Here is a 57,377-nt window from a genome sequence, read left to right as displayed (position 1 = left end):
CACGCGATCGGCGGCCTGCTGGCCGGCTGCGATGTCTCGCTGCACCTCTCGACCTGGCCCGAGACGTTCGTCATCGCGCTGACGGAGGCGTGGCAGGCGGGCCTGGTCCCGATCGTCGCCGATATCGGGGCCCTGGCCGAGCGCGTCGAGGACGGGATCGACGGGTTCAAGGTCCCGCCGGACGATGCCGGCGCCGTCCGCGCGCGCCTCATCGCGCTACACTACGATCGCGCCCGCCTCGCCCGGATGCAGGCCTCCATCGGCCGGAAATCCTTCCCCGACACCGACGGCCACCTCGGGTCGGTCCGCGCCCTCTACGAGCGCCTGATCGAGGCGCGGCCGCTGCGCCACGGACGGGTTCCCAGCCACCTGCGGCACGGTTTCGACCTGCGGCTCGAGACCCTGGGATACCGGACGAACGCCGCCTCCTGGACCAGCGCGGCGATCGCGTGGGACGAGGCGGCCCGCGCGCCGGAGGCGTCGCCCACCGCGATGGCGGCGGCGCGCGCGCGCCCGGTTCCGGAGCTGCCCGACGCGTTCCGGCGTCTGACGCTGAGGCCGGTCCGGCGCAGCGAGTGCGGCTGGAGCCTCGACGTGCTGCGCACGGACGAGCGCCTGAACCGGAGCCTGGATCTCTCGTCGGTCGTCGCGCGGGCCTCCGTGTTCCTGCGCGGCTGGCTGCACGTCTCGGGGCCGGCGCCGAAGGCGATCTACCTGCGGCTGACGGGTCGCACCGGGACATCGTGGGTCGCCCTCCAGAGTGATCTCCGTCCGGACGTGGCCAAGTGGTACGGTGAACCCGCCGCCGCGACGTCCGGCTTCACCGGCCAGATCGACGTCGCGGGGATGTCCTTCGGACGCTACGCGCTCGCGATCGTCCAGATCGCCGACGGTAGCCTGCGCATCCTCGAAGACGTCGCCTCGATCTTCATCGCCCCCGACACCGAGCCGCCGGCGCGCTTCGTTCCGGAGCCGCGCCATCTCGTCAGCGGTCCGCCGCACGTCCCGGATCTGCACCACAGCCTGCCGGATGCCGGCGACGCGCTCCGCGTGTCGCCGGGGCAGCTCTGGGCCGCGGAAGTCGCGTTCCCCGGGACCGCGCCCCGGCTTGGCAAGGACACGCTGGCGGTGTTCCGCGGCACCAACGGTCAGACGTGGCGGGCGCCCGTCCTCAAGATCGACGAGCGGACGGTGCGCATCACCGCCTCCGTCCCGAACATCGATCCGGGCGCCTACACGGTGTCCCTGGCCGAGCCGCACAACAGGACGTTGCGGACCCTCGCGACGCTGTTCCGCACCCAGGTGGCGCGTTCGGAGTGACGGGAATCACCGGCAAGCCCGGTCTCGATCCCCCGAGCCGACCCCGGACGTGGGCCTACCACGCCTCGACCCGTTCACCGCCGAAGATGCGCGAAGTCGGCAGCTCGAAGATGAAGTAGGGATTGAGCTGCGGCGGAGCCCCGGCCTCATCCAGGCGGGACTGCTGCTCGGGCGTCAGGACGACCTCGAGGGCGCCGATGTTCTGCGCCCGCTGCTCCGGGCGGCTCGCCCCGACCAGGACCGAGGCGACGCCGGGGCGCCGCGCGACCCAGGCCAGCGCCACCTGCGCCATCGGTCGGCCGACGTCCGCGGCGACCGCCCGCAGCACGTCCACCACCGCGAAGTTCGCCTCGGTGAACAGCATGCCGCCGAAGGGGTTGTCGCCGTTGAGCCGGCCGTCGCTGCCGCCCTCGGCCGCGTCGCCGGCCCGGTCCGGGAGCGAGCCTGCCGGACCGGCCTGAGCGAGCTTCTCGCGCCCGTACTTGCCGGTCAGCAGGCCGGCCGCCAGTGGGCTCCAGGGCACCAGCCCGAGCCCGAGGGCGCGGCCCGCGGGCAGCACGTCGAGTTCCACGCCCCGGTCGAGCAGCGAGTAGGCGTATTGCAGGCCGATGGGTTCCGGGAGGCCGTGGGCACGGGCCAGCGCGGCGATCTGCGCGGCGTACCAGGCGGGCGCGTTCGAGAATCCGTAATACAGGATGTCGCCGCGCGCGACGGCGTCGGTCAGCGCTCGGAGGACTTCCTCCGGCGGCGTGGTCCGGTCCCAGACATGGGTCCAGTACAGGTCGATCCAGCCGGTCCTGAGACGGCGCAGGGAGCTCTCGAGACCGGAGCGGATGTTCCGCGCGCTGTTGCCTCCGGCGAGCGGCGTGCCCTGCGCGCGCGGGAAGCCCGACTTCGTCGCGACGACCAGGCGGTCGCGCAGACCGCGCGCCGCGATCAGGTCGCCGAGCATCGTCTCGCTCGCGCCGCCCGCGTAGACGTCGGCCGTATCGAGGAAGTTGCCGCCCGCTTCGACGTAACGGTCGAAGATGGCCGCCGAGACCGTCGCGTCGCTGCCCCAGCGGGCGGCGCCGAAGGTCATGGTCCCGAGCGCAAGGGGGCTCACGGCCAGACCCGAGCGTCCCAGGGTTCGATAGTGCCTCAGATCCATCGCCGCACCTCACTGTTGAGGACTGGGACGTAGTCCGGCGTCGGGATCGGGATTAGCCGTGGTATTCCGCATGCGTCTGTGAGCAGAGTTCAGGAATGCGGCGCGGCACCCTCGACGATCTGGCGGCTTTCGCGGCGGTGGCGCGCCATCGCAGTTTCACGCGGGCGGCCGCGGAGATGGGGCTGTCGCCCTCCGCGCTCAGCCACACGATGCGGGCTCTGGAGGCGCGTCACGGCGTGCGCCTGCTGGCCCGCACCACCCGCAGCGTCGCGCTTACTCCAGCCGGCGAGCGGCTGCTGCGGTCGGTCGGCCCCGCGCTCGAGGACGTCGCGCGCGGGCTCGACGCGCTGGCCGAGTGGCGCGGCGCGCCGTCGGGGCGGCTGCGGCTGACGACCTTCGCGTACGCCGCGCGAGCGATCCTCGAGCCCAGACTGCCCGCCTTCCTGATCGATTACCCGGCCGTCTCGGTTGAGGTGATCGTGGACGACCCCCTGACCGACATCGTTGCCGCCGGCTTCGACGCCGGGATCCGCTTCGGCGAGACGGTCGAGCGCGACTTGGTGGCGGTCCGGGTCGGACCCGACCTGCGCACGGTGGTCGTCGCGACCCCGGACTACTTTGCCCGCCACCCGCGCCCGGAGAGCCCGGCTGACCTGGAAGCGCATCGCTGCGTGAACTACCGGCTCGTCGGCGGCGGCGGGTTGCTGCCCTGGGAGCTCGCCCGCGACGGCCGCGAGATCCGGGTGCGCGCGGCCGGCCAGCTCGTCGTGAACGATGGCCGGCTCGCGGCCGCCGCGATCCGGGCCGGTGCCGGGCTCGGCTACATGCTGGAGGACGAGGCGGCCGACGACCTGGCCACGGGCCGTCTCGTCCAGGCGCTGGACGCGTGGTGTCCGTCGTTTCCCGGCTGCCACCTCTACTACCCCGACCGGCAGGTCACGCCCGCCCTGCGCAGCCTGATCGACGCGCTGCGGTGGCGGGAGGCGTCGCCGCCTCCCGGCCCGTGAGACCGTGCCCGCGTGACAGTGCCCGTGAGACCGTACCCGCGGGGCCTCCCCGCTCAGGCGCCCCGCCAGTCGCGGGCGACCTCACCCGCGAAGTCGCGGTAGCTGCGCGGCTTGCGGCCGAGGAGCCTCGCGAAGTCAGCAACCTCGGCCTCGGCCGCCACGGCGCCGTCCTCCTGGTAGCGGCGCATCATCACCCGCAGGTCATAGGCGAGCCAGGCGGGAGCGAAGCTCCGGAGCCGCTGCTCCAGCGCGTCGAGATCGTCTCCTCCGTAGCGGACCGCGCGCCCGAGGGCCTCGGACCAGATCTCCGCCAGGGCGTCGCCCGTCAGGGCGTCCGGCCCGACGACGTCGTAGATCTCGGCCGGAAGACGGTCGGCCGCGCGCTCGCGGCGCAGCAGCGCGTTGGCCGCCGCCTCGGCGATATCGCGCACGTCGACCATCGAGACGCCGGCCTGCCCGAGGGGCACGGCATACAGGCCGGCCCCGAGAAGCGGCTCCTTCTGGGCGAGGTCGTTCTGCATGAAGTAGGAGGGCCGCAGCACCGTGGCGGGCAGGTCGAGGGCCGCGATCATCCGCTCGACGGCGTGCTTGCCGCTGAAGTGCGGGGCATCGACGAAGGCCTCGCTCTTGAAGACCGAGAGATAGACGATGCCGCGCACGCCCGCGTCGCGGGCGAGGCTGAGCGTCGTGATCGCCTGGGTCAGCTCGTCCGGCGCGTTGGCGACGAGCAGGAACAGGGTGTCGACCCCGACCAGCGCCGCGCGCATCGCGTCGATGTCGGCGGGATCGCCGCGGGCGGCCTCGACGCCGGAGGGGAATCGCGCCTTCTCGGGCGAGCGGGTCAGAGCGCGCACGGCGGCCCCCGCGGCGACGAGATGATCGATGACGGCGGAGCCGATGCGGCCCGTGGAACCGGTGACGAGGATGGTCATAGCGGATCTCCTGGATGCGGGGCGGCCCCGAGCGGGCCGCCGATGATCCGAAGATGCGCCGTTCCTTTTCTGAGCCATAGTCGGCAAGATCGGGACTGGGTGTCCCGGATCTGGAACAGCACATGGACCTCGCGGCGCTCGCCGACTTCAATCTCGTCGCCGGCCACGGCGGCTTCGGCCGCGCCGCCCGGGCGAGCGGGCGGCCGAAGGCGACGCTGTCGCGGCGCGTCGCCGAGCTCGAGGCGAGCCTCGGGACGCGGCTGATCGAGCGGGGCGAGCGCAGCCTGCGCCTGACAGAGGCGGGGGCGCTCCTCCACGCCCGGACGGGGCCGCTGCTCAGCGAGATCGCGGAGGCCGGCGCCGTCGTCGGTGGCGGCCTCGACCGACCCCGTGGGCGGCTCCGGGTGAGTGCGCCGCTGCTCCTGTCCGACACGCAGCTCGGCCGCGTCGCCGCGGACTTCGCCCGCGCCTATCCCGAGGTCGAGCTGGAGATCTCCGCCGAGGACCGGTTCGTCGACCCGATCGAGGAGGGTTTCGACGTGATCATCCGGGTCAATCCGAAGCCGGACGAGCGCCTCGTCGGGCGCTGTGTCCTGCGGGACGAGCTCTGGCTGGTGGCGCCGCCCGAGGTCCCGCGTCCCGAACAGTCGGCCGGGACCGACGCGGCGACCGTGCCGGCGGCGGTGCGCTGGACGCCGCGTCAGGACGAGACGTGGCAGGTCCATGACGGCCGGACGCGCCGGACCTACGCGCCCGTGCCGGTCCTGCGCCTGTCCTCGCTGCCGATGCTGCGCGACGCCGTGGTGGCGGGCGCCGGCGCGGCGCTGCTCCCGCGCTCGCTTGTCGGGGGCGACGTGGCGGCCGGACGCCTCGCCTGCTGGGGCTGGCTGGAGGGGCCGCCGACGGAGCTGTGGGCGCTCCACACGTCCCGGCGCTTGGTCAGTCCCAAGGTGAACGCCTTCGTCGCCCATCTGGCAGCCGCGCTGTCGACGGATCGACCCGCCCGGCGGTAGATCGAGCGTTCGAACCGAGGGGCGCCGAGCGCGGCGCGCGCGCGGGACGGTGCCCTATCCGCATTCTGCCGCACCGCCCCGACGCGGCGCCTCGGGCGAGCCCGGCGGACCCGCCATCGTCCGGCCGAGCCAGTCCACGAAGGCCGCCGCCGGCCCTGCGGGTGGCAGGGCACGCACGAGAACGAAGTACCGGAGCCCGTTCATGAGGGCCGCGTCGCAGGCGGGCACGAGGCGCCCGTCGGCGCGATAGGGCGCGACGATCAGCGATCGCCCCAGGGCGATGCCCGAGCCGCCGAGCGAGGCGCGCAGCGCCAGTTGCGCGAGGTTGAAGTAGAGATTCTGGACGCGGCCGCCCCAGGGCGCCCCATGGACGCCTATCCAGCGATCCCACTCCTCCGAGACGCTCGCGGCCGCCTCCCACGGCGTCGCGTCGTGGAGCAGCACGACGGCCCCGCCGGGATCCGCCGCATCCCGGTAGGCCGGGGCGCAGACCGGGTAGACCGGCTCGGGATGGTCGAAGACGACCGTCGCACTGGGAGGCGGCGCCGGGCCGTAGCGGATCGCGACGTCGATACCGGACTGCGCCATGCGTCCCGGATCCAGGTCGTGGGTCTCCCCGAAGACGGCGACGTCGATGTCGGGATGCGTGTCGCTGAAGGCTTTCAGCCTTGGCGCGAGCCATTCCGAGGCCAGGGAGGGGACGCAACTGATCCGCAGCGTCGCCCGGCCCTCGCGCCGTTCCCCCCGGAGCAGGGCCTCGCCCATCCCGTCGAAGCCGCTCCGCGCCGCGGCGAACAGGTGGTGACCCGCGGCAGTCAGCCGGATCTCGCGGGTGCCCCGCTCGAGCAGCGGGTAACCGAGGCGCCGCTCCAGCCGCTGGATCCGCTGCGTGACCGCGCTCTGCGTGACGGCGAGGCGGTCGCCCGCACGGGCGAAGCCGCCCGCCTCGACCAGGACGCGGAAGAAGAACAGGTCGCCGGCCAGGCGCGCGTCGAGCCTGACGGGCATGCCCGATCATAAGCGGGCCTAATAGACCGCACCAGAGAATATAATTGGCCGCATGAGCGCCGCTCGCGCAGGGTCGGCGCGGACAAACCGGGCAGGATCGGGAGCGCCATGGCAGCCGTCGACGGGATGCAGACTCAACCGCCGTGCGACCGGATCCCGGAGGCGGTCAGGCGCGCCAGCCCCACGGTCTGGATGAACCCGGCGCTGGACGCCACCGCGTCCGTCCTGCCCGGACTCGCGACCGGCCGTGCCGACGTGGACGCGGCCGTGGCGCGCTGGCAGCGGTTCGCGCCGCTCTTGGCGCGCCTCTTCCCCGAAGAGGGCGCCGGCCGGATCGACTCGCCGCTCGTCCCGCTGGAAGAGCGCCTGTCCCGTGACGTCCTGGACGGCGCCGACGGGCGCGTGCTGGTGAAGGCCGACCACGCGCTGCCGGTGACCGGCTGCATCAAGGCGCGCGGCGGCGTCTACGAGGTCCTGGCCTATGCCGAGGACCTGGCCGCGCGGGCCGGGCTGCTCACCGAGGGGCGATCCTACGCGGCCTTCGCCGACCCGGAATTCCGCGCCCTGTTCGCCCGCCACGTGATCGCGGTCGGCAGCACCGGCAATCTCGGCTTCAGCGTCGGCCTGATGGGGCGCTCGCTCGGCTTCGCGGTCGAGGTCCACATGTCCCACGACGCCAAGGCGTGGAAGAAGCAGCGCCTGCGCGAACTCGGCGCCCGCGTCGTCGAGCATCGCGGCGATTACGGGGCGGCGGTCGCGGCGGCCCGCGGCGCGTTCGCCGGCCGCGCGGACGCCCATTTCGTCGACGACGAGGATTCCGTCGACCTGTTTCTCGGCTACGCGGCCGCGGCCCTCGACCTTCAGCGCCAGCTCGCGGAGTCCGGGATCGCGGTGGGCCCGGCGCAACCCCTGTTCGTCTATCTGCCCTGCGGCGTGGGCGGCGCGCCGGGCGGCGTCGCCTTCGGCCTGAAGCTCTTGTTCGGTGACGCCGTGCACCCGGTCTTCGTCGAGCCGGTCGCGTCCCCGTGCATGCTGGTCCAGCTCGCGGCCGGTCTCGAGCGCACGGTCAGCGTCTACGATGTCGGCCTCGACAACCGCACCGCGGCGGACGGGTTGGCCTGCGCCTCCGCGTCGATGCTGGTGGCCCGGACGCTCGAGAAGCTGGTGGCCGCCGTGGTCACGGTGCCCGACGACGCGCTGTACCGCTGGCTCAGGGTGATGTGGACCGAGGCGGGCCTGCGCCTGGAGCCCTCGGCGGCGGCGGGCTTCGCGGCGGCCGGGCGCTTCGCCGCCACGCTGCCCGCGGCGGTCGGCGCCGCGGCCACCCACGTGATCTGGACGACCGGCGGCGCGCACCTCCCGGCCGAGGAATTCGAGGCGGCCCTCGCCCGCGGTTGAGGCGCGCTGGACGTCGGATCAAAAACCGAGACCGCGCGGCCGCGGCTCCTGGATCGTGCCCGATCGCCAGGCGATCCGCGGCCGATTCAAAGTGAGGGCCAGACCCGGCCGTCGCTCACTCCATCAGGTCGGTCAGGGCCCCGATCTCGTCGGCATTCTTCCAGACCGTCTCGCAGCCGATCACCGTGTCGGTGGCGTCGATCGTAAGCGTGAACGCGGGGGGCACCCGCTCGGTCCCGACGAGCCGGAGGCGAACACCCCACCGCGACATGTCGTGCACCACGCAGGGGATGGCGGGATGGCCGGCCACCGAGATGCATCCGCTCAGGTTGACGGAGACGCGTCGGGCGTTGCGCTGGTTGTCCATAAGTACTCCGCGCTAGAGCGCCGGAGGATAAGCGGCGACCGATCAAGGGCCGGTTTACGAACTGAACTCAATTGCGCCTAAAATTCGCGTCGAGGTGGCTAATACCGAAGTCTCGACCTACCGATTGGGAAGCCACCGGGAGACGAAGGTCAGCGGACGCGACGTGCCGGCCCGGCCGTCGGCATCCGCACGCGCGTCCTCGTCCGGCAGCAGCGACCCGATCAGGCGGAGCAGCTTCTCCCGCTCCTCCCCGGTGAACAGCACGAGGAAGGAACCGAGATCCAGTTGGACCTCCGGCGCGTCATCGCCCGGGGAGTGAGAGACGTAGGGCTGTCCGGTCTGGAGGTCGCGCATCAGGGCCCAGCGGTCGCCGCCGACGCCGACATGGAATTCGCGCGCTATCCGTGGGCCCTGTTCAATCATTGCTCATCCCGCACGCCGTCAACGTGCAATTTTCAACGGGATAGAGCGCGCAAACGCCTTGCGATATAACCTGGCTCAAGAATTCACAGGTATCGTCGACTGCAGCCCCACCGGCGCGAGCCGCCGGTGACGGGATGTCGGCGCGGTCTCGGGCTGGAGGTTGGTGCACTTGCGGCGCAGGATCGCGGACGATCCGACGCCGGACTGACATGCCCCATCTCCGCGCGGCAAAGGGCGCGTTTTCGGACCGAGAAGGGCGAGCGCTCCGCTCTCGCCCGGTCGGCGCCGGCCCTAGCGATACGCGTGGGGGCGTGAGCGCTCGAAGGCGGCCGCGCAGGCCGTGTCGAAGAGCTTGCAGGGCGGCGGGGCGTCGCCCGGTTCGACGAGCATCGGCTGTCCGCGGATGTCTCCGGTGGCGTGAGCCTGCGAGTACCGTGACCGCGGGTCGAAGTAAGGATCCGAAGTGTAACTGCTCATGAAGGCGCCTCCTGCCGGCATCTCGCTCTCGGACAGCGCCACGCCGGTCTGCAGCGACAGTGAGAGCACCGAGACCAAGATCAGCAGACATCGTCTGGTCATAGGCCTGCTCCTCCTTGAGCGCACGAGATCGGCAGCGCGGAAGCCGCGCTCCGGATGTCCTGGATGTGTCCGACGAGACCGCCGCGGGCGTCAGCGGCCGGTCTCTGCGAGCAGGCCCGCCACAACGCGTGCGCGCTTCGGAACAGCCGCCCGACGGGATCACAGCGTGGCCGCGACGCACTGCCTTCAGCGACGTTGGCGAGTCAGCCCATCTCGACATTCGGAAGATGGCGCAAGCCGAGCACGCACTGCAATAAAATAGGCTTTTCAGCAGTGAAAACGAAATTGATTTGAGAAATTTTCTTTAGAATTCGATGCGCGCCCGTCCGGCCGCGGCCTGGGTCGGAGACAGTTCAAGCATCGGTTTCGCGACGCACTTTAGAGATCCGCTGCCGCTTTAAGTTTCTTAAACGCGCTTTATTTTGTCGTGCCGAATTCATTCGAAGAGTGTCTTTGCCAGGACTATAGCTTCGGCGTGCCGGGCATTCGCCCTGCCTTCTCTTCGCACACGAGGCTTGATCGGCTCCCAGTTCACGCGGGCATCCCGCGGGAATGGGAGCCGGGTCACGGCGGGACACCCGACTGATCACATGGAACTCGTCCGGTTCGCTCTGAAATTTCGCAAGAGCTTCTATGTTCTTGCCGTCCTCATGTTCCTCGCGGGGCTCGGCTCGATCACCGTCGCGCCGAAGGACGTGCTGCCCGCCGTCGATATCCCGGTGGTGGTGGTGGTGTGGACCTATAACGGTCTCGACGCGACCGACATGGTCCAGCGCATCACGAACTACAGCGAGTTCTCGCTGTCGAGCAACGTGAACAACATCCGCCGAATCGAGTCGACGTCGATCCAGGGCACGGTGACCGAGCGGATCTACTTCGATTCCGCGGTCAGCATCGATCTGGCGATGACCCAGGTCGACTCGGCGATGAACGCGATCCGCTCGCGCATGCCGCCGGGCGTGCAGCCTCCCGTCATCATGCGCTTCTCCGCCTCGTCGGTGCCCGTCATTCAGATGGCGCTGTCGTCCTCGAAGCTGCCGCTCACCAAGGTCTTCGACTACGCGCAGTACCGGACCCGTCGCCGGCTCGCCGAGGTGCCGGGCTCGACCCTGCCCTCGCCCTACGGCGGCGCGCCGCGTCAGGTCATGGTCGATCTCGACCCCGGCAAGCTGCGCGCGATCGGCATGACGCCGCTCGATGTCCTGAACGCGGTCCTCAAGCAGAACCTCGTCGTGCCCTCGGGCCTCGCGAAGATCGGGACGCAGCAATACACGGTGCGGCTGAACTCGAGCCCGCAGCTGGTCGATCAGCTCAACCGCATTCCGATCAAGGTCGAGAACAACCAGCCGGTCCTGCTGCGCGACGTCGCCCATGTCCGGGACGGCTCGCCCCCGCAGATCAACATCGTCCGCGCCGACGGCCACCACTCCGTCCTGTTGCAGGTCCTCAAGAACGGCGCGGCCTCGACCCTGGACGTCGTGAACGCCGTCAAGGCCGCCCTGCCGGACATCCACGCGGCCGCGCCGAAGGGCATGACCATCACGCCGCTGTTCGATCAGTCAGTCTTCGTCTCGGACGCCATCTCCGACGTGGTGCGCGAGGCGGTGATCGCTGCGGGGCTCACCGGTCTCGCCATCCTGCTGTTCCTCGGCTCCTGGCGCTCGACCATCGTGGTGCTGGTCTCCATCCCGCTCTGCATCCTGACCTCCCTGTCGATCCTGGTTGCTCTGGGCCAGACCGTCAACGTGATGACCCTGGGCGGCCTCGCCTTGGCCGTCGGCATCCTCGTGGACGACGCGACGGTCGCGATCGAGAACACCTACCGGATGTTCGAGGAAGGCTTCTCCTTCCGGCGCTCGGTGGTCGAGGGCGTGGCCGGCATCGCCAAGCCGGCCCTGATCTCCACGCTGGCGATCTGCTCGGCCTTCTCGGCGGTCTTCTTCCTCACGGACGCGCCCCGCTACCTCTTCGTCCCGCAGGCCGAGGCGGTGGTCTTCGCGATGCTGACCTCCTACCTCCTGTCGCGGACGCTGGTGGCGATCCTCATCGACGTCCTGGTCGCCCCGGAATACGCCCGGCATCACGGCCCGGCCGCCGAGGTCGATGGGGCGTCACCACCCCGCCGCCGCTCCGTCCTCAGCCGGATTCTCCGTGCGCCGACACGGCCCCTCGCTTGGCTGCTTCAATATCCGCTGCGCGGCGCCCTCGCCTTCCGCAACGCGTTCGAGCGCGGGTTCGCGCGCTTCCACGCGGGCTATGTCGGCCTCCTGTCCGCGGTGCTCGGGCACCCGGCCCGCGCGCTGTCCGGCGCGCTCGCCGTCGTCGCGGTGACAGCCGCGATCTTCCCCTTCGTCGGTCAGGACTACTTCCCGCAGATCGAATCCAGCCAGATGACCCTGCATATCCGCACCCGGCCGGGCGAGCGGATCGAGCAGGCGGAGAAGACCTTCGCGCAGGTCGAGGACGTCGTCCGGCAGGTCGTCCCGAAGGACGAGCTCGGGCTCATCCTGGACAATATCGGCCTCCCCGCCTCGAACTACAACTTCGCCTTCATGGATGCGTCGTTCGTCGCCTACAATGACGGGCAGATGCTCATCAACCTGAAGGGTGAGCATAAGCCGATCTCCTTCTACGAGAAGCGGCTGCGCCAGGTCCTGCACCAGGCCTTCCCCGACGACACCTTCTACTTCCAGCCGTCCGACATCATCACGCAGATCCTGAATTTCGGGACCGTCGCGCAGATCGACGTGCAGGTCTCCGGGCGGCACGATGCCGAGGACCTCGCCGTGGCGCAGGACCTCGTCCGCCGCATCGCGGCGGTCCGCGGCGCCGTCGACGTCCACCTGCACCAGATCGTCGACGCCCCGCAGATGTACGTGAACGTCGACCGCAGGCTGGCCTCCGAGATGGGCGTCAGCGAGCAGTCCATCGCGCAGAACCTGAACGTCTCGCTCTCCGGCTCCTTCCAGGTCAGCCCGAACTTCTGGGCCGATCCCAAGTCCGGCATGCCGTATCAGCTCTGGGTCCAGACGCCGGAGTGGCGCAACGCCGACATCACGCAGCTGATGAACACGCCGGTCTCGGTGCACACGGACGCGGGTGACAGGCCCGGCATCCCGATCCTGCTGTCGAACATCGCCACGATGCAGCGGCAGCCTGAGCAGACCGTGATCAACCACGTCAACCAGCAGCCGACCTTCGACATCCTCGCCAACGTCCAGAACGCGGATCTCGGCAGTGTCCGAAACGCCGTGGACCGGATCGTCGCCGAGGAGCAGGTCAAGCTCCCGGCCCCGGACAAGATCCTCGTCCGCGGCCAGATCGAGAGCATGGAGAGCGCCTTCTCGCGCATCGAGCTCGGGCTCGGGATCGCGCTGGTGGCGGTCTACCTGCTGCTCGTCCTGAACTACCAGACGTGGGTCGACCCCTTCGTGGTCATCGCCGCCCTGCCGCTGGCCTTCTGCGGCATCGTGATGAGCCTGTTCATCACCAGCACGGCGTTCTCGATCCCCGCCCTGTTCGGCGCGATCATGTCGGTCGGCGTGGCGAGCGCGAACTCGATCCTGCTCGTCACATTCGCCAAAGAGCACCGCGAGGCCACCGGCTGCTCTGCCCGCGAGGCCGCCCTGATGGCCGGCCATACCCGCCTCCGGCCGGTGCTCATGACCGCCTCCGCGATGTTCCTGGGCCTGATCCCGATGGCGATCGGGTCCGGCGAAGGCGCCGAGCAGAACGCCGCCCTTGCCCGCGCGGTGATGGGCGGGATCGGGATGGGCACCGTCTCGACCCTGCTCTTCGTCCCCCTTCTCTACACCCTGCTCCGCCGCAACCCGATCAAGCCCCTCGAGGATTATTGATGACCCGTTTCAACGACGCCCCCGGGAGCGGCGCCGAGGCTGCCGCGCGGGCGCACCAGCACGCGGTCGAGATCGACCCGCTGCGGCAGGACGGGGCCGGCGAGGCCCTCGTCCACGCGGTGCCGCCGCCGCCGCGCAAGCGCCCGTTCCTCGTGGCGTTCCTCGCGCTCGGCAGCGCCCTCGGGCTCGGCGCCTGGCACCATTGGGAAACCTACCAGGCCTCCCTGGAGACCCAGGCCGAGGCCGTGAACTTCGTTCCGACGGTCCGCACCGGGCCGGCGCAGGTGGATGACGGGCCCATGACGCTGACCCTGCCGGGCCAGACCGAGGCCTTCGACCATGCCGACATCTTCGCCCGCGCCACCGGCTACATCGCCGAGCGCCGGGTCGACATCGGGTCGCGGGTCAAGAAGGGCGACCTGCTGGTCCGGATCGCCGCGCCCGACCTCGACCAGCAGGCCCGGCAGGCCGAGGCCCAACTCGGCCAGTTCAAGGCGCAGCTCGCCGTCGCGCAGGCGGATGTGGAGCAGGCCAAGGCCAGCGTGACGCTCGCGAACGTGACCGACGCCCGCACCGCGACCCTGGCCGGACAAGGCTGGGCCTCGAAGCAGAACGCCGACCAGACCCGCGCGGGGATGCTGACCGCCACCGCGACCCTCGCCGCCGCGCAGGCGAAGGTGAAGGTCGCGGAAGCCAACATCACCGCCCAGCAGGCGACCGTCGACCGGCTCCGCACGCTGACCACCTTCGAGAACGTCGTCGCGCCGTTCGACGGCATCGTGACCGCCCGCAAGGTCGATGTCGGCGACCTCGTCCACGGCGATGCCGGCTCCGGGACGCCGCTCTTCACGGTCGACAGCACCGATGTCCTGCGCGTCGCGGTGCAGGTGCCGCAATCGGCCGCCGTGGGCATCCGCGACGGGGTGAAGGCGCGCGTCCAGGTCGCGCAGATCCCGGACCGGACCTTCGACGGCACGGTCTCGCGCAGCTCGGTGGCTCTCCAATCCTCGGTGCGGACGCTGGACACGGAGGTCGACGTCGCCAATCCCGACGGAATCCTGCGGCCGGGCCTCTACGTCGCCGTCACTTTCGCGGTGCCGCGCACGCATCCGCGGGTGATCGTGCCGTCCGAGGCGCTCATCTTCGACGCGGAGGGGACGCGCGTGGCCGTGGTCGGGGCGGACGACACCGTCCGGCTCCGGCCGATCACGATCGCGCGCGATCTCGGCACGCGCCTCGAGCTGCGCAGCGGCCTCGACAGCGGCGAGACCGTCGTCCTCAACCCGCCCGCCGGCCTTCAGGACGGCAGCCGCGTCGTCCCCCGCGGCTCCGTCGCCTCTCAGGTCCCGACAGCCAAGCTCTCCGAGCAGGCGAGCGCGGAGTGAGGCGCATGGTCCAGATCCCTCGCTCCCTTGTAAGCTTCGCCGGCGGGATGACGCAGGTCGGCCGCCGCGACCGAACCGCATTTGACTCCGGCTCCGAAGAGGATAATTCCACCTCTCCCTCCGAGCCGCAGGAGACCAGACAGGGCCGGCGAATACAAAATAAGAAGGAAAAACGAATGGCCAGCGTATTGGTAGTCGAGGACGACCGGCGGGTCGCCGCGGAGATCGGTTCGGCCCTCGCGGAATACGGATTTCAGGTCGACGAAGCCCCCAGTGGCAGCATCGGACTACGCAAGGCCCTGGACGGTAACTTTGACGTGATCGTGCTCGACCGGATGCTCCCGGAGATCGACGGCCTGTCGCTGCTGACCGAGCTGCGCGCCGCGAAGGTCTCGACGCCAGTCCTGATCCTCAGCGCCCTGTCGGCCGTCAACGAGCGTGTCGACGGGCTGCGCGCCGGCGGAGACGACTACTTGGCCAAGCCATTCGAGTTCATCGAGCTGACCGCCCGCGTCGACGCGCTGGCGCGGCGCAAGATGGCCGCGGAGGCGGTGAACGAACTCGTCGTCGGCGACCTGCGCCTCGACCTGATCGAGCGCGTCCTCCACTGCGGGAACCGGGAAATTGAGCTCCTGCCCAAGGAATTCGCGATCATCGAGTTCCTGATGCAGAACGCCGGCACGCTGGTGAGCCGGAAGATGATCTTCGAATCCGTCTGGGGCTACAGCTTCAATCACCAGTCCAGCGTCATTGACGTCCACATCGGCAAGATCCGCAAGAAGCTCGATCCCGACGGGCTGAACCCGCGGATCCACACGGTGCGCAACACGGGCTTCATCCTCCGTGCGCCTTCTTGAGGTCCGGCGCACCAGCGGATTCCGCGTCGCGTGCCTGTTCTTCGCGACCTTCGGGACCGCCTCGCTGGCGCTCTCGGGCTTCCTCTACGTCGACACGCGCAGCTACGGCCGCAAGGCCGCGTTCGAGTGGGTCGAGTGGGAATCGAAGCACCTCCTGAACCTGTCGCCGCGCGCGCTGCGCGAGCGGATCGACGCGTCCGAGGATTTCGCCGAGGGCGGCCGCCCGCTCGTCCTGTTCGGGCCCGACCACGTTCGCCGGGCCGGCGCGCCGATCGCCTTCCCCGACAGGGCGCCGATCGGGAAGCCGTTCATCCTGGCGCAGCCGCTGGATCACCGCAGCCGCACGCTCTTCAGCCAGCTCACCGAGCTTCCGAGCGGCGAGTACGTGCTGGTCAGCCGCTCGGCCCAGGATCTCCAGTCCCTCGAGAAGGCGCTGGTCGAGACCTTTGTCTGGGGCATGGCCGCCACCATCGTGATCGGCCTGATCGGTGCCGTCGTGTTCGGCGCCGGCTCGCTGCGGCAGAACGATGCGATCACCAAGGCGGTCGAGCGCATCATGCGCGGCGACCTGAGCGAGCGCCTGCCGACGCGCGGCGTCTCGGCCGACCTCGCTCACCTCACGCGCGTCGTGAACGACATGCTCGACCAGCTCGAGCGGCTGATGCTGGAGATCAAGGGCGTCAACGAGAACATCGCCCACGACCTGCGCACCCCGCTGACCCGGGTGGTCGGCACGCTGGAGCGGTCGCTGCGCAAGGCCGACAGCGTCGCGGCCTTCCGCGCCTTCAACGAGGACGTCCTGGCCGAGGTCAAGAGCATCGTCGTCCGGTTCTCGGCCCTGCTGCGCATCTCCGAGATGGAGGACCGCCTGCGCCGATCTGGCTTCACCCAGGTCGATCTCGGCCGGCTGCTCGAGGATGCGGTGGAGTACTACGAGCCCCTGGCGATCGAGCGCGACATCCGACTTCTCTGGGACCGGCCGGACGGCCCGTGCGCGATCGAGGGCGACCGCAGCCTGATCTTCGAGGCGGTGAGCAACCTGATCGACAACGCCCTGAAGTTCACGCCGGCCGGCGGGCAGGTGACGGTCGCGCTGCTCCGGAATCCGACGGGGATCCAGGTCACCGATACGGGCTGCGGCATCCCCGCGGAGGAGCTGAGCGCCGTGCGCGCCCGGTACCGCCGCGGTGCGCTGAAGACCGACAAGAGCGGCTTCGGGATCGGCCTGAGCCTCGTCGATTCCATCGCGCGGCTGCACAGCGCCACCTTCGACATCGCCTCCGACGGGAGCGGCTGCCGCGTGACCCTCAGCTGGACCCACAGCGTCGCGGGCCACCCGTCGATCGACCTCCTGCCGGCCGCATCCCTCTGACGCCGTCGTCACGCCGTCGCGCCCGGCCGGTCCCGCATCGCGGGGCGTGCCGGGCGCGGGGCCGTACCGGGTGGGCGCTCAGTAGGACGGCTGGTCGCGGCGGCGCTCGCGGCTGTTGAGATGGCTCCACTGGCGATTGGCCGGGACGGTCTCGACCGCGCTGGGCCGCTGGATCGCGGCGCTGTAGCCGGTCGCACCTTCCCACATGCCGCCCGCCTTGTCGTTGCCCTCGGAGGCGGACCACGCGTCGAGGCCGCTGCCGTTGGTCCGGACGATGAGGCTGGGATCGATGGTTGCGCCACCGTCCTGAGCGAGAGCAGGTCCCGCGATCAGCATCGCGCCCATCGAGCAGGCGAGGACGATGTTCTTCATGATGATCTCCCGTTACACAAGCTGTCGCTCACCGGCGACGTGGTAGTAAGATGCTGCAATACCCATTTAAACTCTATATTTTATTGCGGAATAATTCTTTCGCTCTTTGGACGGGCTTCAATCTTGAAACGATTTTTGAATTTCTCGTGTTGGCTGCCCTCAGGTCCGCCACATCCCGGTCACCGGGATCGGGGCTTGTGTCGCCCAGGCCTGACGGACAATCCTGCCCGGCTTGCGCCGGCAGCGAGCACGAAAAAGCCGACCGGTTGCCCGGTCGGCGAAGTCGTATGGGTCTGAAGCTCTGGGTCAGACCGGCCCTGCCCTGGTACCCGGGCCAGCCGCTCTGAAACCATAGCATCCGCTCGGTCGGCGGCGAAGCAAGCCGCTGAAGAGCTGACTCTCTTGTAGATGATTTTGCGTCGATCGCAAGCAAAAGATCTTTTATTTGTTGAATATGGCCCAATTTACGAGATAACTTACTTGGCGTTCCAAATAGAGAAGCCCGGCCTTGCGGCCGGGCTCGAGACTGGACGTTGCGCCCGCGAAGGCGCGTCGGATCGGTTCAGAAATCCCGCTGCACGCGGAACCGGAATTGGGCCGCATCCTGTGAATTGACGTAGCGCAGCGCGTTCTTCGAGATGTCCGGCGTGACGCCGCTGTTGAGCGCCGTGCGGATGTACTCGCCCTCGACGCCGATATCGAGATCCTTCACGGGGGTCCAGATCAGGCTGGCGCCGGTGATCATCTGGTTGTTGCCCCGCAGGATGGGACTCGTGGCGAAGGCCAGGGCATTCGACGCACTGGCGCCGGCCGGGGCGAAGCCGAAGCCGAGGAGGCCCAGCGCGTTGCGCCCCTTGGAGTTGTAGTCGATCTGCGCGTAGCTGCCGAAGAAGGCCGAGCGCCAGGCAGGCGACCAGTAATGGAGCAGGGAGGCGACAGCGGAGAACGAGGTCGACAGTTCGAGGCGGCCGGTCGCGGGATTGAGCACCGCGTCGGCGTAGTATTGCGCGAACGAGCCGCCGCCGACCGGCGCCGCGCCGAGGGCGTCGTACGGCGCCGTGTAGTTGGAGATGCCCGTATAGGCGATGGCACCCTGCCCGTAGGCGCCCTGGAGGTAGAGCGTGTCGCCCGTCGCGATGAACGGCAGGTTGACCTTCAGGCCACCCTGGACCGCCCAGCCGTAGGCGTTCGAGGCGCGTCCCGTCGGCGAGATGCCCAGGCCGGTCGTGGCGGTGGTGATGCCCGCGACCGTGCTGCCGGCGTCGCCGGCATTGATCTCGTGGACGGCGGCCGAGAGCTGCGCCGAGCCCCAGGCCTGGTCGATGCGGGCCGCGCCGACGAAGTCCGGCATGCGGCTCTTCTGGGTGACGTCGACGAAGGCGACATTGCCGGGACCGACGACGATCGGCGCCAGCCAGGTCGAGGGGGTGAACGGGTTGAAGGCGTTGCTGTAGCCCGCGAAGCCGCCACCGGCCGTGAAGGCCCCGACGGCCGAGCCGGTGCCGAAGATCGGGAAGCGCCGGTAGGTCGGATCTTCCATCGAGGCGGTCAGCGTGATGCCGTTCCCGAGGATCGCCGAGTAGGCGAGCAGGTTCGTGCTGAACGTATCCGAGCCGGCCGTGCCGCCGATCAGCTCGAAGTCGTGCGCGTAGAAGTCGAAGAAGGAAGACGCGCGGCCCGCGGTGAGCCCGGCGAACTGAATGAAGGCCTTATCGGCGTTGACGTAGGTCTGCGTGCGGCCGAAGGCGTCGGCGCCGAGGCCCGCGATGGCCAAGCTCTCGCGCTGCCGGGATCCCGAGGTCAGGAACGGGCCGCTGCGGTTGGCGACATCGATGCGCAGGAAGGCGCGCAGGGTTCCGTAATCGGTCTGGGTCCGCGAATCGAGGTTCAGACGCATCAGGCCGAGATAGCCGGTGAGGTCGCCGCCGCCGCCCGTGCGAACCTTGCTGGTCTGATACAGGAAGTCATACCGCGCCCGTCCGGACAGACGAATGCAGGTATCGGTCCCGGGAATGTAGAAGAAGCCGGCGCCGTAGGCGTTGCAAACGCGTACGAACTCGACCGGCGCAGCCTTGAACGTCGGGAGATCGGCGGCGTACGCACCGCCGATCGGGATCATCAGGGCCGAGGAGCCCAGTAACAGCGCCTTGATTCTGGTCATCATATCCCCGCATCCGACGCCGTGGTCGTGCCACTGCCAGCGTCAACCCAATGATCCGCGTTCACGCACGTGTACGGGTCCCGACACGGTGCGACGTCGCAGTATTTTTTGAGAATTGGCCGCTCTATCGCTCGGCAGCTTGACCGTATCCGTCAAGATTTGATTTTACAAATAAATTGCGATTGCGTTTTTCAACCGGAATTGACTTCCTTAAATTTGTTTTTGTATCTGAATTGATCACGGAAACGGGAGTGCGCGGGCGAGGCGAGCTGCGGATCGCGGCCGCGTCGGCTCAGCGAGGCTGGTTGATGGCGCGGTCCATCGCGTGGACTCCGCCGACCGAGACCTTGAGTTCTGCGCCGTGGATGTCGCTAGCAGCGATGAAGAGGCATCTGCCGCCCTATCAGGCCTGCTCCCCGAGATCCGGCGACGATCCCGTGCCGTCGCTAGGAGACCCTGTCTGCGCGCAATCCTGACTGAGCGCTCTGTCGTGACAGGTGGCTGAGGTGCCGCTCTGAGGCCGTACCCTGTCGGCCGCGTCCGCCTCTCGTCGACGCGCGACCCGAACCAGTTTGCGCCGCGGCGGGGCGGAGCCGCCTTCCCGGCTGACCGACCGAGCCGAGACCGCCGTTAAGCATATCGATCAAGAGTTATAGATTGCAAAGCTCGGCTATATCCCGCGGCCGGCATCATGATTTACAAAGTTCTAACGTAGCGCGTCCAATTTGCGGCGACGGTGCGGAGGATCGAATGTCGGAACCGCTGACCCTCGCGCCGCATCCGCCCGGCGGAGCCGAGACCGCCCCCGGGTGGCGTAGTACAGCCGCCGCGCAGGTCGACCGGCATCCGCGCTCCGATGTCGGGACCATCGTGATCCACTGGGTGGTCGCCATCGCCATGGCGGCGAGCCTGCTCACGGGCCTGCGCATCTCGGCCGACGCACCCGTGGCGCGGACCGCCAAGTTCCTGGCGCCCCTGCTTCCGCAAGGTGAAGTCTGGACCGTCCACTTCGTGGCCGGCCTGACCCTGTTCTTCGGAATCACCGCCTATCTGGTCTACCTCGTGCGCGGGCGTCTCACGGATCGCAACGGCCTGTCGCGGCTCCGCGCCCTCCGTGTCAGCGGGCGAAGCAAGGCCGCCCGGAAGGCACGGTGGGGCGGCATCAACGTCGCGCTGCACTGGCTGATCTACGCCGTCACGCTCGTCCTGACGGGTACCGGGGTCGCGCTCTACCTCGGCTATGGCGGCTGGGTGGTCTGGCTGCACGCCACCTGCGCGCTGGTCGCCCTGGCCTACATCGCGGTCCATACCCTCGCGCACTTCATGTACGGCGGCCTGTGGCAGCTCCTTCGGTTGTTCCGCCCGGCGGCCCTGGCGGACGGTGCGGCGCGGCGGCGACGCCCACTTCTGGCCGCCGCCATCATCGGCCTCCCCGTCGTCGGCGGCCTCGCCTTCGCGGATGTGAGAGGCCGCTCCACGCTGGTGATCGACAAGGTGTCGGCCGGGCCCGACCTGTCGAAGCTCCTCGACGACCCGGTCTGGCGCACCGCGCGCCCGGTCTCGGTCCGGACGATGCAGGGGGCCAATTTCGGCGGGACCGGTGAGACCACCGTCGAGATCCGCGCCGTGCGCGACGCGACGAACGTGTATTTCGCCTTCCGCTGGTGGGACCCGTCGCGCTCGCTCAAGCGCGTCCCGATGATCAAGAAGGCGGACGGCTGGCACCTCCTCGACGCGGACGCGGCGCGCGCGGACGTGACCGCCTACTACGAGGACAAGCTGGCGGTGATCTTCTCGCGATCCGACGCGTTCGGCAGCGGCGGGTCGACCCATCTCGGCGCCCGGCCGCTGCCCGACGCCCCCGCCCCGCTCAACGGCCGCGGCTACCACTACACCACCGACGGCAGCTACATCGACATGTGGCAGTGGAAGGCGGCCCGTGGCGGCATGCTCGGCGTCGTCGAGGACATGCATATCGGTCCGCCCACCGACCCCACCGCCGCCGAGCGGGCCGTGAAGGGCCGCTACCAGGCCGGCTACTGGGGCGATCCCGGCACCAGCGCGTACCGCTACAACTTCAAGTTCGAGGGTCCGGGCGGCTACGCGGGGGCGGTCGAGCCGCTGCGGCTTCCCAAGGACTGGCAGGCGACGGTGGCCAAGCTCGGTACCGTGGATCTGGACTTCGATGCCAGCACGTCGCCGGGCTCGGCGTGGTGGATGGTCGAGAAGACCGAGACGGTGCCGTACTCGGCGGCCGCCGACGCGGAGATCCCGGTCGGCACCGTGATGCCGGGCGTGCTCATGACCGACGGCTATACGGGGGATCGCGCCGGGATCTCGGCGGCCGCCGACTGGGCCGACGACCACTGGACCCTCGTCGCCGCGCGCAAGATCGCGACCGGCAGCAAGTACGACGTCGATTTCCTGCCGGGAAACACCTTCTACCTGTATGTCTCGGCCTTCGATCACACGCAGACGCGGCACACGCGGCACATGCGGCCGGTCGAAGTCCTTCTGCGCTGAGCCGGGAGCGCGCCGTGGCCGAACGCGTCACCCTCGTCATCAACGGAAGGCGGGTCAGCGCCAGCGCCGGCCAGACCCTGCTCGACGCGGGTCTGGCGGCCGGCCAGGCGATCCCGCACGACTGCGCCACTGGGCAGTGCGACACCTGCCGCGTCCGGATCCATGCGGGCGCGGTCGACGATGCGGGGACGCGCATCGGCGAGACCGTGCAGGCCTGCCGGGCTCGCCTGACCACCGACGCGGTCATCGAATTCGACGAGGTTCCGGAAACCGTCCGGCGGGCCGGCACCGTGGACCGCGTCGTCGATCTCACCGCCGAGATCGTCGAGGTGACGGTCGCGCTGCGCAAGCGGCTGACCTACCTGCCCGGCCAGTATGTCCGGGTCTCCTTCGCCGGGCTGCCCGCGCGGGACTACAGCCCGACCCTGCGCGCGGACGGATCGGGCGAACTGAACGAGTTGATCTTCCAGATCCGCCGCCAGCCCGACGGCGCGGTCTCGCCGTTGCTCGGCGGCAGGATCGGACCGGGAACCGCCGTGAAGGTCGAGGGCCCGTTCGGGACCGCCTTCCACCGGCTCGGGCGCGGCCGTCTCGTGATCGTCTCATCGGGCGTCGGCTGGGCGCCCGCCTGGGCGGTCGCCCGCGCGAGCCGGATGCGTGAGCCGGAGCGCGACCTGCTCGTCGTGGCCGGCGCGCGGCACCCGCAGAATCTCTACATGCGCCCGGCGCTCGACTGGCTGCGCGCGCGGGGGGCGACGACGGTCCTGACCTGCAGCGGCGGCAACCCGCCTCCGGATGCCCGGCCCGGGCGGCCGACGCTCCACATGCCGATGCTCACGCGCGACGACACCGTCCTCGCGGCGGGCGCCCCCGAGATGGTCGCGGCTGTCCAGTTCCTCGCCGCGGCGACCGGGGCGACCTGCTACGCCGATCCCTTCTACGCGGCCGCGCGCGGCGCGGACGGGAGGCCGCCGTCCGACACGAACTTCCTTCAGCGCTTCCTCCAGCGCGTCGCGGGTCATCGGACCGCAAAAACGGAGCCTGTCGCCTAGCAGATCGTCAACCACACCTTCGGTGTACGGTATCCGGTGACCTCGGGTTAAGCACTCGAGGCGCATTCTCGGGTTATGGCACTGTTATTCACGTCTCTTCGGCGCATCATCGCGGGTGGAATCATCCTCCTGGCCCTGCCGGCGGCCGCGCGCGCGGACGACCTCGCGGTCGTCGGCACGGGCGACGGGATCGAGATGCTCCAGGCCGTGGCGGCCGCCTACAATGCCGAGCGCGGCGACGCGCGCGTGTCGGTGCCGCCAAGCATCGGTTCCGGCGGCGCCGTCGCGGCCGTGGGCGGCGAGCGCCAGAGGCTCGGACGGGTCGCGCGCCCGCTGACCGAGGCCGAGAAGGCCCAGGGACTCGTGGAGGTGCCGCTCGCCCGCATCCCCTCGGCGATCTTTGTCCATCAGGGCGTTGGCGTCACCAACCTGACCAGCGCGCAGACCGCCGCGATCTTCGCCGGCACGGTCGACAATTGGAGCGCCCTCGGCGGCCCCGATCTGAAGATCCGCGTCGTCCGGCGCGAGGACACGGACAGCACGCTCACGGTCCTGCGGGCCACCATGCCGGGCTGGCGCGACCTCGTCCTGACCAGCCGCTCGAAGACGGCGACCACGACCCAGGACGCGATCGCCACGGTGCGGGAGACGCCCGGCGCGATCGGCTTCGGACCGTACTCGCCGGCGCTCGCAGGCGATCTCGCGGTCCTGACGATCGACGGCCGGGCCCCGCGCGATCCGGCCTATCCGAGCGCCGTGACCCTCGCGCTGATCTACAAGGCCGCCACGCGCGACGCCGCGGCGTCGGCGTTCCTCGCCTTCGCGACCTCCGACCGCGCGGGACAGGTCATGGCGGAGCGGGGCGGCGCCCCGCTCAGGCCGTGACGGGCACCGTCTTCTCGCGTTCCCTGCGCGCGCGCCTCGTCGGCGCCACGCTCTCGACGGCCGCGATCGCGCTGGCGGCCCTGGTTTTCCTGGTGGTTCTGCGCTCCGGGCAGACGCTCCGCGAGCAGGCGCAGGAGGTGTCGACCTGGTCCGAGGCCCAGCTCTCCGACCGACTGCTCAGCGACGCCAAGCTCGCCGCCGCCCGGCTCCAGATGCAGCGCGAGGACGTCGAGCGGCGCTTCGCCACCATGGCCAAGCGCTGGGACGTCGCCAAGGCGGTGTTCTCCGGCAACACGGTGGCGGCCTCGGAGCTGCTCCGGCCTGCTCTGGCCCTCGCCGACCTCGACGGAGCCATCGCCTTCGACCTCAATCTCCGCGCGCTGACCGCCGACCGCGTCGAGGCGGACCTCCTCGCCGCCAACGCGGCGTTCCGGACGTCGCCCGTCGCGGCGTCCCTGCGGGCCGTGCTCGCCCGCAACGATCGGGAGCACGCGGAGGGATTCGCGCTGTCGCTGCGCTGGGACGACGCGCTCGCGCGGGCGCTCGCCGCCACCGAGAGCGGCACGGTCGCCGACATCTTCGGCGAGCCGCTGTTCGACGATTTCGGCGAGGTGATCGGCGGCCTCGTCGGGTACCGGGTCCTGCGCGCGCACGAGCCGACCCTGACGGCCTTCGCGTCCCTGAGCAACCGCGACGTCCTGATCCTCGCCGACCAGAACCTCCTCTCCTCGGCGGGCTCGGAGGTCTCCAACGCCCAGCTCGGACCCGCGTCGGGCGCTGAGCTGCACGCCGTGCTCGGCGCCGAGAAGGTCGCGCGCTGCATCCCGCAGCCGCCCGACATACGCCTCTGCGTTGCGGCGCCGCTGCGGGAGTTGCAGCAACTCACCGGCAAGGTCGTGGGCATCGGCGAGGAGAGCTCGCGCGCGCTGCTGCGGACGCTCAGCGTCGTCGCCGGTCTCACGCTGTGCCTCGTCGCCGTCGTCATGCTCTTCCTGTCGAGTCGGATCACCCGTCCCCTGGTGCGCATCACCCAGACCGTCTCCGAGGTCGCGCGCGGCAACTGGCACGTCAGCGTGCCCGATATCGACCGTGCCGACGAGGTCGGCGATATCGCGCGGGCCGTCGTCGTGCTCGAGCATTCCCTCTCGGAGCGCGATCAGCTGCGCGACGACGTGTTCCGGCAGAACACGGTCCTGACGGAGCGCGAGCGGCAGCTGCAGGAGCAGAACGAGCGCTTCGACGCCGCCCTGAACAACATGTCCCAGGGCCTGTGCATGTTCGGCGTCCACGGCCGGCTCAAGGTCTACAATTCCCAGTTCTGCCGGATCTACGGGATCGCTCCGGGCGTGCTGGATCTCGACCCGACACAGGATGAGGTTCACCGGCTCGCTGGTCTCACGGACTGGTCGGCCGCGGAGAGCGGGCCGATCCGCCGGACCCTCACCCGGACGCTGGCCGACGGCCGCTGCATCGAGATCACGGTCGAGCCGATGGCCGATGGCGGCTGGGTGGAGACCCACGAGGACGTCACCGCGAGCGTCACCGCGCAGGCGCGGATCGCGCATCTCGCGACCCACGACGCGCTGACCGGCCTCTCGAATCGAGCGCTCCTGGCCGACCGTCTGGCCGCCGCCTTCGCGGACCATGCGGTCGGCGGCCGGGCGGTGACCGTCATCTGTCTCGACCTCGACGACTTCAAGGGCATCAACGACACCCTCGGACATCCGGCCGGCGACGAGCTCCTCCGACAGGTCGGCCGCCGCCTCACCGGACTGTGCCCGTCCGGCGGCACGGTGGCGCGCCTCGGCGGCGACGAGTTCGCGATGGTCCTCTTCGAGGCAGACCTGCCGGACGGCGTCCTCGCCCTGGCGGAGCAGATCCTGATCCAGCTCAGGCGGCCATTCTTCCTCGCCGGCCAGTTCGTGTCCGTCGACGGGAGTCTCGGTATCGCCGTCTCCGGCACGGAGGATGCCGACGGCGACGATCTCCTGCGCCGCGCCGACGTCGCCCTCTACGCCGCGAAGGCCGACGGCGGTCGGCGCGTCCGCGTCTTCGAGCAGGAGATGGAGGAGCGTCAGAACCAGCGGCGCTGGCTGGAACGCGAGCTGCGGCTGGCGATCGGCACCGCGCAGATCGAGCTGCACTATCAGCCGCTGTTCGACCTGGCGACGAACGCGGTGACGAGCTTCGAGGCCCTCGCGCGGTGGCACCACCCGGAAAGCGGGATGATCTCGCCCGGCGAGTTCATCCCGGTCGCCGAGGCGACGGGGCTGATCGACGCCCTCGGCGCCTACGTGCTCGAACGGGCCTGCGCCGATGCCATGACGTGGCCCGGCTCCCTGCGGGTCGCCGTCAACATCTCGCCGATCCAGTTCCGCGAAGGCAATCTCGACCGTTTCGTCGAGGAGGTCCTGCTGAAGACCGAGCTGCCGAGCCACCGTCTCGAGCTGGAGATCACCGAGTCGGTGATCCTGAGCCAGGATCAGGCGAGCTTCGAGATGCTGAGCCGCCTGCGCTCCTTAGGCGTGCGGTTCTCGATGGACGATTTCGGGACCGGTTACTCGTCTCTCTCCTCCCTGAACACCTTCCGATTCGACAAGATCAAGCTGGACCAGTCCTTCGTCCGGAACCTCCTGGAGAAGGACGAGGCGGCAGCGATCGTCCACGTCGTCGCTGAACTCGGCCGCAGCCTGAAGATCACGACGACGGCCGAGGGCGTCGAGACCCCGGAGCAGCTGGCCCGGCTGCGGGCGAGCGGGTTCTCGGAGGTCCAGGGCTACCTGCTGAGCAGGCCGATCCCGGCCGCTGGCGTAGCGGCCTTCATCAACGCGCAGGAGCATATCCACGTCGCGGCCTGACCGACCCCGCAAAGGCCCGTTGGGCGGCTCGGTGGCTCGCGCTCAATCGGCGACGCGCTCTACGCGGGACAGGAGGCACCCGGGCCGCGCCGTGTGGATGTTGACGAAGCGGGTGCGCGGATCGTCGAGGGCGCGGCGGAGCGGAACCTCGGCCTCGCTCCCGGGACAGACCTGCCCGAGATCGTAGAGGCAGAGATGGTCCGCGTCGTAGGCACGGACCGAGACCAGCGTGTTCGCGCGGACGATCGGCGCGAGGCCGTCGGCCGCCTCGGCGCGCTTACACTCGTCCGCATGCAGGAAGATCGGACTGGGTGTCCAGTAGATCCCGCGCGGCTCGGGCAGATCGTAGGATCCGAGCAGCATGGTCTCGCCGGGCCGGCCGAGCTGCAGGCAGTGTCGGCAGGGAAAGCCGCCATCCGCCGTCGCGACGACCCGACGAACCGGGTTGTCCCGGTCGTCAAGGCCGGTGGTACGGAAGCGATCGGCGGTCTCCGTCGGGATCGGAACGCAGCGATAACGGGTCATGGTGCACCTCCGGGACGGGGCCCTAAGCTCCGTCCCGGCGCGCCGCATCCCGCTTCTTGCTGCGCAATCCGGAACGCTCCGCGGCCGCCGCGGGCGTCTCAGGCCGGGGTCGCGTCGCCGGCCGCGAGGGCGTGGCAGTACACGTCGACCGCGCCCTTGCCCTTCAGCGTCACCGGGCCGATCGGCCGGACGTCGCGCGGGTCCGGCAGGCGCGCGAAGGCCTCGCGCGACAGGTGCAGCGCGCACCCGTCGCCGAGGCCCGCGAGCCGGGCGGCGACGTTCACGGTGTCGCCCCACAGGTCGAAGGTGAACTTCGTCCGGCCGACGATGCCGCCGACGACCGGCCCGATATGGATGCCGCCGCGGATCCGCCAGCCCGGCTCGCCCTCGGCCGCGATCGCCACCATGTCGGCGGCGCAGCGGATGGCGGCGGAGACCGGGTCGTCGTGCGGCCGCAGCAGGTTGGCCGTGGCCATGAAGGCGTCGCCGATCGTCTTGATGTTCTCCAGGCCGCGCGCCTGCGCGACCACCTCGAAGGCCTCCGCGAGTCGCTGGATCTCCGCGACGACGACGTCCGGGCTCTGATCGTGGCACCACGTGGTGAAGCCGACGAGGTCGATGAACAGGACGCCGACGTCGCCGAACAGCCGCGGCTTGACCTGCCCGGTCTCCATCAGCTCCGCCACGGCCGAGACCGGCAGGATGGCGTGCAGGAGTTCGTCGGCGCGCTTGCGCTCGCGCTCGATGGTCCGCAGATGCGCGACCTCGCGGTCGTGCGCCCGCTTCCGCTCCAGGCAGGACCGGATGCGCGCCTCCAGGATCACGGGCTCGAAGGGCTTCGGCAGGTAGTCGAAGGCGCCGAGCTCGATGCACCGGACGATGCTGCCGATCTCCATGAGGGCGGAGATCATCACGACGGGCGTGTGGCGCCACGCCTCGTGGGCCTTCATCCGCTCGAGCACGGCGTAGCCGTCCAGGGCCGGCATCATCACGTCGAGGAGCACGAGGTCGAACGGCTCCTCGCTCAGCCGATCGAGGGCCGCCCGCCCGTTCGCCGCCCGCACGCTGGCGTGGCCGAGGAGCTCTAGCTCCTGCTCCAGCAGGTCGAGGTTGAAGGGCTCATCGTCGACGATCAGGATGCGGGCTGGCTCCACGGGTCCTCCCTTCCTGGCGTGAGACGGCCGCGCTCAGCCGAGCCAGTGCTGCAGCTTCGCGAAGAGCAGGTCCTCGTCGACGGGCTTGGTCATGAAGTCGTCGCAGCCGGCGGCCCGCGCGCGGTCCTCGTCGCCGGTCATCGCGTTGGCGGTGATCGCCATCACGGGGATGGCGGCGGTCGTCGCGTCGGCCTTGATGCGGCGCGTCGCCTCCCAGCCGTCGACGAGCGGCAGCGACAGGTCCATGAGGATGAGATCCGGCCGGTGCGCGATCGCCATGTCCACGCCGGCGGCCCCGTCGACGGCGATCAGGATCTCGTACTCGTCCTCGAGCAACTGGGTCAGCAGATCGCGGTTGAGCGCGACGTCCTCGACGATGAGAATCCGCTTCATGGGCCGGTCCCGGGCGTCGCGGGCCGCCAGGAACGGGTCGTGTCCGACCTCATCGGTCACCGTCGGCGGTCTCGGTCTCCAGGACCGGCAGCACGCGGCGGACCTCCCGGACCAGGGCGGCGCGATCGAGTCCGCCCTTGTCGATCAGTCCGAGCACGCGCTCGCGGAGCATGCCGCGCTCGGCGGAGTCGAGGGACGCGGCGGTCAGGACCACGACGGGGATCGACCGGGCGGAGGGATCCGCCTGCAGGGCATCCAGGAAGGCGAGGCCGTCCATCCGCGGCATGAGCAGGTCGAGGAGGATGACGCTCGGGCGGGCCTGCGCGATGCGCTCCAGTCCGGCCGCCCCGTCGGCCACCCAGTCGACGGTGCAGTGCTCCGAGTCGAGGAGCTGGCGCACGAGGTCGGGCACGTTGGGATCGTCGTCGATCACGAGGACGCGCTCGTTGTCGGGGGCGATCCGAGCAAGGGCGCCGATCAGGGCCTCCCGCTCGAACGGCTTCACGATGTAGTCGGTCGCGCCGAGCCGGAAGCCGAGCTCCTTCTGGTCGACGATGGAGATCAAGACGACCGGGATGTCCCGGGTCAGCGGATCGGTCTTCAGCGCGTGCAGGACCTGCCAGCCGTCGGTGCCGGGCATCATGATGTCGAGGGTGATGGCCCGCGGCTGCAGCTCCCGGGCCTTGACCAGCCCTTCCTGGCCGCTCGCCGCCCCGACGACCGTGTAGCCGGCATCGGCGAGGTTCTCCTTCAGCAGGTAGACGACGTTGGGATCGTCGTCGATCGCCAGCACGACCTTGGCGCCCGAGCGCGGCGCGGTGACGGCGGCGGGTGCCGGCTTCGGGGGCGGCGGCACCTCGGCGCCGCCGGCGATCCGCGGCGGGATGGTGAGCGTGAAGGTCGAGCCCTCGCCCTCGCGGCTCTCGACGCCGATCCGGCCGCCGAGCAGGCGCGCGAGCCGGTGGCTGATCGCGAGCCCGAGCCCGGTGCCGCTGTGGGACCGGGTCGCGCTGTTGTCGACCTGATGGAACTCCTCGAAGATCGCGCTCAGGGCGCCCGCCGGGATGCCGATGCCGGTATCCATCACGGCGAACTCGATGCCCTCATCGACCGAGCGGACGCGGAGCGTGACCGATCCGGCCTCGGTAAACTTGATGGCGTTGCTGAGCAGGTTGATCAGGATCTGACGTAGCTTCTCCTCGTCCGTGCGCAGCATCGGGGGCGGGTCCCGGACGTCCCGGACGAGGCGCACGCCCTCGTTCTTGACGAGGGGCTCGACGGTGCGGAGGCACAGGTCGAGGACCGGCTCCAGGGCGAAGTCCGAGGGTTTCACCTCCATGCGCCCCGCCTCGACCTTGGCGAGGTCGAGGATGCTGTTGATCAGCGAGAGCAGGTGCTCGGAACTCGCCAGGATCTTCTCGAGATTCTCGAACTGCTTGACCGGCAGGACATCCTTCGCCCGCCGCATCACCAGCCGGGTGAAGCCGATGATCGCGTTGAGCGGGGTCCGCAATTCGTGGCTCATGTTGGCGAGGAAGCTGCTCTTGGCGCGGCTCGCCTCCTCGGCCGCCTCCTTCGCCTGACGCAGGCTCTCCTCGGCCTGCTTGCGCTCGATCACGCGGCCGAGCTGCGCGCCGATATTGCTCATGACCCGGAGCAACGAGGCGTCCGGCGGGGACGCGTCACGGGCGAAGAACTCCAGTACCGCGACGACGTCGCGCCCGACCGTCACCGGAAAGGCGAACCCCGCCCGGATGCCGTGCTCGACCGCCGCCGGCGCGCGCGGGTCCGCGGCCATCGACGGGTCCCCGACGCTCCATTCCGGCGCGCCCGAGACCAGAACGCGGCCGGCCAGGCCCGATCCGGCGGCCAGCGACGTGGCGGCCGTGGCAGCCTGGAATCGCGCGACATCCGCGCCGGGGTCGCAGTGCCAGATGCCGGTCGGGAGCAGCGTCCGCGTCCCGTCCCGGGCCAGGATATGGGCGTGACCGACGGGCCAGCCGGCGTGCTGCGCGACGCGCTCGAGGCAGAAGCGCAGGGCGTCCTCGACCGTCGGGGCCTCGTTGGCGGCCGCGGCGGCGGCCTGGAGCAGCTCGACGAAGGCGGTCTGCTTCTGCAGCGCCAGCTCGGCCTCCTTGCGCTCGGTGATGTCGCTCCAGGACTCGACCACCTCGACGGGCTGGCCCGTCGCGTCCCGCAGGAGGCGCTGCTCGTCCCGGACCCAGCGATAGGTGCCGTTCGCGTGCCGGAACCGGTACTCGATGACGTTGTGCCCGTCCGCGAGCAGATTCGGGAACTCGGCGAGAACGCGGTCGCGGTCGTCGGGATGGAGCCGCTCCAGCCAGAATTCCGGCCCCGACAGGTAGTCGCCCGGCTCGTAGCCGAGGAGATCGCGCACGTTCTCGCTGATGAAGGTCGGCGCGTTGCGGCCCCCCACCTCGAAGCTGCAGATCATCGACGGGGACGCGGTGAGCAGGTAGGTCAGCCGCCCCTGCGTCGCCTGGAGCACCTGCTCGGCGCGCTTGATCTCGGTCACGTCGGTGTAGACCGCGACGACGCCGCCGTCGTTGGTCTTGCGCTCGTTGACCTGGACCCAGCGGCCGTCGACGCGCTGCTGCAGAAGCGGACCGCGCGGCGCGCGGTAATGGGCGATGCGCTCGGCGACCCAGGCCTCGACGCTCATCCCGTCCGGCCGTACAACGCAGGACTCCGCGACGGCGTTGGCGATGGCTTCGAAGGTCACGCCGGGCACGATGATGGCCGACAGGCCGGGATGGAAATCCTGGAAGTGCCCGTTGCACAGGACGAGGCGATCGTCCGGGTCGAACAGCGCGAAGCCCTCCGAGCTGCTCTCGATCGCCTCGACGAGCTTCTGCTTGGCGACCCCGGCCTCATCGAGAGGCCCGGCGCTCCGGCTAGGGCCGGCGTCGGCGGCCCGACCTGTCTCGCTGGGTGATCCGGCCGGCGCGTGGGACATACCTCGAACCACTCCGACACCGACGCGCCAGTGGTGACGCCTTGCCCTGCCAAGCCTGATCTGCGCGATGCCCGCGGGCGCGCAATTCATTATTCGGCACCGTCGCATGGTCTATTTTGCGGATCAAGCTGTACGGGAATCGCTGTCCCGCCCCAGTCACGGGCTCGCCGTTCGTCGCCCGGTTCGTCGCCCGTCTGCCGGCTTCTCGCTTCCAATCCCGTCCGGAACGCATCGGTGCCATGTCTCGGCGCGGCGTGGCGGCACGCCGAGAAGGTGTATCTTCCGTGAAAACGGAGGAAACGATGGCTTACAAGATCACTTTTCGCCGCGGAAAACGCGAGAGCTTCACCAAGCTGTGGCCGTGCGACCTCGAGGCGGCGACGGCCTACGCGCTCGCGCAGCTCCCCCTGCAGCAGCGCGAGAACGGGGCGACCTCTGTCACCGTGGTCTGCGAGCGGACCGGCGAGGTCGTGTTCAACTCGACCGAGCAGCCCGAGGCCGCGACGGTCTAGGGCGTCGCCCGGCCGCGGACCGGACGCTCCCGGAGGGGCTGCGTCGTGCAACCAGATCCCCTCCGTGCGCCCGAGCCCGTCCCGGCCTCGGTGGGTCGGGCCGACCCGGGATCCGGCGCCCACGTCTCACCGCCCCGCGTCCTGCACGCGCTCGATCCGCGCTTTCTCGGGCTGACGGGCGCGCCGGCCCCCCATCCTGATGACATCCCTATGCCGGACGCCCCGCGCGCGTCTTGGTCCCTCACGGCCGATGCCGACGTGGTCGCGCCATCGGGCATCAGCCCGGATGGAGCCTCCGCATGCCGATCGTCCGTTACATCCTCGCCGAGTGCAGGGCCGACCGCGTCTTCGCGCTGATGGTCGTCGCGCTCGGCGGGTGGTCCGCCGTGTCCCTCGCGCTGCTCGCGCTGAACGTCTTCGAACCCCTGCGAGTCCAGTGAGCGCCGGAGCCGCGTCGCCGTCCGGCACGGCACCCCCGGGGTTATCCATCCAGCCGCTTGCGGGCCGCTGCCGCGTCTGCGGCCTCGCCTACGGCGGCATCCTCGGCCGCGAGGCGGGGGTGATCCGGCTCGATCGCGCCCGGTGGCGCCGTCTCTGCCCGGGCGCGGCGTGGCTGACCGTGCCGGCCGCCTGCGCGGGCCTCCGGGCCAGCTTCGGCGGGGACGCCGGATCCTAACGCGGCCCTTATAAACTCCCGCCCGGTCCTCGCTCGAACCCTAACGCGGTTCCCGGCGACACTGCTGGTCGGCCAAGGCCGGCCGCGGAGCCTCCGCGGCCGGTCCGCCGAACCGGACCAGACCACCATGCTCGACATCGTCTTCCTCGCAGGGGGCTTCGCCTTCTTCGCCGCGGCGGCCGGCTACGCGGCCGCCTGCGACCGGCTCTGAGAGAGGCCGCCATGACCCTCGATCTCGCCCTCGGCGCCTGCGTGACCGCCGGCCTCCTCGTCTACCTCACCTACGCCCTCGTCCGCCCCGAGCGGTTCTGAGCGGCCCTGACGGATCTCCCCCCATGACCCTCAACGGCTGGATCCAGATCGCGCTGTACGGCGCGATCGTTCTGGCGCTCGTGAAGCCCCTCGGGTCGTACATGACCCGCGTCTTCACCGGAGAGCGCACCCTCCTCTCGCCCGTTCTCGGACCGATCGAGCGCGGGCTCTACCGCGTGTCCGGCATCGATGACCGCCAGGAGCAGCACTGGCTGGCCTATACGGGCGCGGTCATCCTGTTCCACGTGCTGGGCTTCGCGGTGCTCTACGCGATCCTGCGCCTGCAGGCGGTACTGCCGCTGAACCCGGCCGATCAGAGCGCGGTGGCGCCGGATCTCGCGTTCAACACGTCGACCAGCTTCATCACCAACACCAACTGGCAGTCCTACGGCGGCGAGACCACGCTGTCGTACCTGTCCCAGATGCTGGGCCTGACGCACCAGAACTTCCTGTCGGCGGCGACCGGCATCGCGGTCGCGGTGGCGCTGATCCGCGGGTTCGCCCGCGCCTCCAGCGGCACGATCGGCTCGTTCTGGGTCGATGTGACCCGCGCGACCCTCTACGTGCTGCTGCCGATCTGCATCCCCTACACGCTGTTCCTGGTCTGGCAGGGCATGCCGCAGACGCTCAGCGCCTACGCGGACGCCACGACGCTGGAGGGCGCCAAGCAGACCATCGCGCTGGGCCCGGTCGCGAGCCAGGTGGCGATCAAGATGCTCGGCACCAACGGCGGCGGCTTCTTCAACGCCAACGCCGCGCACCCCTTCGAGAACCCCACCGCCCTGTCGAACTTCGTCCAGATGGTCTCGATCTTCGCGATCGGCGCCGCGCTGACCAACGTCTTCGGCCGCATGGTCGGTGACGAGCGTCAGGGTTGGGCGATCCTCGGCGCCATGGGAATCCTGTTCCTGGCCGGCGTCGCCGTCACCTACTGGGCCGAGGCCAACGGCAGCTCGGTGCTCAGCAGCTTCGGGCTCACCGGCGGCAACATGGAGGGCAAGGAGGTCCGCTTCGGGATCAGCGCCTCGGCGCTGTTCGCGGTGATCACCACCGCGGCCTCCTGCGGCGCGGTGAACGCGATGCACGACTCGTTCACGGCGCTCGGCGGCCTGATCCCGCTGCTCAACATGCAGCTCGGCGAGGTCATCATCGGCGGCGTCGGCGCCGGCCTCTACGGCATGCTGATCTTCGTCATCGTGGCGATCTTCGTGGCGGGCCTGATGGTCGGCCGCACCCCCGAATACCTCGGCAAGAAGATCGAGGCGAAGGAGGTGAAGATGGCCATGCTCGGCATCCTCTGCCTGCCGCTGATGATGCTGGGCTTCACCGCCCTGGCGACAGTGGTGCCGGCGGGCCTCGCCGGCCCGGCCAATGCCGGCCCGCACGGCTTCTCGGAGATCCTCTACGCCTACACGTCGGCGGCGGCCAACAACGGCTCGGCCTTCGGCGGGCTGACGGCCAACACGCTGTTCTACAACAGCACGCTCGCTGTCGGCATGCTGGTCGGCCGGTTCTTCGTGAAGATCCCGGTGCTCGCCATCGCGGGCTCGCTGGCGGCCAAGAAGACGGTCCCGGCCTCCGCGGGCACGTTCCCGACCCACGGCGGCCTGTTCGTCGGGCTGCTGGTCGGCGTCGTGCTCATCATGGGCGGCCTGACCTTCTTCCCGTCGCTCGCGCTCGGCCCGATCGTGGAGCACTTCGCGGGCGCGGCCGGCCAGACCTTCGCGACAGGGGGCTGAGATGCCGCGCGCTTTCCCCGCCCGGCGCGTCCCGCGCCACCACCTCGCGCTGCACCGCTCTCCACTGCGGCACGACCGCGGCGGCGCTCAGCCCCTGCGGACCTCCGACCTCATCCTGGCGCTCCTCGGCGTCGTGATGCTCGGCGGCTTCGCCCTGCTGGCCGCCTACGCGCTCACCCTCGGCGCCGGGGGCTGAGCCTCCGCAACCGTGATCGCGCGCGCAGCGAAGCGCGGCCCTGGGCTGCTTCGCTGCGCTCGCAAGGACGGCAGCCTCACTTCAATCTCCCTTCCGGACATCTCCCATGTCGCGTCAGACGTCATCCCTGTTCAGCGCCGCCCTGATCGGGCCGGCCCTCCTCGGCTCGCTACGAAAACTCGATCCGCGGGCCATGATCCGAAACCCGGTCATGTTCGTGGTCGAGGTCGTGGCGCTCCTCACCACCGTGCTGTTCGTCCGCGACCTCGTCACCGGCGGCAGCGACCTGCTCTTCTCGGGCCAGATCATCCTCTGGCTGTGGTTCACCCTGATCTTCGCCAACTTCGCCGAGGCCCTCGCTGAGGGCCGCGGCAAGGCCCAGGCCGACAGCCTGCGGCGCACCCGCACCGAGATGACCGCCAAGCGCCTGACCGGCCAGGGCCGGGCCTTCGAGACGGTGCCGGGCACCACGCTCAGGGTCGGCGACGTCGTCCTGGTCGAGGCCGGCGACCTGATCCCCTCCGACGGCGAGGTGATCGAGGGGGTCGCCTCCGTGAACGAGGCGGCCATCACGGGCGAATCCGCCCCGGTGATCCGCGAATCCGGCGGCGACCGCTCGGCGGTAACCGGCGGCACGCAGGTCCTCTCGGACGAGATCAAGGTCCGCATCACCGCCGCGGCCGGCTCGACCTTCGTCGACCGGATGATCGCCCTCGTGGAGGGCGCCTCGCGGCAGAAGACGCCGAACGAGATCGCCCTGAACATCCTGCTCGCCGGCCTCACCATCGTGTTCGTCTTCGCGGTGGCCTCGATCCCGAGCTTCGCGAGCTACGCGGGCGGGTCCATCCCCGTGATCGTGCTGGTCGCCCTCTTCGTCACGCTGATCCCGACGACGATCGGCGCGCTGCTCTCGGCGATCGGCATCGCCGGCATGGACCGGCTGGTCCGCTTCAACGTGCTCGCCATGTCGGGCCGCGCCGTGGAGGCGGCGGGCGACGTCGACACGCTGCTCCTCGACAAGACCGGCACGATCACCCTCGGCAACCGTCAGGCGACCGAGTTCCGCCCCGTCCGCGGCGTCAGCGCGCAGGATCTCGCCGACGCGGCGCAGCTCGCCTCGCTCGCCGACGAGACGCCGGAGGGCCGCTCCATCGTGGTCCTGGCCAAGGAGAAATACGGCATCCGCGCCCGCGACATGGCGAGCCTGAACGCCACCTTCGTGCCGTTCACCGCGCAGTCGCGGATGTCGGGGGTGGATCTGCAGGGCACGTCGATCCGCAAGGGCGCCGTCGATGCCGTCATCGCCTCGGTCTCGGGCCAGCCCATCGCCTCGCGCGACTCCAACGTCGCCCTGGCCGTCCGCCCCGAGGCCGAGACCGGCGTCGTGACCGAGATCCGCGCCATCGCGGAGGAGATCGCCAAGGCCGGCGGTACGCCGCTCGCCGTCGCCAGGGACGGCCGCCTGCTGGGCGTGGTCTACCTCAAGGACATCGTGAAGGGCGGCATCCGCGAGCGCTTCGCCGAGCTGCGCCAGATGGGCATCCGCACGGTGATGATCACCGGCGACAACCCGATGACCGCGGCGGCGATCGCCGCCGAGGCCGGCGTCGACGACTTCCTCGCCCAGGCCACCCCGGAGGACAAGCTCGCGCTGATCCGCAAGGAGCAGGCGGACGGCAAGCTCGTCGCCATGTGCGGTGACGGCACCAACGACGCCCCGGCGCTGGCCCAGGCCGATGTCGGCGTCGCCATGAATACCGGCACCGTCGCGGCCCGCGAGGCCGGCAACATGGTCGACCTCGACAGCGACCCGACCAAGCTCATCGAGATCGTCGGCATCGGCAAGCAGCTGCTGATGACCCGCGGCGCGCTGACGACCTTCTCGATCGCCAACGACGTGGCCAAGTACTTCGCCATCATCCCGGCGATGTTCCTCACGCTCTACCCGCAGCTCCAGGCGCTGAACGTCATGGGCCTGGCCTCGCCGCAGAGCGCGATCCTGTCGGCGATCATCTTCAACGCCCTGATCATCGTGGCGCTGATTCCGCTGGCCCTGCGCGGCGTTACCTACCGGGCCGTCGGCGCGGCCGCGCTGCTGCGCCGCAACCTCCTGATCTACGGCCTCGGCGGCGTCCTGGTGCCCTTCGTCGGCATCAAGGCCATCGACCTCGCCGTCAGCGCCCTCCACCTCGCCTGAACCGGTCCCCGGAGACCTGCCATGCTCAACCAGCTTCGCCCCGCCCTGGTCCTGCTCACCGCCCTGACGGCGATCACGGGCCTCGCCTACCCCCTCGCGATGACGGGCCTCGCCAGCGCCATCTTCCCCGCGAAGGCCGCCGGCAGCCTGATCGCGCGCGACGGCACGGTCGTCGGCTCCAGCCTGATCGGCCAGAACTTCACGGGTGCCGGCTACTTCCACGGCCGGCCCTCGGCGACGACGGCGCCGGACCCGTCCGACGTCTCGAAGACGGTGCCGGCGCCCTACAACGCGGCGAACTCCTCGGGCTCGAATCTCGGGCCGACCAGCGCCGCCCTGGCCGAGCGGGTGAAGGCCGATCTCGACGCGCTCAGGGCCGAGAACCCGGATGCGCCCGTTCCGGTCGACCTCGTCACGACCAGCGGCTCGGGCCTCGACCCGGAAATCTCGCCCGAGGCCGCCTACTTCCAGGTTCCCCGCGTCGCCAGGGCCCGCAAGATCCCGGCGGACAAGCTGCGCGCGCTGGTGTCGTCCCGCATCGAGGCGCGCACCCTCGGCCTCCTGGGTGAGCCGCGCGTCAACGTGCTGGCGCTGAACCTCGCGGTCGACGCTCTCGCCCGTCGCTGAGGCGCGCCCGACAGCAGGGGGGACCCCGAAGCTGCGCTGCGGATCCCGCTTCGTCTTTGCGAGCGAAGCGAAGCAATCCAGCCGCGCCACGTCCACCGGCGTCCCGCTGCTCTGGGTTGCTTCGCTCCGCTCGCAATGACGCGACGATTCCGCGCTGGCCGCGGCGTTTTGCTAAGATGGCGATCATGCCCGAGACCGGCCGCGACCCGACCCGCCCCTCCCCCGACGCCCTGCTCGAAGCGGCGCGCCGGGAGGAGCGGACGCGTGGCCGACTGAAGGTGTTCCTCGGCGCCGCACCCGGGGTCGGCAAGACCTACGAGATGCTGACCGTCGGGCGGGCGCGGCTGAAGGCAGGCCTCGACGTCGTGGTCGGCGTCGTCGAGACGCACGGCCGCGCCGAGACCGAGGCCCTGCTCGACGGGTTCGAGACGATCCCCCGCCGTTCCGTTCCGTATCACGGCACCGTCCTGCAGGAGATGGACCTCGACGCCCTGCTGGCGCGCCGGCCGGCCCTCGCCTTGGTCGACGAGCTCGCCCACACCAACGCCCCGGGCTCGCGCCACCCGAAGCGCTACCAGGATGTCGAGGAGCTGCTCGATGCCGGCATCGACGTCCTGACGACGCTCAACATCCAGCACGTCGAGAGCCTCAACGACGTGGTGGCGTCGATCACCCGCATCCGGGTGCGCGAGACGGTGCCGGACGGCGTCCTCGACCGGGCGGACGACATCGAGGTCGTGGACCTCAACCCCGACGACCTGATCCAGCGCCTGAAGGACGGCAAGGTCTACGTTCCGACGCACGCCGAGCGCGCGCTCAAGCACTACTTCTCGCGCGGCAACCTCACGGCGCTCCGCGAGCTGGCGCTCCGGCGCACCGCCGACCGGGTCGACGACGAGCTGCTCGGTCACATGCGGGCCAACGCGATCGCCGGTCCCTGGGCGGCGGGCGAGCGCGTGCTGGTCTGCGTGAACGAGGATCCCCGCTCCGCCGGCCTCGTGCGCCACGCCAAGCGTCTGGCCGACCGCCTGCACGCCCCCTGGACGGCGCTCTCCATCGAGGGCGCGCGGGCGGCGGCCCTGAGCGAGGCCGAGCGCGACCGCATCGCCGAGGCCCTGCGGCTCGCCGACCGCCTCGGCGGCGACGCCGTCACCCTGCCGGGCGGGCGCCGGATCGCCGACGACGTGCTCGACTACGCGCGCTCGGCCAACGTGAACCACATCGTCGTCGGCAAGGCGAACCGCTCGTGGCTCTTCGAGCTGGTCAACGGCTCGGTGGTGTACGACCTCGTGCGGCACAGCGGCGCCATCAGCGTGCACGTCGTCCCCGGCGAGGCCGTCCCGGACGAGAAGCCGGCGCGCCGCGCCGTGGCGGTGACCGCGCCGCGCCCGGGGCGCGACGCGCGGCCCTACGCGATCGCGCTGGCGGCGATCGCCGCGGGCCTCGGCGCGGCCATCGTCGCGGAACCCTACGCGGGCGTCGAGAACGCCGACCTGTTCCTGCTGACCGCGGTCGTGGCCGTGGCGGTGCGCTGGGGCCTCGGGCCGTCCCTCGTCTCGGTGGTGGCGGGCTCGCTCGCCTACAACTTTTTCTTCCTGCCGCCGGTCTACACGCTCACCATCGCCGATCCGACCAACGTCGCGGCCTTCCTGCTCTTCACCCTGGTGGCCGTCTTGGTCTCGAACCTCGCCTCCCGCGCGCGTCGCGTCGCGGTGGTCAGCCAGGGCCGGGCGCGGGCCACGGAACGGCTGTTCGGCTTCTCGCGGAAGCTCGCCGCCTGCGGCACCCTCGACGACGTGCTCTGGGCCACCTGCGCCCAGGTCGCCGCGATGCTGAAGGTGCGCGTCGTCCTCCTGCTGCCGGACGGCCAGGCCGTCACGGTGCGGGCGGGCTACCCGCCCGAGGACATGTTGGACGAGGCCGATCTCGCGGCCGCGCAGTGGGCCTTCGACAACGACCGGCCCGCGGGCCGGGGCGCCGACACGCTGCCGGGCGCCAAGCGCCTGTTCCTGCCGATGCGGACCGGGCGCGGGACGATCGGGGTGATCGGCCTCGATTCCGACGGCACCGGGCCGATCCTGTCGCCTGAGGGCCGCCGCCTCCTCGACGCCCTTGCCGACATGGGCGCCCTCGCGATCGAGCGGGTCCGGCTCGTGGAGGATCTCGACCGGGCCGAGCGCGCGGCCGAGACCGACCGCCTGCGCCAGGCGCTGCTCACCTCGATCAGCCACGACCTGCGCACGCCGCTCGCCTCGGTCCTGGGCGCGGCCAGCACGCTGCGCGACCTCGAGGCGGCGCTGCCCGCGGACGCCAAGGCGGAGTTGCTGGCGACGATCATCGAGGAATCGGAGCGGCTCAACCGCTTCATCGCCAACCTCCTCGACATGACCCGGCTGGAGGCCGGCGCGGTGGCGCCGAACCTCTCCGCGCAGGACGTGGCCGAGACCGTCGACACCGCCCTGCGCCGCACCCAGAAGATCCTCGCCGACCACCGCGTCGCCGTGGAGGTCGAGGCCGACCTGCCGCCGCTGGCGCTCGACCCGGTCCTGTTCGAGCAGGTCCTGGTCAACCTCCTCGACAACGCCGCCAAGTACGCGCCCGAGGGCTCGACCGTGACGGTCCGGGCGCGCCGCGCGGACGACCGGGTCCGGATCGCCGTGCTGGACGAGGGCGACGGCCTGCCCGAGGCGGATATGGAGCGGGTCTTCGACAAGTTCTACCGCGTCCGGAAGGGCGACCGTGTCCGGGCCGGCACGGGGCTGGGCCTCGCCATCTCCCGGGGCTTCGTCGAGGCGATGGGCGGCACCGTCACGGCCGAGAACCGCCCCGACCGCGGCGGCGCCTGCTTCACCGTCAGCCTGCCGGTTCCGGCCCGGAGCGCGCCCAGGGACATCGCCGCATGAGCCCCACGATCCTGGTCGTCGACGACGAGCCGCCGATCCGCAAGCTCCTGCGCATGGGCTTGGCCACGCAGGGCTACGCAATCCTGGAGGCGCCCGATGCCCGGACCGCCCTGGCGCTGCTCGGCCGGGAGGGCGTCGATCTCGTGATCCTCGATCTCGGCCTGCCCGACATGCGCGGCCACGACCTGCTGCGGTCGGTTCGATCGAGCCATCCCGACCTCCCGGTCGTCGTGCTTTCGAGCCGCGACGACGAGAGCGGCAAGGTCGAGGCGCTCGATCTCGGCGCCAACGACTACGTGACCAAGCCGTTCGGCATGGCGGAGCTGCTGGCGCGCCTGCGGGCCGCCATGCGCCACCAGCTCGCCGCGCGGGGCGAGCGGCCGATCTTCCGCGTCGACACCCTGTCAGTCGATCTGGTCCGCCGGATCGTGAAGGTCGACGAGGCCGAGGTGAAGCTGACGCCGCGCGAGTACGATTTCCTGCGCGTCCTGGTCCTGCATGCCGGCAAGGTGCTCACCCACGCGCAGCTGATGCGCTCCGTGCCGTCCTCGTCCGATCCGCAATACCTGCGCGTCTACGTGCGCCAGCTCCGCCAGAAGCTGGAGGCGGATCCCGAGCGCCCGCGGATCTTGCTGACCGAGACCGGTGTCGGCTACCGCCTGCGCGCGCCCGACGACGAGCCGGCCCCGCCGCACCGCGGCGCCGGCGGCGCGACCGCCCACTGATCCCGAGGACGACCCGATGTGTCCCAGCGCCCGCGATCCCGCGCGATGAGTGTGGACCGGATCCTCGCGCCCTCCGACGCGCTCGTCGGCCTGCGCGCCGCCGGCAAGGGGGCGCTGCTCGAGGAGCTGGCGCGCCGCGCCGCCGGCGTCCTCGGCCTCGCCGCGGAGACGATCCTCCCCGCGCTGATCCGGCGCGAATCCCTGGGTTCGACCGGGGTCGGCGACGGCATCGCCCTGCCGCACGCGCGGCTCGAGGGCATCGCGCGCCCCTACGGGATCCTGGCCCGGCTCCGCGACCCGATCGATTTCGACGCGGTCGACGATCGGCCGGTGGACCTCGTCGTCCTGCTGCTGCTCCCGGCCGTCGCCGAGGGCGAGACGCTGAACGCGCTGGCCTGCGTGGCGCGGCGCCTGCGCGACCCCGGGGCCGCCGCGGCGATGCGCGCCGCGCGGGACGCGGCGGCGCTCTACGCGGCCGCGACGGGCCGGTAAGGGCGCCGCGCGGCCGTCAGTGCGCGCCGCCGGTCTCGACGAACTTGAACAGGAAGACCGCCGCGATCACCCAGACGATCGGCTTCACCTCCCGGGCGCGGCCCGCCAGCAGCTTCAGCGCCGCGTAGGTGATGAACCCGCAGGAGACGCCGGTGGCGATCGAGTAGGTGAACGGCATCAGCAGGGCCGTGACGCAGGCCGGCACGACCTCGGTGATATCGTCCCAGTCGAGCTCGACCAGCTCGCGCAGCATCAGGCAGGCGACGTAGAACAGCGCCGGCGCCGTGGCGTAGGCGGGCACCGCGCCCGCGAGCGGCGCGAAGAAGAGGCAGGCGAGGAACAGCACCGCCACGGTGGCTGCCGTGAGCCCGGTGCGGCCGCCCTCCTCGACGCCGGAAGCGCTCTCCAGGTACGCCGTCGTGCTCGACGTGCCGAGGAGCGAGCCCGCGAAGACTGAGACGGAATCGGCCATCAGCGCCCGGTCGAGGCGGCGCATCTTCCCGTCGGTCAGGAGTCCGGCCCGGCTCGCCACGCCCATCAGCGTGCCCGTGGCGTCGAACAGCTCCACCAGGAACAGGACCAGGATGACGTGGAGCAGGCCCGCCGAGAGGGCACCCGGGATGTCGAGGGCGAACAGGGTCGGGGCGATCGACGGCGGCAGGGAGACGATTCCCTGGAAGGTGTTGCCCGCGAAGACGAAGCTCAGCGCCGTGACGGTGAGGATGCTCGACAGCAGCGCCGCCCGCACCTTCCGGGCGGAGAGGACGGCCACCATCAGGAAGCCCAGCACCGCCAGGATCGCTTCGGGCTTGTGCAGGTCGCCGAGGGTGACGAAGGTCGCCGGGCTCGCCGCGACGAGGCCGGCGTTCTTGAGCGCGATGATCGCCAGGAACAGGCCGATCCCGACCGTGATGGCGATCCGCATGGAGCGCGGGATCCCCTCGACGATCAGCGCGCGCAGGCCTGTCAGCGTGACGATCAGGAAGCACACGCCCGAGATGAACACCGCGCCGAGGGCGGCCTGCCAGCTGAAGCCGAGCTGCTGGACCACCACGTAGGTGAAGTAGGCGTTGAGCCCCATGCCGGGCGCGAGGGCGATCGGGTAATTGGCCCAGAGCGCCATGATCATCGAGCCGAGCGCCGCCACGAGGCAGGTCGCCACGAAAACCGCGCCCCGGGGCATGCCGGCATCCCCGAGGATGCTCGGGTTGATGAAGACGATGTAGGCCATCGTCAGGAAGGTGGTCAGCCCCGCTAGCACCTCCGTGCGTACGCTGGTGCCGTGCTCGGCGAGGCGGAAGGTGCGTTCCAGGAGGCCGGGCCTCGCCGCCGGCACCGCGTCCCGCGCGCGATCCATCACGCGAGCCCCGCCCGGCCGGCCGCCACGGCCCGGTAGATCCTGTCCGGCGCGAAGGGGGTCGCGGTCAGGCGAGCCCCGGTCGCGTCCCGGATGGCGTTGCCGAGCGCCGCCGCCACCGGGTTGAACGGCGACTCGCTCATCGACTTGGCGCCGAGGGGGCCGACGCTGTCGTGGGTATCTGCGAAAAGGACCTCGGTGTCGGGCACGTCGGCGCAGGCGGGGATGTGGTAGTCGCGGAACGTCTGGGTAACGAGGCTTCCGTCCGCGGCGACTTGGACGTCCTCGTAGAGCGCCGCGCCGAGCGCCTGCGCGATGCCGCCCTCGACCTGACCGCGGCACTGCATCGGGTTGATCACCCGCCCGGCATCGGCTGCGTGGACGCTCCTGAGGATCCGCACCGCGCCGCTCACCGGGTCGACCGCCACCCGGAAGGCGTGGACGTTGAACGCCACCGAGCGCGGGCTGCCGTCGGCCCGGCCGGTCGCGTCCAGGGGACCGACCGCCGCCAGCGTGACCGGTCCGGCCGGCGTCTCGACCCGCTCCCCGTCGAAGCGGCAGGATTCCGGGGTCGCGCCCGCGATCTCGGCGGCCCGCGCGCGGATCCGGAGCGCGAGCGCCTCGGCGGCGCGCAGCGTCGCCAGGCCCGCCACCACCGTGCCGGTGCTCCCGTAGGCGCCGGTGTCGTGCCCGACGATATCCGTGTCCGCGCCCGCGACGCGGACACGCTCCGGCGCGGCGCCGAGCGCCGAGGCCGCGATCTGCCGATGCACCGTGCTGGTGCCGTTGCCGAACTCGGCCGTCCCGACGCGCACGGTGAAGTGCCCGTCGGCGTCCAGGCTGACCCGCGCGTCGGCGTGGTGGCCGCGCGGCGGGATCGTGTCGATCATCGCCATCGCGATGCCGGTCCCGGCGCGCCAGCCGGGTTCCGGCTCGGGCCCCGGATCGGACCGCAGCGCCTCCTCGACCAGGGTGAGGCACTGGTCGAGCCCGTGGCTGCCGAAGATCACGTCGTGCGGTTCCAGGCTGTTCGACACCATGGCGTCGCCCGGCTTGACGGCGTTGCGCCGCCGCAGGGCGAACGGGTCCAGGCCGAGTTCGCGGGCGACCTCGTCCAGCGCGGATTCCAGCGCGAAGATCGTCTGGCTCAACCCGTAGCCGCGGAAGGCGCCCGCCGGCACCGTGTGCGTGTAGACGGCGCGGCCGCTCACCTGCTTGTTCGGGCAGACATAGGCGGCCAGCACCTCGTGGCAGGCGTGGTGGATCACGCCGCCCGCGTGGTTCCCGTAGGCGCCGGTGTCGGACAGGACGTCGAGGCTCAGCGCCGTGAGGGTGCCGTCGCGGCGGGCGCCGACTTTCACGTCCATCCGCATCGGGTGGCGCGTCGTCGTCCCGACGAACTGCTCCCGGCGGGTCAGCTCCCAGCGCACCGGCCGGCCGGTGTGCAGGACCGCCAGGGCGACGAGATCCTCGGTCAGCATCTCCTGCTTTCCGCCGAAGCCGCCCCCGACCCGCGCGCAGACGACGCGCACCGCGTCCTTCTCGAGCCCGAACAGGTCCGCCAGCGCGTCCCGGGTCAGGAACGGCACCTGGGTGCTGGTGCGCAGCGTCAGGCGGCCGTCCTCGGCGTGCCAGCCGATGCAGCCGTGGGTCTCCATGGCGGCGTGCTGGACGCGCTGCGACCGGAACGTCCCGGCGTAGACGAAATCGGCCCCGGCGAGGCCCGCCGCCACGTCGCCGACCGCGCCGTGCACCTCGCCGGCGAGATTGGGATGGCTCTCCAGGGGCGGTGCGTCCTCGCCTGGGCAATCACGGGGATCGTGGACGCGGGCTGCGTCGGGATCGAGGGCGCGCTCCGGATCGAGGAGCGCCGGGCGCACCTCGTAGGTCACCTGCAGGGCGCGGCAGCCGGCCTCGGCGGCGGCTTCCGTCTCCGCCACCACGGCGGCGACGCGCTGCCCGACGAATCGCAGGATCGGGTCGAGGACCCGCGTGTCGGAGGCGTCGTCGCGCGGATCCTCGTGGCGGGCGGTCGAGAAGCGGCGCGTCGGCGCGTCGGCGTGGGTCAGCACGGCCACGACGCCCGGGACGGCGCGGGCGGCCGTCGCGTCGATCGCGACGATCCGGGCATGGGCGTGGGGCGAGCGCAGCACCTTGAGGTGGAGCGTGTCGCCGAGCGGCGCGTCCATCGTGAAGCGGGCGCGTCCGGACACGACCAACGGCGCGGCCGGTGCCGCGAGGTTGCGGCCCACAGGATCGCCGCAGCCGCCGCTCTCGACCGAGCGCGCGCTGCCGGCGATGGCCTCGCGCACGGCGCGGTAGCCGGTGCAGCGGCAGAGATTGCCCTTGAGGGCGGTGCCGAGATCCTGCTTCTGACCCTGGTCGAGGCTCGCCGCGGTCATGATCATGCCGGGCGTGCAGAAGCCGCACTGGAAGCCCTGGGCCGCCAGGAAGGCTTCCTGCATCGGGTGGAACGCCGCCGGCTCGGCCGCGTCGGCGCGGCAGGGACCGGCCAGCCCCTCGATCGTGGTCACGCTCCGTCCCTCGGCGCGGAAGGCCGGTACCAGGCAGCTGTGCACGGGCTCGCCGTCGAGATGGACCGTGCAGGCGCCGCAATCGCCGGCGTCGCAGCCCTTCTTCACGCCGAACCAGCCGGCCTCGCGGAGATAGGTCCGGAGGCACTGCCCGGCTCTCGGCGCGCCCTCGTGCGCGGCACCGTTGATCGTGAGCTTCATGACGCGGCTCCCGGCGACGGCGCCGCGTCGAGCGACCCGCGGATCTCCTCGGCGAAGTGCCGGGTCATGTGGCGGCGCCAGTCAGGCCGCCCGTGGACATCGTCGTGGTAGAGCGCGTCCGGGATCGCCTCGTCCAGCGCCCGCATCAGCGCGGCCGGATCCGGCAGACCGTCGAAGGCGAGGCGGAGCGGGCGTTTGACGGAGGCCGTGACCGTGAGCGCGAAGGCGCCGTCCGCGCCGCGCGTCCCGATCAGCAGCGCGCCGGAGCGCCCGTTCGGGCTGAGGCTGATGCGGCGGAAGGCCGTGCGACGCGCGAGCGCCGCGGCCGGCATCGACAGGCTCCGCAGGATCTCGCCCGGTGCCAGGGCGTTCCGCTGCGGCGCGAGGACGAAATCGAGGATCGGGAGCTCCCGCTCGGCCCCGTCGGCGGACCAGATCGTGCAGGTCGCGTCGAGGGCCGTCGCGAGGGCGATCATCGGCCCGGCCGGGAGTGCGAGGCAGACGTTGCCGCCGACCGTGGCCACGTTCCAGATCTTGAAGGAGCCGAGCAGCGCGCGGCAGCACTGGCCCACCAGCGGCGCCGCGTTCCAGCCCGGCGGCAGTTCCAGCCGGTCGAGCTGGGCGATGGTGCAGGTCGCCGCGAGGGTCAGGCCCTCCGCGTCGACCGCGTGCGGTGGCCAACCGAGCGCCGCGAGGTCGACGAGGCGCCGCATCCCGACCTGCGGCTCGGAGAACAGCCACGTCCCGCCTCCCAGGCAGGCATCGCCGTCCGCCCAGTCGGGAAGCTCGGTCCGACTCCGTGGCCGGACGACGGTCTCGATCGTGTTGAGGTCCATGCCCGCTCGCCGGTCCGAGGCCGGTTCGGCCCGGCCCAACACTATGCCGGTTCTAATCGGGCCCCGGTCAAGCCGCGCCGGCAACTTCGAACCTTGGCGCCCCCACGCACGTCGGCCTAGGATGAATCAGATTTGCGTGAGATGGCCGGCGGCGGTCCGGATCGGAGATCCCCATGGCCCTGACGGCATCGCGGTACGGCAAGGAACGGGTTCGCGTGCTGCGCCTCGCCCGCGACGGCGACCACCACACGCCGCGCGAGCTGACGCTGTCGGTCATGTTGACCGGGCGCTTCGAGGCGGCCTGGACAGAGGGTGACAACCGCGCCTCCATCGCCACCGACAGCATCCGGAACATGGTCAACGTGACGGCGGCGCGGCATCTCGGGCTCGACGCCGAGGGGTTCGTCGCCGCGGTCGCGCGGGTGCTGCTCGAGACCTACCCGCAGGTCGAGACCGTCACGATCGAAGCGGAGGAAGTTCGCTGGCTCCGCCACGCGATCGCCGACGCGCCGCACGGCCACACCTTCACGCGCGACGGGAACGGCGCCGGCTACGTGGGGCTCACCGCCGACCGGACTGGGTCGACCCTGCGCTCCGGATTGCGCGGCTACACCTTCATGAAGACCACGCAATCGGGCTGGACGGGGTTCGTGGCGGACCAGTACCGGACCCTGCCCGACACGACCGACCGCATCGCCGCGACCAGCATGGACGCGACCTGGACCTGGGCCTCGGCGCCGCACGATTACGCCGGAACCAACGCTCGCATTCTCGCGACGCTGTTGACCGTCTTCGGCACCACCTACAGCCGCGGGATCCAGGACAGCATGTACCGGATGGGCGAGGCCGCCCTGGCCGCCGTCCCGGAACTGGCCGAGATCGGCTTCGTCATGCCCAACAAGCACTACCTGCCGATCGACCTGACACCGTTCGGCCTCGACAACCCGGGCGTTGTCTTCCTGCCGACCGACGAGCCCTTCGGCCGGATCGAGGCGACCATCGGCCGGACAAGTTGATCAGTCCGCGCCGCGACGCCCTTCCCAGATTCCCCACGCATCATCGCGCGCCGCGTCGATCGGTGGGCTGTGGATCAGCGGTGCAATCCTACAACCGCAGGCTGGCAAGCGGCGGGCGAACGCGGGCGACGCACAACGCAAGATAGTCTCGCCCTTGATCTATGCTATCCCATGGCTTTTCATTAAGTGGGACTGTGCATTTAGCGGCTCACCGCGAATTTCTTGAGCAAAGCGAACCATTTTAACCGCCGCGCAACGGCATCCCGTTATCGAAGCCCGCGCTAGAGCCGGGCATCGACAGGTTTATGGTGTCGCCCGGCGCAATAAAAATTTATCTCGATTAAGAAATTCTTGATCCGACCGGCTCGGTGCGCGCTTCGGCCGCACCCTCATCTCAGGATGCGGAGACATCGATGTTCGAGGGTGTTCTGGCTGGTAGGGATCACGCGGCCAAACTCGCGGCGTTGAGCCGGTCCCTCGCCACCATCGAGTTCGCGCTGGACGGCACGATCCTCGACGCCAATCCGAACTTCCTGGAAGCCATGGGCTACGCGCTCGAGGAGATCCGCGGCCGGCATCACAGCCTGTTCGTCCCGCCGGCCGAGCGGGAGAGCGAGGCATATCGGGAATTCTGGGACAAGCTGCGGCGCGGCACCTTCGCCAGCGCCGAGTACAAACGGCTCGCCAAAGGCGGGCGGGAGGTCTGGATCCAGGCCTCCTACAACCCGGTGCTCGACGCGCGCGGCGGACCGGTCAAGATCGTCAAGTTCGCCACCGACATCACCGCCCCGAAGCTCCGCGCCCTCGATCTGGAAGGGCAGATCAGCGCGCTGCACCGCTCGCAGGCGGTGATCGCCTTCGCGCTCGACGGCACGATTCTCACCGCCAATGCGAACTTCCTCGACGCGGTGGGCTATCGGCTCGACGAGATCGTGGGGCGGCATCACAGCCTGTTCGTCGGCGAGGCGGAGCGCGCCAGCGAGGCTTACCGGCTGTTCTGGGCCGCCCTGGCACGCGGGGAGTATCAGTCCGGCGTGTTCAGCCGCACCGGCAAGGGCGGGCGGGAAGTCTGGATCCAGGCGACCTACAATCCGATCACGGACGCGGATGGACGGCCCGTCCGGGTCGTCAAGTTCGCCACCGACATCACCGCCCAGGTCCACGAGCGGCAGCAGCGCGCCGCCGCGCAGAGCGCCATCGGCGCCGAGCTGGACGCCATCGGCGACGCTGTGGCGGATGTGACGCGCCAGGCCGACGCGGCGGTCACGCGGGTGGACCGCGTGTCCGGCGACATCCGCTCGGTGGCCACCGGCGCGGAGCAGCTGTCGGCTTCGGTGGATGAGATCAGCCAGCAGGTGAGCCACGCCGCCGAGATGGCCGGGCAGGCCGTGGAGCAGGCACAGCGCACCGGCCGGATCGTGACCGGCCTCAGCGACCAGGCCGCGCAGATCGGCGCGGTGCTGAGCCTCATCGCCGGCATCGCCGCGCAGACCAACCTGCTCGCGCTCAACGCCACCATCGAGGCGGCCCGTGCCGGCGAGGCCGGTCGCGGCTTCGCGGTGGTGGCGTCGGAGGTGAAGACCCTGGCCGCGCAGACGGGGCGCGCGACGGAACAGATCCGCCAGCAGATCGCCTCGACGCAGGCGGCGACCCGGGAGGCCGTCGACGCCATCGACACGATCCAAAGCACGATCCGGGCCCTGGACGCGGCCTCGTCGACCATCGCGGCGGCCGTGGAGGAGCAATCCGCGGTGATGCGCGAGATGTCGGGCACCATGCAGACCGCCGCACAGGACGTCTCCGCGATCTCCGGCGGGATGACCACGATCGCGCGGGCGAGCGGCCGTGCCGACCGCGCGACGCGGCAGGTCCGGGAGACCGCGCGGACTTTCGGCTGAGGCGATCCGGGCGGTCGCCGCCGGGTCAGCCCGGATCGCCGCCTTCGTCCGCGCGCTCGTCCTCGACCAAGCGCCCGATCCGGGGAATCAGCGGGCAGGTGACCGTGCAGCGCAGGCCGTCGGGCTCGAAGGCGAGCGCGACGGTTGCCCGCAGCTCGTAGCTCAGCATCTCGGTGAGCACCTGCATGCCGAAGCCGCGCCGGCTCGGCTGCGCGACGCCCGCACCCCCCGATTCTTTCCAGACGAGCGTCAGGTCGCCCGGCGGGCTCGCCCCGGCGCCGGCGACGACCCAGGTGACGTCAACGCCGCCCTTCGAGAGACCGAAGGCGCCGTGCTCGATCGCGTTGCTGCAGAGTTCGTGGACCGCGAGGGCCATCAGCTGCGCGGCCTTCGGCCGGAGGCGCACGGTCGGCCCCGCCAGCGTCGCCTGTTCGCCTTCGCGGATCAGGTGGATCATCAGCTCGTCGGAGATGAGCGTGTGCAGGCTCACCTCGCCGAACGTGTCGGCCGCGACCCGCACGCGCGCGATGGCGTCCAGCCGACCTTCGAGATGCGTCGCGTAGCCGTCGACGGTCTCGGCGGTCTCGGCCGAGAGACGCAGGACCGCCCGCAGCATCGCCAACGTGTCGCGCAAGCCGTGACGCAGACCATCCGGTGTCCCGGACTCGTCCAGGAGGCGGCGAAGACGGGCGTTGTCCGCTTCGAGGTGCGCGACGCGCGCGGCCATTGCTTGGGGCTCTGCCATGTTCGCTCTCTCAGCGCCGAAAGCCGGGAGGTTCCGTTCAGCTCACATAACGTATCGCGGACCTGCGCCAGCATCACAGACCGGAGATTTTCGCTGAACCGGGCGGGAAGTGCCGGCTCGTGCCCGTCTGACCTGAACACGCCCCGCCGCGGAGCGATCATCGAGCTCCGAGATGCTGTCAGCCAATACCGGCGATCATTCGTCCAGGTTTCAGGCTGCGTTCTGACCAGAGGCCGATCTTCGACGAAGCACCTCCGAGCCGCACGCGAAGCTTCGGCCTTGATCACCCCGAGCGACAATCCGGCCGCGTCGACGTTCGCGATCATCCCGAGCCGGCCGAATGCCGGATGGCGGTTTCGGCAGGATCCGAGCGTCGTCGGGCCCGGTTCGACCTGCACCATCCGCCGGCGATCCGGAAAACGCCAGCGGTAGGGCGGCGGACGCGCCCGCCCAGGGGGCCTCGCATACGCCCCACGCCGGGCCGGAGTCCGACCCTTGTTTCGGTTCGGCTAACCATCCCTGCCCCGGTCGCCTACCCGTGGCCGCACTTCGTTGTGTGGGAGACGGATGCGTGGCGGGACAAAGCTTGCGGAAGGCAGGACGGCTGAAGCGGCTCTGGCCCGGGCGCGCGGCTGCCCTTCCGCCGGCACCGCGTTCGCCGGGACTGGCCGACCTGCCTGAACCGCCGCCGCCGCGCGGTCTCACGGCCTCCGAGCTGATCGCCATGGCGCGCCAAGCCCGGGCCATGTCCGATCAGAGGGATCCGGCAAAAACCACGAGCGTTTCCTGAGGTCCGCCGCACGCTGTCGGGAGGTCGTCATGGGGCTGGTCGCCTTCATCGTCTTCGTCTGTCCCTGGATGGGCATCGCCGGCCTGCTGTGGATGCGGGCACAGCAGGCCAAGCCGCTCTGATCGAGGCTCCGTCGCCGCGTCGCCCGGCGATCGTCTCGGCTGCGATATGCCCTCCGAGCAGCCCGCCCGGAGGCACGCCATGGCCCGCGCGTCGGCCTGTATCGAGCCGGTCCTGAAGCTCACTGACGAGCGCGGCCGCGAGACTCTCCGGCAGCGACAGAATCGGACGCCTAGCAGCTTCCCCTACAATAATGCATCGCCCTCTCGCTCGCCATTCCGATATTTGTCTTATATAGTTTGATTGTGTAAATTATAAGTCTGCCGATATAAGCCTATGATCCAGCTTAACCGAGGGTCGAAGCGAAATTTCAAAAATTTTGACGCATTTGTTGGCCCACTGAAGGCAATTGATTTTTCCCGGTAGGTAAAATAGATGCACCATGGTGATCCTTCCTAGGGTCAGGATTGTGGTGCCATTCATTATTCGAACAACCCATCGCTGCACCCTGCGTTTCAGAACGATCCTGATCGTCTTCGCAGGATCGATGACCTCGCTCACATTTGTAATTGTCTACGTCCTGCTATTGCAGGTCGGAGCGATCGACGCTGCCAGCCGCACTCTGGCTCAGGAGATCGGGGCTGCCCGGGCTCTCGGCACCATGAAGCAGCGGACACAGGAGCTCGGTGCGTCGGAACGTCTCGCGCGCGCCGTATCGACCGAGGCCGACCCTCGAGAGGACATCGACCGGACAATTGAGCCGCACGAGGCATTCCTGAAGGCCTGGACCGCCTATGTGTCGACGATCAGGACGGCGGACGAGCGGGAGCGCGCTCGAGGTCTGTGGGACGCGTGGCAGCATTTCCTCGCCGTGGAGGCGGAAGCGGCCGCCCTCGACAGGGCTGGGGAACGTGATCTCGCCGACAGGGTGCGGGCGACGGCGCTTCAGGCCGACGCGGCAGCCGTCGCACGGGATGTCGACGCGCTGCTGACCGACCGCGACGCCGCGGTCGCCGAGCAACTCGGAGCTGTCGACGCCGCCGGCTCGACCTTGCGCCCGAGCCTCGTGGCCGGCTTGTCCGCCGCTGCGCTGGCTGCCCTGGTCCTGGTGCAGGCCATCCTGCGCGGCGTCGCGCAGCCGATGACAGCGCTCGCCTGCGCCATGCAGCGACTGGCCGACCACGATCTCACCGTCGCGGTCCCGGCGGCAGCGGTCTGCACCGAACTCGGCGTCATGGCGGCCGCGACGAGAGCTGTTCAGGAAACGCTGCGGCAGGCCGTGTTGCGGGACGCGGAGGCCGATCGGTCGCGCGCTCAGAGCGAGCAGCGCCGCGCCGTGATCGAGTACGCGACCGAGCGGGTCGAGACCATGATCGGCGGCATGGTCGAGGCAGTGTCTTCGACCGCCGCGGCACTGCGCGTCACCGCCGACGACGTGGGCCAAGCGATCCGCGATGGGGCGGTTCGAACGACCACGTTAGGCGCCGCGCTCGCGCAGACGCGATCGAAGGTCCGGCAGATCACCGTCTCTGCCGACACGTTCGGCGCGGCGGTCGAAGAGGTTGGGGCGCAGGCCGAGGCCACCGCGGCCCTGGCCGGAAGCGCCGCGGCGGACGCGGCCCGGACGACCACCCGCGTTCAGGCGCTGAGCAGCGCCGTCGACCGGATCGGCGACGCGGTCCGCCTCATCGCCAAGATCGCCGCACAGACGAACCTGCTGGCCCTCAACGCCACGATCGAGGCCGCCCGGGCCGGCGACGCGGGCCGCGGCTTCGCGGTGGTCGCCTCCGAAGTGAAGGCCCTGGCCGCGCAGACCAGGGAGGCCACCGAGATCATCGGCCAGCACGTCTCCGAGATCCGAGGCTCGACCGACGCGGCGGTGTCGGCGATCGCGGGCATCACGGCGCGGGTCGAGGACATGAGCCGCGCGGCGAACGTTATCGTCGAGTCCGTGGAGCGGCCGGGTGCGACCGCGCGGGAGATCGTGACGGCCATCGCGGAGGCGACCGACGGCACCGAGGAGTTCGACGCGGAGGGCGCGGGCGTCACCGAGATCCCCGAGGCGGCCGAGCCGACGACGGCCGTGTTGACCGCGGCCGACGGCCTGACCCAGGACGCCGCCCGTCTCGGCGAGGCGCTCGCTGGCCTCCTGGAGAGCCTCCGTGCGGCGTGAGGCGGGCCCGCTGAGAGCGGGACGGAACTGGCCGCATGAACTGGATTGAGTGGGCACGCGGCCGCTCGATCGGCGGGTCGCTCCGGAGGGGATCCCTCGTCCTCGCCCTCGCGGCTTGGGCGCTGCCGGCCTCGGCCACCACCATCGCGTTCCTGACACCGGTAGGCGTCGCCCGGCGCCTGCACGACGGCCTCGACGAGCAGGCACGCGCGCGGGGCGTCGCGACTCGCTTCGCCTACGCGCCCGACGGTGCGGGCGACGAGCAGATCGCGCAGGCGCGGCGGCTGATCGCCGAGAGAGCCGACGCTCTCGTGGTCGTGCCGGTCGACTCCGCGGCGCGCGAGGAGATCACCCGGCTGGCCCTGGAAGCCGACGTACCACTCGTCCTCATCGGCCACGGCGCACGGACCGACTGGTTCGCCGGACGCGTCACCCAGGTCATGCCGAGCGATCTCGTTGCCGGGCGGCTGCAGATGCGCAAGCTCGCCCAGATGTCGGGTGGGGCCGGACGCGTCGCGATCCTCGCGGGCAGCGCCACCGATCCCGTCTCGGCGCTCCGCAGCAGGGGTGCCAGGGAGGTGCTGGCGGAGAGCCCGCGCCTCCGCCTCGTCGCGGAGGCCGCGACGGATGCGAGTCGCGCGACGGCGCGGGCCACCGTCGCCGGGTGGCTCGCCCGAGGCATCGGCATCGACGCGATCGCCGCGACCAGCGACGAGATGGCGCTCGGCGCCGCCGAGGCGGTCGAGGCTGCCAGGATTCCGGCGGGCCGGATCCGCATCGGCGGGTTGGATGCCACCGCCGAGGGCATGCAGGCGATGCAGGACCTGCGCCTCGCCGTGACGATCTTCCAGGACGCGGGCGTCCAGGGCCGGCGCGCGGTCGACGACGCCCTGGCGCTGATCCGACGCGAGCTGGTTCCGCCCAGCGACTGGGTCCCGTCCGAGCTGATCACGGACCGCATGTCGACCACGCACTTCTCGCGCTAGACCGCGCCGGCGGGCAAACGCCAGTCGTCCCGGCGCCGGTTCGGCCCGTCAGTGCGCCATGAGGCAGCAGAGGGTGCTCGCCTGCAGGATGTCGCGGGTGGCGCGGGCGAGGGCCTTGATCCAGCGCAATCGCGCCGACGCCCTCAGATTCACGGCACCGGCCTTGAGCTGAATCAACGCGTCGCGATCCGTGCCACGGCAGAGCTGCCGCGTTCGTCCCCTGGAGACCGCGATGTCCGCCCTCGAACTGCCGAGTGCAGTCAATCTCGCGCGAGCCCAATTCGCGCTCACCGTCGTCTGGCACTTCCTGTTCCCGGCCTTCACCATCGGGCTCGCGAGCTACCTCGCCGTGCTCGAAGGCTTCTGGCTGCGCACCGGGAAGGCCGTCTATCTGGACACCTACCGCTACTGGCTCCGCATCTTCGCGGTTGCCTTCGCGATGGGCGTCGTGTCCGGCCTGGTCATGAGCTACCAGTTCGGCACGAACTGGTCGGTCTTCGCCGACCGGACGGCGCCGGTGCTCGGGCCGCTTCTCGGCTACGAGGTGCTCACGGCCTTCTTCCTGGAGGCGGGCTTCCTCGGCGTCATGCTGTTCGGCCTGGAGCGGGTCGGCAAGGGGCTCCACTTCCTGGCGACCTGCCTCGTCGCCGTCGGCACCCTGACCTCCGCGTTCTGGATCCTCTCGGCCAATTCCTGGATGCAGACACCCACCGGCCACGTCGTCGCGCCGGACGGCCGCTTCAACCCGGCCGACTGGTGGGCGATCGTCTTCAACCCGTCCTTCCCCTACCGCTTCGCCCACACGGTCACCGGCGCCTACCTCACCACCGCGATGATCGTCGGCGCCGTGGGCGCGTGGCACCTGCTGCGGGACCGGGCCAATCCCCGGGCCCGGCTGATGTTCTCGATGGCCATGTGGATGGCCGCCGCTGTGGCTCCGGCCCAGCTGGTGATCGGCGACCTGCACGGCGGCAATTCCTACGCGCACCAGCCCGCCAAGGTCGCCGCCATGGAGGGTCATTTCCAGACGGAGCGCCGGGCCCCCGCGATCCTGTTCGGGTGGCCGGACGCGGAGGCGGGCGCGGTGCGGGGCCGGATCGAGATTCCCGGCCTCGCCAGCCTCTACCTGACCCACGATCTCGACGGTGAGGTCCGCGGGCTCAACGACATGCCGCGCGACCTCTGGCCGACCAACCTCCCCCTGGTGTTCTGGTCGTTCCGGATCATGGTCGGCCTCGGCCTGCTGATGATCGCCCTCGGTCTCGCCGCGCTCTGGCTGCGCCACCGCGGGCGGCTCTACGACACGCCCTGGCTGCACCGCTTCGCGGTCGGCATGGGGCCGTCCGGCCTGATCGCGGTCACGGCCGGCTGGACGGTGACCGAGGCGGGGCGTCAGCCCTTCACCGTCTACGGCGCGCTGCGCACCGTCGACAGCGTGTCACCGGTGGCGGCCCCGGCCGTCGCCGCCTCGCTGGCGGCCTTCGCGGCGGTCTACCTCGCGGTGTTCGGCGCGGGCATCTGGTACCTCCTGCACCTGTTCAATCAGGCGCCGCACGCCCACGAGCCCGGCCCGCCGCCCGGACAGCCGATCCGCACCGCCGGCATCACGCCCGCCCCCGCCCTCGTCGCCGGCGCTCCGACTGCCGGCCGCCCCCTCGCGCAGCCCGCGGAGTAGCCCGATGCCCCTCGATCTCACGCTCATCTGGGCGCTTCTCATCGCCACGGCGGTCTTCCTCTACGTGGTGATGGACGGCTTCGACCTCGGGGTCGGCATCCTGTTCCCGGCGGTGCGCGGCAAGGCGGACCGGGACGTCATGGTCAACACCGTGGCGCCGGTCTGGGACGGGAACGAGACCTGGCTCATCCTCGGCGGCGGCGGGCTGTTCGCGGTGTTCCCGCTGGCCTACGCCACGATCCTGCCGGCGCTCTACATGCCGCTGATCCTGATGCTCCTCGCGCTGGTCTTCCGCGGCGTCGCCTTCGAGATGCGGTTCCGCGCGGCCTCGCCCGCGAGCCAGCGGACCTGGGACCGGTCCTTCTCGTGGGGCAGCTACGTGGCGACTTTCTGCCAGGGCATCTGCCTCGGGGCCCTGGTCCAGGGCATCCGGGTCGAGGGTCGCGCCTACGCGGGCGGCTGGTGGGACTGGCTGACGCCGTTCTCGGTGCTGACCGGGGCCGCCCTGGTCGCCGGCTACGGTCTGCTCGGCGCCTGCTGGCTGATCTGGAAGACGGAGGGCGAGCTCCAGCTCCGGGCCTACCGGCTCGCGCGCCGGCTCGGCCTCGTCACGCTGGCGGCCATCGTGGTCGTCTCGGCGGCGATGCCGATCCTCAGCGACGCGTTCCGCGCGCGGTGGTTGTCCTGGCCGAATCTCGCCCTGGCCGCGCCGGTGCCGGCGCTCGTCGCGCTGCTGGCGTGGCGCTTCTTCGTCGCGCTCGATCGGCGGGCCGAAGTGAAGCCGTTCCTCTGCGCCCTGGGCCTGTTCCTCATGTCGTATGTCGGGCTCGGCATCAGCCTGTGGCCGATGATCGTCCCGCCGGTGGTCACGATCTGGGACGCGGCGACCCACCCGAGCAGCCAGGCGTTCCTTCTGGCCGGCGCGGTGATCCTGGTCCCGATGATCCTGGCCTACACCGGCTACGTCTACTGGCTGTTCCGCGGCAAGGTCGCGGCGGGCGCGCCGGGCTATCACTGAGACCCGCGGCCCGTCGAATGGGGACGCAGGGATCGGCGCGCCGCGCCGGTCCCTGCCCTCGCCCGCTCGGCCTCACGGGCCGGCACGGGCGCCCTTAACGAAACGCGCGACGTCGTCCGCGACCGAGTACCGGAGACTGAA

46 protein-coding genes (2 of these 46 cut by a window edge) are annotated in these 57,377 nt (G+C 70.6%); 28 read left to right on the top strand and 18 right to left on the bottom strand.

Features of this window, described 5'->3' with window-relative positions; genetic code table 11:
- On the top strand, positions 1–1,320 hold the 3' portion of the coding sequence (locus ABIC30_RS04185; RefSeq protein WP_354454159.1) for a glycosyltransferase family protein. 1,884 nt of this gene lie to the left of the window's left edge; 1,320 of the gene's 3,204 nt are visible here — the last part of the coding sequence; its start codon lies off the left edge, out of view; its stop codon occupies positions 1,318–1,320.
- 55 nt (positions 1,321–1,375) lie between these two features.
- On the opposite strand, the gene ABIC30_RS04180 is transcribed toward ABIC30_RS04185, so the two are convergent.
- A complete protein-coding gene (locus ABIC30_RS04180) occupies positions 1,376–2,470 on the bottom strand; it encodes an aldo/keto reductase (RefSeq protein ID WP_354454157.1) in 1,095 nt (364 codons plus the stop codon).
- Positions 2,471–2,565: 95 nt separating this feature from the next.
- On the opposite strand from ABIC30_RS04180, the gene ABIC30_RS04175 reads away from it, so the two are divergent.
- Positions 2,566–3,477, top strand: coding sequence for a LysR family transcriptional regulator (locus ABIC30_RS04175; RefSeq protein ID WP_354454155.1), 912 nt, complete (start codon positions 2,566–2,568; stop codon positions 3,475–3,477).
- A 53-nt stretch (positions 3,478–3,530) separates the two neighbouring features.
- On the opposite strand, the gene ABIC30_RS04170 is transcribed toward ABIC30_RS04175, so the two are convergent.
- Complete coding sequence (locus ABIC30_RS04170) at positions 3,531–4,409, bottom strand: SDR family oxidoreductase (RefSeq protein WP_354454153.1); 879 nt, start codon at positions 4,407–4,409, stop codon at positions 3,531–3,533.
- A 122-nt stretch (positions 4,410–4,531) separates the two neighbouring features.
- Here ABIC30_RS04170 and ABIC30_RS04165 point away from each other — a divergent pair, with 122 nt between their 5' ends.
- Positions 4,532–5,422 carry a LysR family transcriptional regulator gene (locus ABIC30_RS04165; protein WP_020091604.1) on the top strand — a complete coding sequence of 297 codons (891 nt, stop codon included), beginning with the start codon at positions 4,532–4,534 and terminating at the stop codon, positions 5,420–5,422.
- Positions 5,423–5,476: 54 nt separating this feature from the next.
- Here ABIC30_RS04165 and ABIC30_RS04160 read toward each other — a convergent pair whose 3' ends face one another.
- Positions 5,477–6,430, bottom strand: a complete 954-nt coding sequence (locus ABIC30_RS04160) for a LysR substrate-binding domain-containing protein (protein ID WP_020091603.1) — start codon at positions 6,428–6,430, stop codon at positions 5,477–5,479.
- A gap of 108 nt (positions 6,431–6,538) precedes the next feature.
- Here ABIC30_RS04160 and dsdA point away from each other — a divergent pair, with 108 nt between their 5' ends.
- Complete coding sequence (dsdA, locus tag ABIC30_RS04155; RefSeq protein ID WP_020091602.1) at positions 6,539–7,828, top strand: D-serine ammonia-lyase; 1,290 nt, start codon at positions 6,539–6,541, stop codon at positions 7,826–7,828.
- Between the two features lie 115 nt (positions 7,829–7,943).
- Here dsdA and ABIC30_RS04150 read toward each other — a convergent pair whose 3' ends face one another.
- The 3 genes from ABIC30_RS04150 to ABIC30_RS04140 form a co-directional block, all read right to left on the bottom strand.
- Complete coding sequence (locus ABIC30_RS04150) at positions 7,944–8,195, bottom strand: PilZ domain-containing protein (RefSeq protein ID WP_020091601.1); 252 nt, start codon at positions 8,193–8,195, stop codon at positions 7,944–7,946.
- Positions 8,196–8,312: 117 nt separating this feature from the next.
- Entirely contained in the window at positions 8,313–8,618 is a 306-nt protein-coding gene (locus tag ABIC30_RS04145) for a hypothetical protein (protein WP_020091600.1), read from the bottom strand.
- A gap of 291 nt (positions 8,619–8,909) precedes the next feature.
- On the bottom strand, positions 8,910–9,197 hold the full coding sequence (locus tag ABIC30_RS04140; protein WP_020091599.1) for a hypothetical protein: 288 nt from the start codon (positions 9,195–9,197) through the stop codon (positions 8,910–8,912).
- Between the two features lie 590 nt (positions 9,198–9,787).
- Between ABIC30_RS04140 and ABIC30_RS04135 the strand changes: the two genes are divergently transcribed.
- The 4 genes from ABIC30_RS04135 to ABIC30_RS04120 are packed head-to-tail and all read left to right on the top strand — an operon-like array spanning position 9,788 to position 16,668.
- Positions 9,788–13,054: an efflux RND transporter permease subunit gene (locus ABIC30_RS04135; protein ID WP_020091598.1), complete on the top strand. Its 3,267-nt coding sequence runs from the start codon at positions 9,788–9,790 to the stop codon at positions 13,052–13,054.
- A complete protein-coding gene (locus ABIC30_RS04130; protein WP_020091597.1) occupies positions 13,054–14,439 on the top strand; it encodes an efflux RND transporter periplasmic adaptor subunit in 1,386 nt (461 codons plus the stop codon). The genes ABIC30_RS04135 and ABIC30_RS04130 overlap by 1 nt, the downstream gene beginning before the upstream one ends.
- A gap of 5 nt (positions 14,440–14,444) precedes the next feature.
- Positions 14,445–15,296 carry a response regulator transcription factor gene (locus tag ABIC30_RS04125; protein ID WP_307188506.1) on the top strand — a complete coding sequence of 284 codons (852 nt, stop codon included), beginning with the start codon at positions 14,445–14,447 and terminating at the stop codon, positions 15,294–15,296.
- Positions 15,283–16,668, top strand: coding sequence for a sensor histidine kinase (locus ABIC30_RS04120; protein WP_020091595.1), 1,386 nt, complete (start codon positions 15,283–15,285; stop codon positions 16,666–16,668). Before ABIC30_RS04125 ends, ABIC30_RS04120 begins: the two co-directional genes overlap by 14 nt.
- A gap of 78 nt (positions 16,669–16,746) precedes the next feature.
- On the opposite strand, the gene ABIC30_RS04115 is transcribed toward ABIC30_RS04120, so the two are convergent.
- Both ABIC30_RS04115 and ABIC30_RS04110 read right to left on the bottom strand, forming a co-directional pair.
- The gene (locus tag ABIC30_RS04115) at positions 16,747–17,040 is read right to left on the bottom strand and encodes a hypothetical protein (protein WP_354454147.1); all 294 of its coding nucleotides are present in this window, start codon (positions 17,038–17,040) and stop codon (positions 16,747–16,749) included.
- 562 nt (positions 17,041–17,602) lie between these two features.
- Positions 17,603–19,201 carry a porin gene (locus ABIC30_RS04110; RefSeq protein WP_165923069.1) on the bottom strand — a complete coding sequence of 533 codons (1,599 nt, stop codon included), beginning with the start codon at positions 19,199–19,201 and terminating at the stop codon, positions 17,603–17,605.
- Positions 19,202–19,951: 750 nt separating this feature from the next.
- On the opposite strand from ABIC30_RS04110, the gene ABIC30_RS04105 reads away from it, so the two are divergent.
- From ABIC30_RS04105 to ABIC30_RS04090, 4 genes are all read left to right on the top strand, one after another.
- Positions 19,952–21,724: an ethylbenzene dehydrogenase-related protein gene (locus ABIC30_RS04105; protein ID WP_354454145.1), complete on the top strand. Its 1,773-nt coding sequence runs from the start codon at positions 19,952–19,954 to the stop codon at positions 21,722–21,724.
- A gap of 14 nt (positions 21,725–21,738) precedes the next feature.
- A complete protein-coding gene (locus tag ABIC30_RS04100; protein WP_331327730.1) occupies positions 21,739–22,776 on the top strand; it encodes a 2Fe-2S iron-sulfur cluster-binding protein in 1,038 nt (345 codons plus the stop codon).
- Positions 22,777–22,851: 75 nt separating this feature from the next.
- Positions 22,852–23,661: a PstS family phosphate ABC transporter substrate-binding protein gene (locus ABIC30_RS04095; RefSeq protein WP_354454143.1), complete on the top strand. Its 810-nt coding sequence runs from the start codon at positions 22,852–22,854 to the stop codon at positions 23,659–23,661.
- On the top strand, positions 23,658–26,519 hold the full coding sequence (locus ABIC30_RS04090; protein WP_354454141.1) for a putative bifunctional diguanylate cyclase/phosphodiesterase: 2,862 nt from the start codon (positions 23,658–23,660) through the stop codon (positions 26,517–26,519). The genes ABIC30_RS04095 and ABIC30_RS04090 overlap by 4 nt, the downstream gene beginning before the upstream one ends.
- Before the next feature lie 42 nt (positions 26,520–26,561).
- Here the strand turns inward: ABIC30_RS04090 and ABIC30_RS04085 are convergent, their stop codons facing one another.
- The 4 genes from ABIC30_RS04085 to ABIC30_RS04070 form a co-directional block, all read right to left on the bottom strand.
- Positions 26,562–27,044 (bottom strand): DUF1203 domain-containing protein, encoded by a 483-nt coding sequence (locus ABIC30_RS04085; RefSeq protein ID WP_020091588.1) that lies wholly within the window; start codon positions 27,042–27,044, stop codon positions 26,562–26,564.
- 98 nt (positions 27,045–27,142) lie between these two features.
- A complete protein-coding gene (locus ABIC30_RS04080; protein WP_020091587.1) occupies positions 27,143–28,198 on the bottom strand; it encodes an adenylate/guanylate cyclase domain-containing protein in 1,056 nt (351 codons plus the stop codon).
- A gap of 33 nt (positions 28,199–28,231) precedes the next feature.
- Positions 28,232–28,591 (bottom strand): response regulator, encoded by a 360-nt coding sequence (locus ABIC30_RS04075; RefSeq protein WP_026604690.1) that lies wholly within the window; start codon positions 28,589–28,591, stop codon positions 28,232–28,234.
- Between the two features lie 49 nt (positions 28,592–28,640).
- A complete protein-coding gene (locus ABIC30_RS04070) occupies positions 28,641–31,568 on the bottom strand; it encodes a response regulator (RefSeq protein WP_026604689.1) in 2,928 nt (975 codons plus the stop codon).
- A 302-nt stretch (positions 31,569–31,870) separates the two neighbouring features.
- Between ABIC30_RS04070 and ABIC30_RS04065 the strand changes: the two genes are divergently transcribed.
- The 10 genes from ABIC30_RS04065 to ABIC30_RS04020 all read left to right on the top strand — a co-directional run bounded on the left by ABIC30_RS04065 (position 31,871) and on the right by ABIC30_RS04020 (position 41,947).
- On the top strand, positions 31,871–32,080 hold the full coding sequence (locus tag ABIC30_RS04065) for a hypothetical protein (protein WP_020091585.1): 210 nt from the start codon (positions 31,871–31,873) through the stop codon (positions 32,078–32,080).
- 299 nt (positions 32,081–32,379) lie between these two features.
- Positions 32,380–32,520, top strand: a complete 141-nt coding sequence (locus ABIC30_RS04060) for a hypothetical protein (protein ID WP_020091584.1) — start codon at positions 32,380–32,382, stop codon at positions 32,518–32,520.
- Between the two features lie 458 nt (positions 32,521–32,978).
- On the top strand, positions 32,979–33,068 hold the full coding sequence (locus ABIC30_RS04055; RefSeq protein ID WP_020091582.1) for a K(+)-transporting ATPase subunit F: 90 nt from the start codon (positions 32,979–32,981) through the stop codon (positions 33,066–33,068).
- Positions 33,069–33,091: 23 nt separating this feature from the next.
- Complete coding sequence (gene kdpA, locus ABIC30_RS04050) at positions 33,092–34,807, top strand: potassium-transporting ATPase subunit KdpA (RefSeq protein ID WP_020091581.1); 1,716 nt, start codon at positions 33,092–33,094, stop codon at positions 34,805–34,807.
- A gap of 1 nt (position 34,808) precedes the next feature.
- Complete coding sequence (locus ABIC30_RS04045) at positions 34,809–35,003, top strand: hypothetical protein (RefSeq protein WP_091677801.1); 195 nt, start codon at positions 34,809–34,811, stop codon at positions 35,001–35,003.
- 106 nt (positions 35,004–35,109) lie between these two features.
- The gene (gene kdpB, locus ABIC30_RS04040) at positions 35,110–37,200 is read left to right on the top strand and encodes a potassium-transporting ATPase subunit KdpB (RefSeq protein WP_020091579.1); all 2,091 of its coding nucleotides are present in this window, start codon (positions 35,110–35,112) and stop codon (positions 37,198–37,200) included.
- Positions 37,201–37,221: 21 nt separating this feature from the next.
- The gene (locus ABIC30_RS04035) at positions 37,222–37,827 is read left to right on the top strand and encodes a K(+)-transporting ATPase subunit C (protein ID WP_331327099.1); all 606 of its coding nucleotides are present in this window, start codon (positions 37,222–37,224) and stop codon (positions 37,825–37,827) included.
- Between the two features lie 185 nt (positions 37,828–38,012).
- Entirely contained in the window at positions 38,013–40,730 is a 2,718-nt protein-coding gene (locus tag ABIC30_RS04030; protein ID WP_354454136.1) for an ATP-binding protein, read from the top strand.
- Positions 40,727–41,455, top strand: coding sequence for a response regulator (locus tag ABIC30_RS04025; RefSeq protein ID WP_091924434.1), 729 nt, complete (start codon positions 40,727–40,729; stop codon positions 41,453–41,455). Before ABIC30_RS04030 ends, ABIC30_RS04025 begins: the two co-directional genes overlap by 4 nt.
- A gap of 45 nt (positions 41,456–41,500) precedes the next feature.
- Entirely contained in the window at positions 41,501–41,947 is a 447-nt protein-coding gene (locus tag ABIC30_RS04020; protein WP_020091575.1) for a PTS sugar transporter subunit IIA, read from the top strand.
- Positions 41,948–41,963: 16 nt separating this feature from the next.
- On the opposite strand, the gene ABIC30_RS04015 is transcribed toward ABIC30_RS04020, so the two are convergent.
- From ABIC30_RS04015 to ABIC30_RS04005, 3 genes are read right to left on the bottom strand one after another with little or no spacing between them, the layout of a single operon-like run.
- Complete coding sequence (locus ABIC30_RS04015; protein WP_020091574.1) at positions 41,964–43,304, bottom strand: NCS2 family permease; 1,341 nt, start codon at positions 43,302–43,304, stop codon at positions 41,964–41,966.
- Positions 43,304–46,039, bottom strand: a complete 2,736-nt coding sequence (locus ABIC30_RS04010; RefSeq protein WP_354454133.1) for a molybdopterin-dependent oxidoreductase — start codon at positions 46,037–46,039, stop codon at positions 43,304–43,306. The genes ABIC30_RS04015 and ABIC30_RS04010 overlap by 1 nt, the downstream gene beginning before the upstream one ends.
- Positions 46,036–46,875, bottom strand: a complete 840-nt coding sequence (locus tag ABIC30_RS04005) for an FAD binding domain-containing protein (protein ID WP_020091572.1) — start codon at positions 46,873–46,875, stop codon at positions 46,036–46,038. The genes ABIC30_RS04010 and ABIC30_RS04005 overlap by 4 nt, the downstream gene beginning before the upstream one ends.
- A gap of 173 nt (positions 46,876–47,048) precedes the next feature.
- On the opposite strand from ABIC30_RS04005, the gene pucL reads away from it, so the two are divergent.
- Positions 47,049–47,891: a factor-independent urate hydroxylase gene (pucL, locus tag ABIC30_RS04000; protein WP_020091571.1), complete on the top strand. Its 843-nt coding sequence runs from the start codon at positions 47,049–47,051 to the stop codon at positions 47,889–47,891.
- Between the two features lie 413 nt (positions 47,892–48,304).
- The gene (locus ABIC30_RS03995) at positions 48,305–49,789 is read left to right on the top strand and encodes a methyl-accepting chemotaxis protein (RefSeq protein WP_026604687.1); all 1,485 of its coding nucleotides are present in this window, start codon (positions 48,305–48,307) and stop codon (positions 49,787–49,789) included.
- 25 nt (positions 49,790–49,814) lie between these two features.
- Here ABIC30_RS03995 and ABIC30_RS03990 read toward each other — a convergent pair whose 3' ends face one another.
- Positions 49,815–50,534: an HWE histidine kinase domain-containing protein gene (locus tag ABIC30_RS03990; RefSeq protein WP_026604686.1), complete on the bottom strand. Its 720-nt coding sequence runs from the start codon at positions 50,532–50,534 to the stop codon at positions 49,815–49,817.
- 1,292 nt (positions 50,535–51,826) lie between these two features.
- On the opposite strand from ABIC30_RS03990, the gene ABIC30_RS03985 reads away from it, so the two are divergent.
- Together ABIC30_RS03985 and ABIC30_RS03980 are read left to right on the top strand one after the other, a co-directional pair.
- Positions 51,827–53,557 carry a methyl-accepting chemotaxis protein gene (locus ABIC30_RS03985; RefSeq protein WP_106735903.1) on the top strand — a complete coding sequence of 577 codons (1,731 nt, stop codon included), beginning with the start codon at positions 51,827–51,829 and terminating at the stop codon, positions 53,555–53,557.
- Between the two features lie 35 nt (positions 53,558–53,592).
- Positions 53,593–54,543 (top strand): substrate-binding domain-containing protein, encoded by a 951-nt coding sequence (locus tag ABIC30_RS03980; protein WP_042672214.1) that lies wholly within the window; start codon positions 53,593–53,595, stop codon positions 54,541–54,543.
- Positions 54,544–54,591: 48 nt separating this feature from the next.
- Here the strand turns inward: ABIC30_RS03980 and ABIC30_RS03975 are convergent, their stop codons facing one another.
- Positions 54,592–54,720 (bottom strand): hypothetical protein, encoded by a 129-nt coding sequence (locus ABIC30_RS03975; RefSeq protein WP_020091564.1) that lies wholly within the window; start codon positions 54,718–54,720, stop codon positions 54,592–54,594.
- Between the two features lie 55 nt (positions 54,721–54,775).
- Here ABIC30_RS03975 and ABIC30_RS03970 point away from each other — a divergent pair, with 55 nt between their 5' ends.
- Both ABIC30_RS03970 and cydB read left to right on the top strand, forming a co-directional pair.
- Positions 54,776–56,218: a cytochrome ubiquinol oxidase subunit I gene (locus ABIC30_RS03970; protein ID WP_020091563.1), complete on the top strand. Its 1,443-nt coding sequence runs from the start codon at positions 54,776–54,778 to the stop codon at positions 56,216–56,218.
- Between the two features lie 4 nt (positions 56,219–56,222).
- Entirely contained in the window at positions 56,223–57,236 is a 1,014-nt protein-coding gene (gene cydB, locus ABIC30_RS03965; protein ID WP_331327094.1) for a cytochrome d ubiquinol oxidase subunit II, read from the top strand.
- Between the two features lie 72 nt (positions 57,237–57,308).
- Here cydB and ABIC30_RS03960 read toward each other — a convergent pair whose 3' ends face one another.
- A protein-coding gene (locus ABIC30_RS03960) for an alpha/beta hydrolase (protein WP_020091561.1) crosses the window boundary here: on the bottom strand, positions 57,309–57,377 show its 3' end. Its footprint extends 756 nt past the window's final position; only the last 69 of its 825 coding nucleotides appear in the window; the start codon falls outside the window, past its right edge — the gene reads right to left on this strand; its stop codon occupies positions 57,309–57,311.

It is taken from the genome of Methylobacterium sp. 1030 (assembly GCF_040544715.1).
GTDB lineage: Bacteria > Pseudomonadota > Alphaproteobacteria > Rhizobiales > Beijerinckiaceae > Methylobacterium.
This window is presented reverse-complemented; position numbering and strand designations above follow the sequence as displayed.

Excerpts from the sequence above, each read along its gene's own strand:
- ABIC30_RS04180 (WP_354454157.1), bottom strand. The coding sequence starts at position 2,470 with ATGGATCTGAGGCACTATCGAACCCTGGGACGCTCGGGTCTGGCCGTG.
- ABIC30_RS04175 (WP_354454155.1), top strand. The coding sequence starts at position 2,566 with ATGCGGCGCGGCACCCTCGACGATCTGGCGGCTTTCGCGGCGGTGGCG.
- ABIC30_RS04170 (WP_354454153.1), bottom strand. The coding sequence starts at position 4,409 with ATGACCATCCTCGTCACCGGTTCCACGGGCCGCATCGGCTCCGCCGTC.
- ABIC30_RS04165 (WP_020091604.1), top strand. The coding sequence starts at position 4,532 with ATGGACCTCGCGGCGCTCGCCGACTTCAATCTCGTCGCCGGCCACGGC.
- ABIC30_RS04160 (WP_020091603.1), bottom strand. The coding sequence starts at position 6,430 with ATGCCCGTCAGGCTCGACGCGCGCCTGGCCGGCGACCTGTTCTTCTTC.
- dsdA (WP_020091602.1), top strand. The coding sequence starts at position 6,539 with ATGGCAGCCGTCGACGGGATGCAGACTCAACCGCCGTGCGACCGGATC.
- ABIC30_RS04150 (WP_020091601.1), bottom strand. The coding sequence starts at position 8,195 with ATGGACAACCAGCGCAACGCCCGACGCGTCTCCGTCAACCTGAGCGGA.
- ABIC30_RS04145 (WP_020091600.1), bottom strand. The coding sequence starts at position 8,618 with ATGATTGAACAGGGCCCACGGATAGCGCGCGAATTCCATGTCGGCGTC.
- ABIC30_RS04140 (WP_020091599.1), bottom strand. The coding sequence starts at position 9,197 with ATGACCAGACGATGTCTGCTGATCTTGGTCTCGGTGCTCTCACTGTCG.
- ABIC30_RS04135 (WP_020091598.1), top strand. The coding sequence starts at position 9,788 with ATGGAACTCGTCCGGTTCGCTCTGAAATTTCGCAAGAGCTTCTATGTT.
- ABIC30_RS04130 (WP_020091597.1), top strand. The coding sequence starts at position 13,054 with ATGACCCGTTTCAACGACGCCCCCGGGAGCGGCGCCGAGGCTGCCGCG.
- ABIC30_RS04125 (WP_307188506.1), top strand. The coding sequence starts at position 14,445 with ATGGTCCAGATCCCTCGCTCCCTTGTAAGCTTCGCCGGCGGGATGACG.
- ABIC30_RS04115 (WP_354454147.1), bottom strand. The coding sequence starts at position 17,040 with ATGAAGAACATCGTCCTCGCCTGCTCGATGGGCGCGATGCTGATCGCG.
- ABIC30_RS04110 (WP_165923069.1), bottom strand. The coding sequence starts at position 19,201 with ATGACCAGAATCAAGGCGCTGTTACTGGGCTCCTCGGCCCTGATGATC.
- ABIC30_RS04105 (WP_354454145.1), top strand. The coding sequence starts at position 19,952 with ATGTCGGAACCGCTGACCCTCGCGCCGCATCCGCCCGGCGGAGCCGAG.
- ABIC30_RS04095 (WP_354454143.1), top strand. The coding sequence starts at position 22,852 with ATGGCACTGTTATTCACGTCTCTTCGGCGCATCATCGCGGGTGGAATC.
- ABIC30_RS04085 (WP_020091588.1), bottom strand. The coding sequence starts at position 27,044 with ATGACCCGTTATCGCTGCGTTCCGATCCCGACGGAGACCGCCGATCGC.
- ABIC30_RS04075 (WP_026604690.1), bottom strand. The coding sequence starts at position 28,591 with ATGAAGCGGATTCTCATCGTCGAGGACGTCGCGCTCAACCGCGATCTG.
- ABIC30_RS04070 (WP_026604689.1), bottom strand. The coding sequence starts at position 31,568 with ATGTCCCACGCGCCGGCCGGATCACCCAGCGAGACAGGTCGGGCCGCC.
- ABIC30_RS04065 (WP_020091585.1), top strand. The coding sequence starts at position 31,871 with ATGGCTTACAAGATCACTTTTCGCCGCGGAAAACGCGAGAGCTTCACC.
- ABIC30_RS04060 (WP_020091584.1), top strand. The coding sequence starts at position 32,380 with ATGCCGATCGTCCGTTACATCCTCGCCGAGTGCAGGGCCGACCGCGTC.
- ABIC30_RS04055 (WP_020091582.1), top strand. The coding sequence starts at position 32,979 with ATGACCCTCGATCTCGCCCTCGGCGCCTGCGTGACCGCCGGCCTCCTC.
- kdpA (WP_020091581.1), top strand. The coding sequence starts at position 33,092 with ATGACCCTCAACGGCTGGATCCAGATCGCGCTGTACGGCGCGATCGTT.
- ABIC30_RS04045 (WP_091677801.1), top strand. The coding sequence starts at position 34,809 with ATGCCGCGCGCTTTCCCCGCCCGGCGCGTCCCGCGCCACCACCTCGCG.
- kdpB (WP_020091579.1), top strand. The coding sequence starts at position 35,110 with ATGTCGCGTCAGACGTCATCCCTGTTCAGCGCCGCCCTGATCGGGCCG.
- ABIC30_RS04035 (WP_331327099.1), top strand. The coding sequence starts at position 37,222 with ATGCTCAACCAGCTTCGCCCCGCCCTGGTCCTGCTCACCGCCCTGACG.
- ABIC30_RS04030 (WP_354454136.1), top strand. The coding sequence starts at position 38,013 with ATGCCCGAGACCGGCCGCGACCCGACCCGCCCCTCCCCCGACGCCCTG.
- ABIC30_RS04025 (WP_091924434.1), top strand. The coding sequence starts at position 40,727 with ATGAGCCCCACGATCCTGGTCGTCGACGACGAGCCGCCGATCCGCAAG.
- ABIC30_RS04020 (WP_020091575.1), top strand. The coding sequence starts at position 41,501 with ATGAGTGTGGACCGGATCCTCGCGCCCTCCGACGCGCTCGTCGGCCTG.
- ABIC30_RS04015 (WP_020091574.1), bottom strand. The coding sequence starts at position 43,304 with ATGGATCGCGCGCGGGACGCGGTGCCGGCGGCGAGGCCCGGCCTCCTG.
- ABIC30_RS04010 (WP_354454133.1), bottom strand. The coding sequence starts at position 46,039 with ATGAAGCTCACGATCAACGGTGCCGCGCACGAGGGCGCGCCGAGAGCC.
- ABIC30_RS04005 (WP_020091572.1), bottom strand. The coding sequence starts at position 46,875 with ATGGACCTCAACACGATCGAGACCGTCGTCCGGCCACGGAGTCGGACC.
- pucL (WP_020091571.1), top strand. The coding sequence starts at position 47,049 with ATGGCCCTGACGGCATCGCGGTACGGCAAGGAACGGGTTCGCGTGCTG.
- ABIC30_RS03995 (WP_026604687.1), top strand. The coding sequence starts at position 48,305 with ATGTTCGAGGGTGTTCTGGCTGGTAGGGATCACGCGGCCAAACTCGCG.
- ABIC30_RS03990 (WP_026604686.1), bottom strand. The coding sequence starts at position 50,534 with ATGGCAGAGCCCCAAGCAATGGCCGCGCGCGTCGCGCACCTCGAAGCG.
- ABIC30_RS03985 (WP_106735903.1), top strand. The coding sequence starts at position 51,827 with ATGGTGATCCTTCCTAGGGTCAGGATTGTGGTGCCATTCATTATTCGA.
- ABIC30_RS03980 (WP_042672214.1), top strand. The coding sequence starts at position 53,593 with ATGAACTGGATTGAGTGGGCACGCGGCCGCTCGATCGGCGGGTCGCTC.
- ABIC30_RS03970 (WP_020091563.1), top strand. The coding sequence starts at position 54,776 with ATGTCCGCCCTCGAACTGCCGAGTGCAGTCAATCTCGCGCGAGCCCAA.
- cydB (WP_331327094.1), top strand. The coding sequence starts at position 56,223 with ATGCCCCTCGATCTCACGCTCATCTGGGCGCTTCTCATCGCCACGGCG.